The sequence below is a fragment of the Microbacterium sp. Root1433D1 genome (genome assembly GCF_001426835.1).
In the GTDB taxonomy this organism is placed as follows: domain Bacteria; phylum Actinomycetota; class Actinomycetes; order Actinomycetales; family Microbacteriaceae; genus Microbacterium; species Microbacterium maritypicum.
This window is the reverse complement of the sequence record NZ_LMFN01000003.1, coordinates 55,982-111,910: the sequence shown is the minus strand read 5'-3', so window position 1 is coordinate 111,910 and position 55,929 is coordinate 55,982. Positions and strand designations below refer to the sequence as shown.

The 55,929-nt window shown below is 70.1% G+C and carries 55 protein-coding genes (1 of these 55 running past the window's edge); 22 read left to right on the top strand and 33 right to left on the bottom strand.

The features are described 5' to 3' along the window. Positions 1 to 51 precede the first annotated feature (51 nt). Positions 52 to 567: a hypothetical protein gene (locus tag ASD13_RS11585; protein WP_157535627.1), complete on the top strand. Its 516-nt coding sequence runs from the start codon at positions 52 to 54 to the stop codon at positions 565 to 567. Between the two features lie 88 nt (positions 568 to 655). On the opposite strand, the gene ASD13_RS11580 is transcribed toward ASD13_RS11585, so the two are convergent. Beyond that, the gene (locus ASD13_RS11580) at positions 656 to 1,819 is read right to left on the bottom strand and encodes an SLC13 family permease (RefSeq protein WP_055869283.1); all 1,164 of its coding nucleotides are present in this window, start codon (positions 1,817 to 1,819) and stop codon (positions 656 to 658) included. A gap of 206 nt (positions 1,820 to 2,025) precedes the next feature. Between ASD13_RS11580 and ASD13_RS11575 the strand changes: the two genes are divergently transcribed. Genes ASD13_RS11575 through ASD13_RS11550 form a run of 6 tightly spaced genes read left to right on the top strand, consistent with a single transcriptional unit; the run spans position 2,026 to position 9,789 of the window. After that, entirely contained in the window at positions 2,026 to 2,115 is a 90-nt protein-coding gene (locus ASD13_RS11575) for a potassium-transporting ATPase subunit F (RefSeq protein ID WP_017201862.1), read from the top strand. Further along, positions 2,115 to 3,794: a potassium-transporting ATPase subunit KdpA gene (gene kdpA / locus ASD13_RS11570; RefSeq protein ID WP_055869282.1), complete on the top strand. Its 1,680-nt coding sequence runs from the start codon at positions 2,115 to 2,117 to the stop codon at positions 3,792 to 3,794. The genes ASD13_RS11575 and kdpA overlap by 1 nt, the downstream gene beginning before the upstream one ends. Positions 3,795 to 3,796: 2 nt before the next feature. Beyond that, entirely contained in the window at positions 3,797 to 5,938 is a 2,142-nt protein-coding gene (kdpB, locus tag ASD13_RS11565) for a potassium-transporting ATPase subunit KdpB (RefSeq protein ID WP_055869281.1), read from the top strand. 25 nt (positions 5,939 to 5,963) lie between these two features. Beyond that, positions 5,964 to 6,566, top strand: a complete 603-nt coding sequence (gene kdpC / locus ASD13_RS11560; RefSeq protein WP_055869280.1) for a potassium-transporting ATPase subunit KdpC — start codon at positions 5,964 to 5,966, stop codon at positions 6,564 to 6,566. Further along, on the top strand, positions 6,563 to 9,121 hold the full coding sequence (locus ASD13_RS11555; RefSeq protein ID WP_055869279.1) for an ATP-binding protein: 2,559 nt from the start codon (positions 6,563 to 6,565) through the stop codon (positions 9,119 to 9,121). The genes kdpC and ASD13_RS11555 overlap by 4 nt, the downstream gene beginning before the upstream one ends. Further along, complete coding sequence (locus ASD13_RS11550) at positions 9,118 to 9,789, top strand: response regulator (protein WP_017831246.1); 672 nt, start codon at positions 9,118 to 9,120, stop codon at positions 9,787 to 9,789. Before ASD13_RS11555 ends, ASD13_RS11550 begins: the two co-directional genes overlap by 4 nt. On the opposite strand, the gene ASD13_RS11545 is transcribed toward ASD13_RS11550, so the two are convergent. After that, on the bottom strand, positions 9,771 to 10,574 hold the full coding sequence (locus ASD13_RS11545; protein WP_055869278.1) for a tryptophan-rich sensory protein: 804 nt from the start codon (positions 10,572 to 10,574) through the stop codon (positions 9,771 to 9,773). The genes ASD13_RS11550 and ASD13_RS11545 overlap by 19 nt on opposite strands. A 94-nt stretch (positions 10,575 to 10,668) precedes the next feature. Then, positions 10,669 to 11,235, bottom strand: a complete 567-nt coding sequence (locus ASD13_RS11540; protein ID WP_055869277.1) for a TetR/AcrR family transcriptional regulator — start codon at positions 11,233 to 11,235, stop codon at positions 10,669 to 10,671. Positions 11,236 to 11,331: 96 nt separating this feature from the next. Between ASD13_RS11540 and ASD13_RS11535 the strand changes: the two genes are divergently transcribed. After that, a complete protein-coding gene (locus ASD13_RS11535) occupies positions 11,332 to 12,174 on the top strand; it encodes an alpha/beta fold hydrolase (protein ID WP_055869276.1) in 843 nt (280 codons plus the stop codon). A 110-nt stretch (positions 12,175 to 12,284) separates the two neighbouring features. Here ASD13_RS11535 and ASD13_RS11530 read toward each other — a convergent pair whose 3' ends face one another. From ASD13_RS11530 to ASD13_RS17500, 12 genes are all read right to left on the bottom strand, one after another. Beyond that, positions 12,285 to 13,247: a siderophore-interacting protein gene (locus tag ASD13_RS11530; protein WP_055869275.1), complete on the bottom strand. Its 963-nt coding sequence runs from the start codon at positions 13,245 to 13,247 to the stop codon at positions 12,285 to 12,287. Continuing rightward, the gene (locus ASD13_RS11525) at positions 13,237 to 14,037 is read right to left on the bottom strand and encodes an ABC transporter ATP-binding protein (protein ID WP_055869274.1); all 801 of its coding nucleotides are present in this window, start codon (positions 14,035 to 14,037) and stop codon (positions 13,237 to 13,239) included. The genes ASD13_RS11530 and ASD13_RS11525 overlap by 11 nt, the downstream gene beginning before the upstream one ends. After that, on the bottom strand, positions 14,034 to 15,116 hold the full coding sequence (locus tag ASD13_RS11520; protein ID WP_127481647.1) for a FecCD family ABC transporter permease: 1,083 nt from the start codon (positions 15,114 to 15,116) through the stop codon (positions 14,034 to 14,036). The genes ASD13_RS11525 and ASD13_RS11520 overlap by 4 nt, the downstream gene beginning before the upstream one ends. Beyond that, the gene (locus ASD13_RS11515) at positions 15,113 to 16,162 is read right to left on the bottom strand and encodes a FecCD family ABC transporter permease (protein WP_055869273.1); all 1,050 of its coding nucleotides are present in this window, start codon (positions 16,160 to 16,162) and stop codon (positions 15,113 to 15,115) included. The genes ASD13_RS11520 and ASD13_RS11515 overlap by 4 nt, the downstream gene beginning before the upstream one ends. Before the next feature lie 33 nt (positions 16,163 to 16,195). After that, positions 16,196 to 17,221: an iron-siderophore ABC transporter substrate-binding protein gene (locus tag ASD13_RS11510; RefSeq protein ID WP_055869272.1), complete on the bottom strand. Its 1,026-nt coding sequence runs from the start codon at positions 17,219 to 17,221 to the stop codon at positions 16,196 to 16,198. Positions 17,222 to 17,413: 192 nt separating this feature from the next. Continuing rightward, positions 17,414 to 17,617, bottom strand: coding sequence for a cold-shock protein (locus ASD13_RS11505; RefSeq protein ID WP_017831237.1), 204 nt, complete (start codon positions 17,615 to 17,617; stop codon positions 17,414 to 17,416). A 230-nt stretch (positions 17,618 to 17,847) separates the two neighbouring features. Next, positions 17,848 to 18,960, bottom strand: coding sequence for a DUF998 domain-containing protein (locus ASD13_RS11500; protein ID WP_235562569.1), 1,113 nt, complete (start codon positions 18,958 to 18,960; stop codon positions 17,848 to 17,850). A gap of 90 nt (positions 18,961 to 19,050) precedes the next feature. Continuing rightward, a complete protein-coding gene (locus ASD13_RS17565; protein ID WP_200942482.1) occupies positions 19,051 to 19,215 on the bottom strand; it encodes a hypothetical protein in 165 nt (54 codons plus the stop codon). Between the two features lie 36 nt (positions 19,216 to 19,251). Continuing rightward, on the bottom strand, positions 19,252 to 20,802 hold the full coding sequence (locus tag ASD13_RS11495) for a hydantoinase/oxoprolinase N-terminal domain-containing protein (RefSeq protein WP_055869270.1): 1,551 nt from the start codon (positions 20,800 to 20,802) through the stop codon (positions 19,252 to 19,254). Continuing rightward, positions 20,802 to 21,950: a DUF917 domain-containing protein gene (locus tag ASD13_RS11490; protein ID WP_055869269.1), complete on the bottom strand. Its 1,149-nt coding sequence runs from the start codon at positions 21,948 to 21,950 to the stop codon at positions 20,802 to 20,804. Before ASD13_RS11490 ends, ASD13_RS11495 begins: the two co-directional genes overlap by 1 nt. Then, complete coding sequence (locus tag ASD13_RS11485; protein ID WP_235562568.1) at positions 21,947 to 23,260, bottom strand: cytosine permease; 1,314 nt, start codon at positions 23,258 to 23,260, stop codon at positions 21,947 to 21,949. The genes ASD13_RS11490 and ASD13_RS11485 overlap by 4 nt, the downstream gene beginning before the upstream one ends. A gap of 186 nt (positions 23,261 to 23,446) precedes the next feature. Next, entirely contained in the window at positions 23,447 to 24,028 is a 582-nt protein-coding gene (locus ASD13_RS17500; protein ID WP_055876348.1) for a TetR/AcrR family transcriptional regulator, read from the bottom strand. 95 nt (positions 24,029 to 24,123) lie between these two features. On the opposite strand from ASD13_RS17500, the gene ASD13_RS11475 reads away from it, so the two are divergent. The 6 genes from ASD13_RS11475 (at position 24,124) to deoD (ending at position 28,267) form a co-directional block, all read left to right on the top strand. Continuing rightward, positions 24,124 to 25,161, top strand: a complete 1,038-nt coding sequence (locus tag ASD13_RS11475; protein ID WP_055869266.1) for an FUSC family protein — start codon at positions 24,124 to 24,126, stop codon at positions 25,159 to 25,161. A gap of 19 nt (positions 25,162 to 25,180) precedes the next feature. Further along, positions 25,181 to 25,849 carry a DNA alkylation repair protein gene (locus ASD13_RS11470; protein WP_055869265.1) on the top strand — a complete coding sequence of 223 codons (669 nt, stop codon included), beginning with the start codon at positions 25,181 to 25,183 and terminating at the stop codon, positions 25,847 to 25,849. A gap of 154 nt (positions 25,850 to 26,003) precedes the next feature. Then, positions 26,004 to 26,375 (top strand): hypothetical protein, encoded by a 372-nt coding sequence (locus ASD13_RS11465; protein ID WP_055869264.1) that lies wholly within the window; start codon positions 26,004 to 26,006, stop codon positions 26,373 to 26,375. A gap of 44 nt (positions 26,376 to 26,419) precedes the next feature. Then, the gene (locus ASD13_RS11460; protein WP_157535626.1) at positions 26,420 to 27,022 is read left to right on the top strand and encodes a hypothetical protein; all 603 of its coding nucleotides are present in this window, start codon (positions 26,420 to 26,422) and stop codon (positions 27,020 to 27,022) included. Next, positions 27,019 to 27,537, top strand: coding sequence for a hypothetical protein (locus ASD13_RS11455; protein WP_055869262.1), 519 nt, complete (start codon positions 27,019 to 27,021; stop codon positions 27,535 to 27,537). The genes ASD13_RS11460 and ASD13_RS11455 overlap by 4 nt, the downstream gene beginning before the upstream one ends. A 19-nt stretch (positions 27,538 to 27,556) precedes the next feature. After that, positions 27,557 to 28,267 (top strand): purine-nucleoside phosphorylase, encoded by a 711-nt coding sequence (gene deoD / locus ASD13_RS11450; protein WP_055869261.1) that lies wholly within the window; start codon positions 27,557 to 27,559, stop codon positions 28,265 to 28,267. A 29-nt stretch (positions 28,268 to 28,296) separates the two neighbouring features. Here the strand turns inward: deoD and putP are convergent, their stop codons facing one another. After that, positions 28,297 to 29,808 carry a sodium/proline symporter PutP gene (gene putP / locus ASD13_RS11445; RefSeq protein ID WP_055869260.1) on the bottom strand — a complete coding sequence of 504 codons (1,512 nt, stop codon included), beginning with the start codon at positions 29,806 to 29,808 and terminating at the stop codon, positions 28,297 to 28,299. A gap of 151 nt (positions 29,809 to 29,959) precedes the next feature. On the opposite strand from putP, the gene ASD13_RS11440 reads away from it, so the two are divergent. Beyond that, positions 29,960 to 32,494, top strand: a complete 2,535-nt coding sequence (locus tag ASD13_RS11440; RefSeq protein ID WP_055869259.1) for a DEAD/DEAH box helicase — start codon at positions 29,960 to 29,962, stop codon at positions 32,492 to 32,494. Here ASD13_RS11440 and ASD13_RS11435 read toward each other — a convergent pair. From ASD13_RS11435 to amiA, 7 genes are all read right to left on the bottom strand, one after another. Then, a complete protein-coding gene (locus tag ASD13_RS11435) occupies positions 32,466 to 34,157 on the bottom strand; it encodes an ATP-binding cassette domain-containing protein (protein ID WP_055869258.1) in 1,692 nt (563 codons plus the stop codon). The two genes, ASD13_RS11440 and ASD13_RS11435, sit on opposite strands and share 29 nt — an antisense overlap. Next, the gene (locus ASD13_RS11430; protein WP_055869257.1) at positions 34,154 to 35,788 is read right to left on the bottom strand and encodes an ATP-binding cassette domain-containing protein; all 1,635 of its coding nucleotides are present in this window, start codon (positions 35,786 to 35,788) and stop codon (positions 34,154 to 34,156) included. Before ASD13_RS11430 ends, ASD13_RS11435 begins: the two co-directional genes overlap by 4 nt. After that, positions 35,785 to 36,807 (bottom strand): hypothetical protein, encoded by a 1,023-nt coding sequence (locus tag ASD13_RS11425; RefSeq protein ID WP_055869256.1) that lies wholly within the window; start codon positions 36,805 to 36,807, stop codon positions 35,785 to 35,787. The genes ASD13_RS11430 and ASD13_RS11425 overlap by 4 nt, the downstream gene beginning before the upstream one ends. Positions 36,808 to 36,815: 8 nt before the next feature. Further along, on the bottom strand, positions 36,816 to 38,219 hold the full coding sequence (locus ASD13_RS11420; protein WP_055869255.1) for a YcaO-like family protein: 1,404 nt from the start codon (positions 38,217 to 38,219) through the stop codon (positions 36,816 to 36,818). Continuing rightward, the gene (locus tag ASD13_RS11415; protein WP_055869254.1) at positions 38,216 to 39,217 is read right to left on the bottom strand and encodes a CocE/NonD family hydrolase; all 1,002 of its coding nucleotides are present in this window, start codon (positions 39,215 to 39,217) and stop codon (positions 38,216 to 38,218) included. Before ASD13_RS11415 ends, ASD13_RS11420 begins: the two co-directional genes overlap by 4 nt. Next, complete coding sequence (locus ASD13_RS11410; RefSeq protein WP_055869253.1) at positions 39,214 to 40,014, bottom strand: hypothetical protein; 801 nt, start codon at positions 40,012 to 40,014, stop codon at positions 39,214 to 39,216. Before ASD13_RS11410 ends, ASD13_RS11415 begins: the two co-directional genes overlap by 4 nt. Positions 40,015 to 40,099: 85 nt before the next feature. Then, positions 40,100 to 40,198, bottom strand: coding sequence for a streptamidine family RiPP (gene amiA, locus ASD13_RS17745; RefSeq protein WP_017831216.1), 99 nt, complete (start codon positions 40,196 to 40,198; stop codon positions 40,100 to 40,102). 115 nt (positions 40,199 to 40,313) lie between these two features. Here amiA and ASD13_RS11405 point away from each other — a divergent pair, with 115 nt between their 5' ends. The 5 genes from ASD13_RS11405 to ASD13_RS11385 are packed head-to-tail and all read left to right on the top strand — an operon-like array spanning position 40,314 to position 46,246. Next, positions 40,314 to 41,519, top strand: a complete 1,206-nt coding sequence (locus ASD13_RS11405) for a hypothetical protein (protein ID WP_055869252.1) — start codon at positions 40,314 to 40,316, stop codon at positions 41,517 to 41,519. Further along, positions 41,516 to 43,279 (top strand): prolyl oligopeptidase family serine peptidase, encoded by a 1,764-nt coding sequence (locus tag ASD13_RS11400; RefSeq protein WP_055869251.1) that lies wholly within the window; start codon positions 41,516 to 41,518, stop codon positions 43,277 to 43,279. Before ASD13_RS11405 ends, ASD13_RS11400 begins: the two co-directional genes overlap by 4 nt. Further along, positions 43,276 to 44,412 carry a FecCD family ABC transporter permease gene (locus ASD13_RS11395; RefSeq protein ID WP_200942481.1) on the top strand — a complete coding sequence of 379 codons (1,137 nt, stop codon included), beginning with the start codon at positions 43,276 to 43,278 and terminating at the stop codon, positions 44,410 to 44,412. Before ASD13_RS11400 ends, ASD13_RS11395 begins: the two co-directional genes overlap by 4 nt. Beyond that, on the top strand, positions 44,409 to 45,185 hold the full coding sequence (locus ASD13_RS11390) for an ABC transporter ATP-binding protein (RefSeq protein ID WP_055869249.1): 777 nt from the start codon (positions 44,409 to 44,411) through the stop codon (positions 45,183 to 45,185). Before ASD13_RS11395 ends, ASD13_RS11390 begins: the two co-directional genes overlap by 4 nt. Positions 45,186 to 45,229: 44 nt before the next feature. After that, complete coding sequence (locus ASD13_RS11385; RefSeq protein WP_082531482.1) at positions 45,230 to 46,246, top strand: ABC transporter substrate-binding protein; 1,017 nt, start codon at positions 45,230 to 45,232, stop codon at positions 46,244 to 46,246. 99 nt (positions 46,247 to 46,345) lie between these two features. On the opposite strand, the gene ASD13_RS11380 is transcribed toward ASD13_RS11385, so the two are convergent. From ASD13_RS11380 to ASD13_RS11350, 7 genes are read right to left on the bottom strand one after another with little or no spacing between them, the layout of a single operon-like run. Beyond that, positions 46,346 to 46,609, bottom strand: a complete 264-nt coding sequence (locus ASD13_RS11380) for a type II toxin-antitoxin system RelE family toxin (protein ID WP_055869247.1) — start codon at positions 46,607 to 46,609, stop codon at positions 46,346 to 46,348. Next, complete coding sequence (locus tag ASD13_RS11375; RefSeq protein WP_055869246.1) at positions 46,606 to 46,866, bottom strand: type II toxin-antitoxin system prevent-host-death family antitoxin; 261 nt, start codon at positions 46,864 to 46,866, stop codon at positions 46,606 to 46,608. The genes ASD13_RS11380 and ASD13_RS11375 overlap by 4 nt, the downstream gene beginning before the upstream one ends. A 47-nt stretch (positions 46,867 to 46,913) precedes the next feature. Further along, on the bottom strand, positions 46,914 to 47,303 hold the full coding sequence (locus ASD13_RS11370) for a VOC family protein (RefSeq protein WP_029260102.1): 390 nt from the start codon (positions 47,301 to 47,303) through the stop codon (positions 46,914 to 46,916). Between the two features lie 54 nt (positions 47,304 to 47,357). Continuing rightward, positions 47,358 to 48,401, bottom strand: coding sequence for an acyltransferase family protein (locus ASD13_RS11365; protein WP_055869245.1), 1,044 nt, complete (start codon positions 48,399 to 48,401; stop codon positions 47,358 to 47,360). Next, positions 48,398 to 49,348 (bottom strand): D-alanine--D-alanine ligase family protein, encoded by a 951-nt coding sequence (locus ASD13_RS11360; protein WP_017831208.1) that lies wholly within the window; start codon positions 49,346 to 49,348, stop codon positions 48,398 to 48,400. The genes ASD13_RS11365 and ASD13_RS11360 overlap by 4 nt, the downstream gene beginning before the upstream one ends. Next, positions 49,345 to 50,469, bottom strand: coding sequence for an alanine racemase (gene alr, locus ASD13_RS11355; RefSeq protein WP_055869244.1), 1,125 nt, complete (start codon positions 50,467 to 50,469; stop codon positions 49,345 to 49,347). The genes ASD13_RS11360 and alr overlap by 4 nt, the downstream gene beginning before the upstream one ends. Further along, a complete protein-coding gene (locus ASD13_RS11350) occupies positions 50,466 to 51,134 on the bottom strand; it encodes a M15 family metallopeptidase (protein ID WP_055869243.1) in 669 nt (222 codons plus the stop codon). The genes alr and ASD13_RS11350 overlap by 4 nt, the downstream gene beginning before the upstream one ends. Positions 51,135 to 51,221: 87 nt before the next feature. On the opposite strand from ASD13_RS11350, the gene ASD13_RS11345 reads away from it, so the two are divergent. Beyond that, positions 51,222 to 51,893, top strand: coding sequence for a response regulator transcription factor (locus tag ASD13_RS11345; protein ID WP_017831205.1), 672 nt, complete (start codon positions 51,222 to 51,224; stop codon positions 51,891 to 51,893). A 10-nt stretch (positions 51,894 to 51,903) separates the two neighbouring features. Next, positions 51,904 to 52,986, top strand: coding sequence for a sensor histidine kinase (locus ASD13_RS11340; RefSeq protein ID WP_055869242.1), 1,083 nt, complete (start codon positions 51,904 to 51,906; stop codon positions 52,984 to 52,986). Positions 52,987 to 53,026: 40 nt separating this feature from the next. Here ASD13_RS11340 and ASD13_RS11335 read toward each other — a convergent pair whose 3' ends face one another. From ASD13_RS11335 to ASD13_RS11325, 3 genes are all read right to left on the bottom strand, one after another. Continuing rightward, a complete protein-coding gene (locus ASD13_RS11335; protein WP_055869241.1) occupies positions 53,027 to 54,547 on the bottom strand; it encodes an SDR family NAD(P)-dependent oxidoreductase in 1,521 nt (506 codons plus the stop codon). Between the two features lie 131 nt (positions 54,548 to 54,678). Then, a complete protein-coding gene (locus ASD13_RS11330; RefSeq protein ID WP_055869240.1) occupies positions 54,679 to 55,437 on the bottom strand; it encodes an SDR family NAD(P)-dependent oxidoreductase in 759 nt (252 codons plus the stop codon). A gap of 41 nt (positions 55,438 to 55,478) precedes the next feature. After that, positions 55,479 to 55,929: the 3' end of an ATP-NAD kinase family protein gene (locus ASD13_RS11325; RefSeq protein WP_055869239.1), read on the bottom strand. It continues 797 nt past the right edge of the window; the window shows 451 of its 1,248 coding nt (coding positions 798-1,248); the start codon falls outside the window, past its right edge; it ends in the stop codon at positions 55,479 to 55,481.

The window sequence follows — 55,929 nt, the reverse complement described above, 5'->3', positions numbered from 1 at the left end:
GGGGTCACCCGAGGGGATCATGGCTCTTCGAGCTCGCCGGGGGACATGCGCATGAACGACTGGTTGCAGACCTGGATGGATGCCGGGGAGAGCGGTGATGCGGAGCGCGCCCGCGGTGCTCTCGCCGACGACGTGGTCCTCGTGTCGCCGGTCACCGATCAGTTCATCTTCGAGGGCGCGGAGAGCGTGGTCGATCTGCTTCGCGACGTGTTCGACGTCATCACCGAGATCACCTACACCAGAGTGGAGCGAATCCCGTCCGGCGCGATCCTGTTCGCTGAGGCGCAGATAGGCGACGTCCGACTCAACGAAGCGCAGTTCATCGACCTGGATGCCGAAACCGGGCGCATATCGAAGCTCACGCTGTTCTTCCGCCCCCTGCCCGCAGCGACGAAGTTCCTTCGCCGGCTCGGACCCGCCGTCGCGAGACGACAGGGACACGACGGGACCGCGCGACTGCTCAGGGCGACCGGCGCATTTCTCGACTCCGTGGCTGCGACAGGAGACCGCACCTTCGTTCCGATGGCGGCACCAGGCCGAAGCGGAGACGTGAAAGACGGGGACTAGCGCCGAAGCGCTCCGGGACACGACGGCATCGGATGGGCTCGAGCCTGTCGGATGCGAGAGCCAGGCCCGCTCGAACTCCGCCGCGTCGCTAGCCCGAGACCAGCATCAGCACGAGCACGGCGGCGAGCACGGTCGGCACCGCGGCCACCACGCCCCACAGCATGAAGCGGCTCCATCGGATCGTCACGCCCAGCGCCACCACCCGGTGGTGCCAGAGCAGGGTCGCCAGCGAGGCCCAGGGCGTGATGAGCGGGCCGAGGTTCACCCCGATCAGCAACGCCATCAGGGCGACGGGATCGCCTGCTGCGGGCTCGAGCACGAGATAAGCCGGAAGATTGTTGATCGCGTTGGCGCTCACGGCCCCGAGCGCGGCGAGCCGGAACAGGTCGCCGGCAGAATCGCCGTTTGCGGTCGGCGAGGTCAGGAAGTCGAGGAGCCCCTGCGCATGCGCGGCCTCCACGAGCACGAACAGCGATGCGGCGAGCGCGAGCGCCTGCCACGGAACGAGAGAGAGCCGCAGGGCGCGCCGCCTCCGGACGGCGAACAGACCGATCAATGCGAGGGCGGCGACCGTGGCCGGGATCCAGACGTCATGGGTGAGGGCGAGCAGTGGCATCAGCACGAGGAGGATGCCGGTGGCGCTCCAGAACAGCGTCGGGTCGGCAGGCCTGCGCGGCACCGGCGTCTCATACGCACCGAAGACGGTACGCCGATGCATGATCGTGAGGATTGCGACGGGAACGAGGATGCCGACCAGCGTGGGCGCCCAGCTGAGAGCGATGAACGCCCCCGGCCCGTCACCGATCGCGGGGGCGGCGAGCAGGTTGGTGAGGTTCGAGACCGGGAGTGCGAGGGATGCCGTGTTGGCGAGCCAGACGGTCGCCAACGCGAACGGGAGGGGTGAGACGCCGATGCTCTGCGCCAGGACGACCACGACCGGGGTGACGATCACCGCAGTCGTGTCGAGCGACAGGAACACCGTGCTCACCACGGCGAGCGCGACCACCAGCGCCCAGAGCGCCAGCACCCGCCCCCGGCCCCAGCGGGCGAGCCGCTGCGAGACCACGTCGAAGACGGCCGCGTCGCGGGCGAGCTCGGCGACGATCGTGATGGCGACGACGAACCCCAGCACGGGGGCTATCCGCGCGCCGAGAGCTCCGGCATCGGCGCGCGGCAGGAACCCGGTGACCACGCAGACGAGCGCGACGGCGACCAGTCCGGCGACGATCCACGTCCCGGCCCCGATCCTCATCCTTCTGATTCCCACCTCGTGAGCATAGGGCTCGATCGTGAGCAACCCGCATGCATCCGCTCGGAGGGCGTAGGGGAAGCGTGAGGATCGCTGTGACGGCAGCCATGCGGGAGTTGTATCGGATCCGTGCTCGACATCATCTACATCGCGCTGACTCTTGCGCTGTTCGCCCTCGTGTCCCTGGTGGCCAAGGGGGTGGAGCGGCTGTGATCGTCTTCGAGATCCTCGCCGCCGCCCTCGCGGTCGCCGCCGTCGTCTACCTCGTGGTCGCGCTCGTCGCGCCGGAGAGGTTCTGATGGACGCGTCGATCTGGTTCGGCATCCTGCAGCTCACGGCCGTCGTGGTCGTGCTCGTGCTCCTCTACCGCCCTCTCGGCGACTACATCGCCCATGTCTTCACCTCGGCGCGCGACCTGCGGGTCGAGCGCGGCGTGTACCGACTCATCGGCGTCGACTCCTCATCCGAGCAAACCTGGCGCGCCTACGCCCGCGGCGTGCTCACGTTCTCGGTCGTCGGCGTCCTCCTCGTCTACGGCCTGCAGAGGCTGCAGGCGTTCCTGCCGCAGTCCCTCGGACTCCCGGCGGTGCCGGAGGGTCTGTCGTTCAACACCGCCGCCTCGTTCGTGGCGAACACCAACTGGCAGTCCTACTCCCCCGAGCAGACCGTGGGCTACACCGTGCAGCTCGCGGGCCTCACGGTGCAGAACTTCGTCTCGGCCGCAGTCGGCCTCACGATCGCGATCGCGCTGATCCGCGGTCTCGCCCGTCGCGGTTCGACCACCATCGGCAACTTCTGGGTCGACCTGATCCGCGGCCTCGGGCGCATCCTGCTGCCGATCGCCCTGATCGGCGCGGTGGCGCTGCTCGCCGGCGGCGTGATCCAGAACTTCGCCGGCTTCACCGACATCACCACCGTCTCCGGTGGCACCCAGACCATCCCCGGCGGTCCGGTCGCCTCGCAGGAGGCGATCAAGCTCTTGGGCACGAACGGCGGCGGCTTCTTCAACGCCAACTCCGCGCATCCCTTCGAGAACCCGACCGGCTTCACGAACCTGCTGCAGGTGCTCCTGATCCTCGTGATCCCGTTCTCCCTGCCCCGCGCCTTCGGGCGCATGGTCGGCGACCACCGCCAGGGCTACGCGATCGCCGCCGTGATGGGCACGATCTTCCTGGTGTCGACCTTCACGCTCTCGGCGCTCGAACTCGCCGGCCGCGGAACCGCACCCGAACTCGCCGGAGCGGCGATGGAGGGCAAGGAGGTGCGCTTCGGCATCCTGGGCTCGACGCTGTTCGGAAGCGCCAGCACCCTCACATCGACGGGTGCGGTCAACTCGATGCACGATTCGTACACAGCGCTCGGCGGGATGATGCCGATGCTGAACATGATGCTCGGCGAGGTCGCCCCCGGCGGCGTCGGCTCGGGCCTGTACGGCATGCTCGTGCTCGCGATCATCGCGGTGTTCGTCGGCGGACTGCTCGTCGGCCGCACCCCGGAGTACCTCGGCAAGCGGATCGGTCCGCGGGAGATCAAGCTCGCGAGCCTGTACATCCTGGTGACCCCGACACTCGTGCTGGTCGGCACCGCGCTGAGCTTCGCCGTTCCCGGCATCCGCGAAGACGTGGAGTCCACGAGCATCCTGAACCCGGGCGTGCACGGCATGAGCGAGGTGCTCTACGCGTTCACCTCGGCGTCGAACAACAACGGCTCCGCGTTCGCCGGACTCACCGCGAACACCCCGTGGTTCAACACCGCGCTCGGTATCGCGATGCTGCTCGGACGCTTCCTGCCGATCGTGCTCGTGCTGGCCCTGGCCGGCTCGTTCGCCGCACAGGAGCGCATCCCCGCCACATCCGGCACCCTGCCCACGCACCGACCGCAGTTCGTCGGCCTGCTCCTCGCCGTGACCGTCATCGTCACCGCGCTCACCTACTTCCCCGTGCTCGCACTGGGACCCCTCGCTGAAGGACTCGTCTGACCATGACCCTCATCACCACTCCCTCCGAACAGCAGGATGCCCCGGCATCCACCCCCGCAGAACCGCCACGCTCCTTCGGCTGGTCGCAGCTCGTGCAGGCCCTTCCCGGAGCCCTGCGCAAGCTCAACCCGGCAGCCCTGGTCCGAAACCCTGTCATGCTCCTGGTCTGGGTCGGCGCCGCCTTCACCACGGTGCTCGCGATCGCCGAGCCGTTCCTGGGCGGCCCGGCCGACTCGGGCGGCACCCCGGTTCCGGCGCCCTTCACCTGGGGCATCGCGATCTGGCTGTGGCTCACCGTGCTGTTCGCGAACGTCGCCGAATCCGTCGCCGAGGGCCGCGGAAAGGCCCAGGCCGCGAGCCTGCGCAAGACCCGCACCAGCACGATGGCCCGTCGGGTGGTCGGCTACGACAAGGCCGCAGACGCCGCAGCCGAGCGCACCGCCACCGCCCAGGTCTCGTCCGCCGAGCTGCAGCGCGACGACATCGTGATCGTCACGGCGGGCGAGCTGATCCCCGGAGACGGCGACATCGTCGCGGGTATCGCCACGGTCGACGAATCCGCCATCACGGGCGAGAGCGCCCCGGTGATCCGCGAATCCGGCGGCGACCGCAGCGCCGTGACCGGAGGCACCCGCGTGCTGTCCGACCGCATCGTGGTGCGCATCACCTCGAAGCCGGGCGAGACCTTCGTCGACCGCATGATCGCGCTCGTCGAGGGCGCGAGTCGTCAGCGCACCCCCAACGAGATCGCCCTGAGCATCCTGCTCGCGAGCCTGTCGATCATCTTCGTGGTCGTGGTGCTGGCCCTGAACCCGATCGCCTCGTACGCTGCATCCCCCGTCAGCATCCCGGTGCTCATCGCCCTGCTCGTCTGCCTGATCCCGACCACCATCGGGGCGCTGCTGTCGGCGATCGGCATCGCGGGCATGGACCGCCTGGTGCAGCGCAACGTGCTCGCGATGTCGGGACGCGCGGTCGAAGCGGCAGGAGATGTCACCACGCTGCTGCTCGACAAGACCGGAACCATCACCTACGGCAACCGTCGTGCGCACGAGGTGCTTCCCCTTCCCGGCACCGATGCGGACGAACTCCTCCGCGTCGCGGCCCTGTCCTCCCTCGCGGACCCGACTCCCGAAGGCGCCTCGATCGTCGAGCTCGCCGCGGGACAGGGCATCCAGGTGACAGCACCGGACGATGCGGTGGTCGTCCCCTTCACGGCGCAGACGCGCATGTCGGGCCTCGACCTCAGCGACGGCACGCAGATCCGCAAGGGTGCCGGCTCCGCGGTGCGGGCCTGGCTCGGACTCGACGGCGACGACGTCGAGCTCACGAAGCGCACGGACTCGGTGGCCGAGAGCGGCGGCACCCCGCTCGTGGTCGCGGTGACGACGCCCGGTGCCCCCGGCCGCGTGCTCGGGGTCGTGCACCTCAAGGACATCGTCAAGGACGGCCTGCGCGAGCGCTTCGAGGAGCTGCGCGCGATGGGCATCCGCACGGTCATGATCACGGGTGACAACCCGCTCACGGCGAAGGCGATCGCCGCCGAGGCCGGTGTCGACGACTTCCTCGCCGAGGCGACTCCCGAGGACAAGCTCGAGCTGATCCGCCACGAGCAGCAGGGCGGTCGGCTGGTCGCGATGACCGGCGACGGCACCAACGATGCCCCCGCTCTCGCGCAGGCCGACGTCGGTGTGGCGATGAACACCGGCACATCGGCGGCGAAGGAGGCCGGCAACATGGTCGACCTCGACTCCGATCCGACCAAGCTGATCGACATCGTGCGCATCGGCAAGCAGCTGCTCATCACCCGAGGAGCTCTCACCACGTTCTCGCTCGCGAACGACATCGCGAAGTACTTCGCGATCATCCCCGCGATGTTCATGGGGGTCTTCCCCGGACTGGCGGCGCTCAACATCATGCAACTGCATTCGCCGGCTTCCGCGGTGACCAGCGCGATCATCTTCAACGCGATCGTGATCGTCTTCCTAATCCCGCTCGCCCTGCGCGGAGTGAAGTACCGGCCGGCGAGCGCCTCGCAGATCTTGCAGCGCAACCTGCTGATCTACGGCCTCGGCGGCGTGATCGCCCCGTTCATCGGCATCAAGCTCATCGACCTCGTGATCAGCCTCATCCCGGGCTTCTGACCCGGCTCTGAAAAGGAATCCAGACATGTCCTCCACACGCACCGCGGCCCGCACCACCGGTGTCGCCGTCCGCGCGATGCTCGTCCTCACCCTCGTGCTCGGCGTCGGCTACACGCTGCTGGTCACCGGCATCGGCCAGCTGCTGCTCCCCTGGCAGGCGAACGGCTCCCCCCTCCCCGATGAGCGGGGCAGCTCGCTGATCGGCCAGTCCTTCACGGATGCCGACGGCGAAGCGCTCCCGCAGTACTTCCAGTCGCGTCCGTCCGCCGCGGGCGACGGCTACGACGGCGCCGGCTCCAGCGGCAGCAACCTCGGCCCGGAGAACGCCGACCTGGTGGCCTCGATCGAGGAGCGCAAGGCCGCGATCGCGGACCGCGAGGGCGTCGACCCGTCGCAGGTACCGGCCGATGCGGTCACCGCCTCGGCCTCGGGCCTGGACCCGCACATCAGCGTGGCGTACGCGCTGCTCCAGGTGCCGCGCGTGGCCGAGGCCCGCGGACTGTCCGCACAGGAGGTGCGCGACATCGTGGAGTCTAGGATTCAAGGGCGGGATCTGGGATTCCTCGGCGCGGAACGCATCAACGTCGCCGAGCTCAATCTCGCGCTCGATGAACGGGAGGGCGAATGACCGCAGCGCCGCTTCGTCGATCTCACGGCCACTCACGCCGGGGGCGGCTCCGAGTACTCCTCGGAGCCGCCCCCGGCGTGGGCAAGACCTACGAGATGCTCGCCGAGGGGCGTCGCATGCTCGACGAGGGTCACGACGTCGTGATCGCGATCGTGGAGACGCACGAGCGCGCCGCCACGCAGGCGCAGACCGCCGGGCTCCCCGAGGTGCCGCGGCGGGTCGATCTGCACCGGGGCATCGCCCTGACCGAGCTCGATGTCGACGCCGTGCTGGAGCGGGCGCCCGAGATCGCCCTCGTGGACGAGCTGGCCCACACCAACGCCCCCGGATCGCGCAACGCGAAGCGCTGGCAGGACGTCGACGAGCTGCTGGACGCGGGCATCGACGTGATGACCACCGTCAACGTCCAGCACATCGAGTCGCTGAACGCCGTGGTCGAGAAGATCACCGGCATCGCGCAGCAGGAGACCATCCCGGACGCCGTGGTCCGCGCCGCCGACGAGATCGAGGTCGTCGACCTCGCCCCGCAGACCCTGCGCGATCGGCTCTCCGCCGGGTTCGTCTACCCGGCCGAGCGGATCGACGCCGCCCTGTCGAACTACTTCCGCCTCGGCAACCTCACCGCGCTGCGCGAGCTCGCCCTGCTCTGGCTCGCCGATGAGGTCGACAGCGCCCTGCGCAGCTACCGCGCCGAGCAGGGCATCGAGGGCACCTGGCAGGCCAGAGAACGCGTGGTCGTCGCCCTGACCGGCGGCCCCGAGGGCGAGACGCTGCTGCGCCGCGGCGCCAGGATCGCCGCGCGCTCCGCCGGCGGCGAGCTGCTCGCCGTGCACATCTCGGCACAGGACGGCCTGCGCGACGAGACTCCCGGCGCCCTCGCCGCGCAGCGCACGCTCGTGGAGTCGCTCGGCGGCACCTACCACCAGGTCGTCGGCGACGACATCCCGGCCACACTGGTCGAGTTCGCGCAGGGCGCCGATGCCACGCAGCTCGTGATCGGCGTCAGCAGGCGCAGTCGGCTCACCGCCGCCCTGACCGGCCCCGGCATCGGCTCGGAGGTCATCCGCCGCTCCGGCGACATCGACGTGCACATCGTCACCCACGCCGCGGCGGGTGGGCGGATGGTGCTCCCGCGCATCACCGGCGGCGCCCTGGGCTGGCGGCGGCAGCTGCTCGGCTTCGGCGTCGCCCTCCTCTTCGGGCCGATCCTCTCGTGGATCATGTTCACGTTCCGCAGCCCCGAGTCGATCACCGCCGAGGTTCTCGCGTATCAGCTGCTCGTCGTGGTCGTGGCTCTGATCGGCGGCATCCGCCCCGCGGTGTTCGCGGCGGTGCTCTCGGGCGTCACGCTCGACTTCCTCTTCGTCGCTCCGCTCTTCACGATCACGATCGCCCATCCGCTGCACGCGCTCGCCCTCTCGCTCTACGTCGTCATCGCGATCCTGGTCAGCATCATCGTCGACCAGGCCGCGCGTCGCGCCCGCACCGCCCAGCGCGCCGCGGCCGAAGCCGAGCTGCTCGCCGCGGTCGCCGGCAACGTGCTCCGCGGTGACAACGCCGTGCTGGCGCTGGTCAGCCGCACCAGGGAGGCGTTCGGCCTCAGCGGCGTGCGCCTGCTCGCACCCGACGGCGAGGTGCTCGCCAGCGACGGCGAACCCCTGGCCGACGGACGTGCCACGACCATCCCGGTCGGCGTCGTCCCCGGTGGCGGACCCCGCGCGGTGCTGGAGCTGAACGGTGAGCCTCTCGCCGGACCCGAGCGTCGTCTGCTGGACGCGATCGTCGCCCAGTTGTCGGCCGCGATCGAGCACACCGACCTTCGTGCGACCGCGAGCGAGGCCGAGGCGCTGGCCGAGACCGATCAGGTGCGCAGCGCCCTGCTGTCGGCCGTCAGCCACGATCTCCGGCGCCCGCTCGCCTCGGCGGTCGCGGCCATCGGCGGCCTTCGCGGCTCCCACGGCCTGTCGGCATCCGATCGCGAGGAGCTGCTCGCCACCGCCGACGAGAGTCTGGCGACGCTGTCGACGCTGGTGACCGATCTGCTCGACGTGAGCCGCGTGCAGGCGGGCGTGCTCGCCGTGTCCTCGTCTCGGATGGATGCCGCCGGCTGCGTGCTCGCGGCCGTGGACGAACTGGGCCTCGGTCCGTCGGACGTCGAACTGGCCCTCGACCCCGACCTGCCCCCGCTGCACGCCGACCCGGTGCTGCTCCTGCGCGTGCTGGTCAACGTGATCGCCAATGCGCACCGGCACTCCCCGGATGACACCCGGGTCATCGTGTCTACGAGCGCCCTCGGCGATCGGGCCGAGATCCGCATCATCGACCGCGGAGAAGGCGTCTCGCCTGAGCGGCGCGACCGCATCTTCCAGCCGTTCCAGCGATTCGGCGACACCGACAACACGACAGGACTCGGGCTCGGACTCGCCCTGTCGCGCGGGTTCACCGAGGGGATGGGCGGTACCCTGACACCCGAGGACACTCCTGGTGGAGGCCTCACCATGGTCATTTCCCTGCCGCTGGCTGCAGGACCCCGCGACACGGAGGGCACGGAGTGAAGCTCCTCATCGCCGACGACGACCCGCAGATGGTTCGAGCCCTGAGGATCACCCTGGCTGCGCACGGATACGAGGTGGTGGTGGCCCCCGACGGCGCCGCCGCGATCGCCGCCGCCGCGCAGACCCACCCCGACCTCATCATGCTCGACCTGGGTATGCCCCGACTCGACGGCATCGAGGTGATCCAGGCGCTGCGCGGGTGGACCAACGTGCCGATCATCGTGGTGTCCGGCCGCACGGGCTCGGCCGACAAGGTGGAGGCGCTCGACGCCGGAGCCGACGACTTCGTGACCAAGCCGTTCCAGGTCGACGAGCTGCTCGCACGTCTGCGCGCGCTCTCCCGTCGATCGATCCCGGCCAGTGGCGAATCGACCGTGGCATTCGGCGACGTGGTGGTCGACCTCGCGACCAAGACCGTGACCCGCGGCGGCGCGCGCGTGCACCTGACCCCGACCGAGTGGCGGATGCTCGAGCACCTGTCCCGGCATCCGGGGGCTCTGGTCACCCGCCAGGATCTGTTGAAGGAGATCTGGGGCAGCGAGCAGGTCTCCGACTCGGGCTACCTGCGCCTGTACATGTCGCAGCTGCGCAAGAAGCTCGAACAGGCGCCCGGTGCTCCCGTGCACCTGCTCACCGAAGCCGGGATGGGCTACCGACTGGTGCTCTGAGCCGCGGAACTCCTCCGACGGATCGCGGCGACGACGGCGACGAGCACCAGCACGACGGCCACGACGATCGCAGCGACGGCGGTCGGGGTGCTCGCAGGCTCCCCCGTGAGCCTGCCCACGGCGAGCCAGGACAGACCCCAGGCCGTCGCGAGTGCGGGAGCGATGCGTCCGGTGATCCATGCCGCGGCTGCGCCGATCACCAGGACAACGGCCAGCACGGCGATCGCCCAGGCATCCGCCGCCTGCGCCCAGCTCTCGGGAGCGATCTGCGTGAGCCAGGCAGCCGTGTTCGCGACGGTCGCGATCGTGACCCAGCCGAAGTGCAGACCGTTCGCGCCGTCGGTGAGGATGCGATCGGCGAGGTTGCGTGCCGGGAAGCGTCCGAGCACCACGATCACCCGGGCGAGCACGGCCAGCAGCAGCGCGATCACGATGACCGTGAGCCACAGCGTGAGGTACTGCGCCGTCACCAGCCACAAGCCGTTCAGCACCATCGATGCGGCGATCCATCCGCCCACGGCCTGCTGGCGAGGATCCTGCCGCTGCGCCGGGAACGCCTGCCACACCGTGTAGGCGATCAAGCCGAGGTAGATGAGCGACCAGATCGAGAAGGCCGGTCCCGCCGGGGCGAGATACGACCCCTGCGCCGAGAGCGCGCCGTCCTGCAGGTCGTCGACGGATGTTCCACCGAAAGCTCCCGCCCCGATGGTGGCCGCGATCAGCATGAACGTCGCCGCGGAGATGATCAGCGTCTGGCGACCGATGCCCTTCGTGCGTGATTCCATGCGTCGAACGATACGGGGACCGCGAGCGGAGCGCATCGGGGTTGACACCCGATCCCCGTTTCGCTAACCAGGTGAGGCAAATGCGCCTCTCGGATCAGGAGCGAGCGAACGCCGCGTCGATCAGAACTTCGGCGGCACCCCGAGCCTGCACGGCGACGGCCGGATCGGCGGAGATCGCGGCCGTGCTCTGCGCACCCTCGGCGAGGATCGACAGCTGTGGGGCGAGCGCCGCGGGAGCGCCCGTCTCGGCGACCAGGTCTGCCATGTACTGCTGGAACGACGCCTTGTGTGCGCGCACGATCTCGGCGACCTCGGGATTCGTGCCGCCGAGCTCGCCGAACGCGTTGATGAAGGCGCAGCCGCGGAAGTCGTCGGCGCAGAACCAGTTCTCGAGGTATCCGTAGACGGCGAGCAGCCGCGCACGAGGATCGTCACCAGCCCCCGCCACCGCCTCCGACAGCCCCGACTCCCACTGGGCGTGCTTGCGTTCGAGGACCGCCGCGACGATGTCGGTCTTCGCGGGGAAGAGCGAGTAGAGGCGACGCAACGAGACCCCGGCGAACTGACGCAGCTCGTCCATGCCCACGGCCGCGTACCCCTTGCGGTAGTAAAGCTCTTCGGCGGCGGTGAGGATGCGCTCGCGGGCCTCTTCTTCGGTCATGACCAGAAGTCTACTTGACACGAGAACGAACGTTCTCTACATTGGAGACATCGAGCGAGAACGATCGTTCTCACCGGGATCGAAAGGATCAGGATCATGGGTTACATCACCGTCGGCAACGAGAACAGCACCCCGATCGAGCTCTACTACGAAGACCAGGGATCGGGTCAGCCCGTCGTCCTGATCCACGGCTATCCGCTCGACGGCCACAGCTGGGAGCGCCAGACCCGCGAGCTGCTGGCACAGGGCTATCGCGTCATCACCTACGACCGCCGTGGGTTCGGCGGATCGTCGAAGGTCAACACCGGCTACGACTACGACACCTTCGCCGCCGACCTCCACACGGTGCTGGAGACACTCGACCTGCGCGACGTCGTTCTCGTCGGCTTCTCGATGGGAACGGGAGAGCTCGCCCGCTACGTCGCCCGCTACGGCCACGAGCGCGTCGCGAAGCTCGCCTTCCTCGCCTCGCTCGAACCGTTCCTCGTGCAGCGCGACGACAACCCCGAGGGTGTTCCGCAGGAGATCTTCGACGGCATCGCGGCTGCCGCCAAGGGCGACCGCTTCGCGTGGTTCACCGACTTCTACAAGAACTTCTACAACCTCGACGAGAACCTCGGATCGCGCATCAGCGAGCAGGCCGTCACCGGCAGCTGGAACATGGCCATCGGCAGTGCCCCCGTGGCCGCCTATGCGGTCGTGCCGGCATGGATCGAGGACTTCCGCTCCGACGTGGAGGCCGTGCGCGCCGCCGGCAAGCCCACGCTGATCCTGCACGGCACGAAGGACAACATCCTCCCGATCGACGCGACCGCCCGCCGGTTCCACCAGGCGGTGCCGGAGGCCGACTACGTCGAGGTCGAGGGCGCTCCGCACGGTCTGCTGTGGACCCACGCCGACGAGGTCAACGCCGCACTGAAGACCTTCCTCGCGAAGTAGGTCCTCCGCGCCGCATCCGCCCCCGTCGCCCTTCCGGTCGCTCGAGATCCTCGACAGCGACGGCGAGTGCGACGGGGGCGATGTGCGATCAGGCCGACGCCGGCAGCGCCTCAGCCGCGCATGGCGACACCGCGACGCCAGTAGCCCATGAAGGCCACCTGACCACGATCGATGCCCAGGTCCTTGACCAGGTGGCGACGGAGAGTGGTGACCACGCCGCTCTCCCCCGCGATCCAGAAGTAGCGCTCGGCCGGGGCGTCAGCCGCGGCGATCTCCTCGCCGAGCCCGGAGTACTCCGGCGTCTCCCACAGCAGGTCCTCGCCGTCGATGTCCTTCACCCGGATCTCGTCCGCGGCGTCGGCGTCGCCCAGGTAGCCGAGCACGGCGGGGATCAGGCGCAGACCGTGCGGCTCACCGGCATCGCGCGGCAGCCAGTGCACCTCGACGCCGGTCGGCACGTCGATGCGCAGGATGTCGGCGGGCGACGGCACCTCGATGAACGCGACGCCGCGCAGGCCACGAGGTGCGTCCTCCAGAATGCGGGCGATCGCCGGAGCGGCCGTCTCGTCCCCCGCGAGCACGACCGATGCGGCGGTGCCGGGGGCGAACTCGGCGCCACCGTGCGCGCCGACATCGACGCCGCGACGCGGTCCGACCAGGTACAGCTCCTGCCCGACCGCGGCCTGGCTCGCCCACAGCGACGCGGGTCCGGTCAGGCCCGGCTCGAGGTGCAGCACGAAATCGACGTCGACCTCGGTCCCGGTCTCGTCGTCGACGCGCAGCTCGCGCACGGAGTAGGTGCGCATCGATCCGCGCTCCTCCTCCGGCACCGCGAGGAAGGCCTGCCACCAGTTGTCCGATGCCCGGTCGAGGTCGGGAAGAACACCGGTCGCGGGCGGGAAGACCAGCTTGATGCGACTGTCGAACACCTCACCCGGCGTGCCGAACTCGCTCAGCTCGTCGCCGCCGAAGGTCACCCGCACGAACGAGGGCGAGACGCGCACGACGGCCCGCACCTCGGCGCGGGTGAGGATGTAGGTCGGACGGTCGGTCGTGGTCGTCTCAGCGGACATGGTGCCTCCCGATGGGTGTGACCATCGGCTTGCCGGAGACCGGATCGATGGTGATCTGATTGGCGAGGCCGAAGACCTCTTCGACGAGTTCGGCGGTGACGATGTCCTTCGGGGCTCCCGCCGCGTGCACCCGACCGTCCTTCATTGCCACCAGCTCGTCCGCATAGCGGGCGGCGAGGTTGAGGTCGTGGAGGACCATCACGATGGTCGTGCCGCGCGAGACGCTCAGATCGGTGAGCAGATCGAGAACCTCGATCTGGTGGGCGACGTCGAGGAACGTCGTCGGCTCGTCCAGCAGCAGGATGTCGGTCTCCTGCGCGAGCGCCATCGCGATCCACACGCGCTGGCGCTGACCGCCAGAGAGCTCATCGACGCTGCGGTCGGCGAGGTCGGAGATGCCGGTCGCGTCGAGGGCATCCGCCACCACCTCATAGTCGTGCGTGCTCCACCGCGCGAGCATCTTCTGATGCGGGTGCCTTCCGCGACCGACCAGGTCGGCGACGGCGATGCCCTCCGGCGCGACGGGCGACTGCGGCAGCAGACCGAGGATGCGCGCGACCTCCTTGGTGGGGCGGGTGTGCACCGAGGTGCCGTCGAGCACGATCTGGCCTTCGCTCGGAGACAGCAGGCGGGCGAGCGCGCGCAGCAGCGTCGACTTGCCGCATCCGTTCGCGCCCACGATGGTGGTGATGCGACCGGGCGCGATCTGCAGGTCGAGGCCGTCGATGATGGTGCGGTCGCCGTAGGCGAGCGTCACCCCCTCGGCCGACAGGCTGTGCGAGACGGTCATAGCGAACCCCCGGAGCGGTTGGTGCGGATGAGCAGGTAGATCAGATAGGGCGCGCCGACCACGCCGGTGATGACGCCGACGGGGTAGCGGGTGCCGAAGGCGAACTGTCCGATGAGGTCGCCGCCGAGCACGAGCGCGGCGCCGACGAAGGCCGACGGCAGGAGCAGATTCGCCCCCGGACCCGTGATGCGCGCCGCGATGGGTCCGGCCATGAACGCGACGAAGGCGATGGGGCCGGTGGCCGCGGTCGCGAAAGCGAGGAGCGCGACCGCACCGAGGATGAGCAGCAGACGCGTGGCGTTGACCCGGATGCCGAGGCCCGCCGCCGAGTCGTCTCCGAGCTGGAGGGCTCCGAGCGAACGCCCCTGCGACAGCATCAGCGGCACGATGACCACCGCGGCGATCGCCATCGGGAGCACGCGCTCCCACGATGCGTTGTTGAGGCTTCCGGTCAACCACTGCATCGCGGTCTGGATGTCCCAGTTCGCCGCCCTCGACAGCATGTACGAGATGATGCTCTGCAGCATCGCCGCGACCCCGATCCCGATCAGGATGAGTCGGGTGCCCGCGAAGCCGCCCTTGATCGAGAGCAGATAGATCACCAGGGCCGTGGCGACGGCGCCGCCCAGGGCGAGCAGCGACACGACAGGACCGTTGACCGAGAGCACGATGATGCCGAACACGGCCGCGGCACCGGCACCGTTCGAGATGCCGATGATGTCGGGAGACGCGAGCGGATTGCGCAGCATCGTCTGGAAGCAGACACCCGCCATGCCGAAGGCGATCCCGGTGAGGACGGCGAGCACCGCTCGCGGCAGCCGCAGGTCGCCGACGGTGAACGAAGCACCGGGCACGGTCTCACCGAGGATCACGCGGATCACCTCGTCGGGCGTGTAGAACGTGTTTCCCACCATGAGAGCGACCGCGAAGAGGGCGAGCACCAGGACGCCGAGGACGATCGTGGCGACCGCGTGCCGACGGTGACGCGAGCGACGGCCCGCGATGATCCTGGCGATCCGGGCAGATGCCGGCTCGTCGACCCGGTCGAGGGTGTGCACGGCGTGTTCGGTCGACCTCACAGCTCACGCACCTTCTGCCGACGGACGATCCAGATGAAGAACGGCGCTCCGATGATGGCGGTGATGATCCCGACCTGGATCTCCTCCGACGACGGGGCGATCACGCGACCCACGATGTCACTCGCGGTCAGCAGCGCGGCACCGGCGATGGCCGAGAACGGGAGCAGCCAACGGTGATCGGTGCCCACGAGCATGCGGCACACGTGCGGGATGATCAATCCGACGAAGCCGATGGGCCCCGCGATCGCGGTGGCGGCTCCCGCGAGGATCACCGCACCCAGCGCCGAGATCAGGCGCGTGCGGAAGACGTTCTCGCCGAGCCCCTTGGCCATCTCGTCGCCGAGCGCGAGGGAGTTCATCCCCCGGGAGCAGAGGAAGCAGATGAGGGCGCCGACGGCGAGGACAGGTGCCGTGAGGGCGATGCGCGGCCACTCCGCCCCACCGACGCCGCCGATCTGCCAGGACTGGAACGTCTGCAGCAGATCGACGCGAGGGAGCATGACGGCGCTGATGAGCGAGGCGAAGGCGGCCGAGGTGGCGGCACCCGCGAGGGCGAGCTTGAGGGGAGTCGCTCCCCCGCGGCCGAGCGATCCGACCGTGTAGACGAAGACAGCGGCGATCCCGGCTCCCGCGATCGCGAAGGCCATCTGTCCGTAGGGATCGGCGAGGCCGAAGAAGGCGATGCCGCACACGACGGCCAGCGAGGCGCCGTTCGAGACGCCGAGGATGCCGGGGTCGGCGATGGGGTTCCGCGTCACCGCCTGCATGGTCGCTCCGGAGAGGGCGAGTGCCGCGCCGACGAGGAGCGCGAGGACCGTGCGGGGGATGCGCTTGACGATCGCGGCCTCGGCGATCGTGTCGGTGCGGCCGGTGAGGGCCGCCGCGATGTCGTCGAACGAGACCGCCCGCACGCCGAACGAGATCGACAGGATGCTGAGGACGACGAGCACCACGATCCCGACGAGGAGCCAGATGGTTCTCACCAGCACCGGGCGCCGCAGGTCTGCGGCGCCCGGTGCCGGTGCGATGACGGTTGCTGAGGTCACTGAGCATTCACTCCGCTGCGGCGGATCGAACGACTACGGCGCGAGCGGTGCAGCCAGGAGCGCGAGGTAGTCGCTGAGGCCCCACGGGATGGACAGCGGCGACGGGTTCGCCGATGCCGCGATGGGGGTGGCGTCCGGAAGGACGGCGATGCGCCCCTCGGCGATGGCGGGGATCTTCGACAGCAGCGGGTCGGCCTGCAGCAAGGGGATGATCGTCTCATCGCCGTACGTGATGAACAGGTCGACGTCATCGAACTTCTGCGCCTCTTCGGCGCTGACCGTCAGGTAGAACTGGTCGCTGTCCTTGTTCTCCTCGACGATCGAGGGGAACGGCAGTCCGAGGCCGTGGAGGTAACCGGGGCGGGTGTCGATCGCCGTGTAGTACCCGACCTGGCTGAGGTCTGTCGGGTCGATGTAGGAGAAGAGGACCTTCTTGTCCTTCAGCACGCTGTTGGCCTCCAGCGCCTTCTGCGCGTCGGCGTCCAGCTGCTCGATCAGAGCCTTGCCCTCCTTCTCGAGGCCGAGGGCCTTGGAGTCCATCTCGATCATGTCGTTGACCGAGGTGCCCCAGGCGACCGTCGGGTACGCGATGACCGGAGCGATCTTGGAGAGGGTGTCGTACTCCTCCTGCGTGAGGCCGGAGTAGGCGGCGAGGATCACGTCGGGCTCGGTGTCGGCGACGGCTTCGTAGTCGATACCGTCGGTCTCGTCGAACAGCACCGGCGTCTCGGCGCCCAGCTCATCGAGCTTCTCCTCGACCCAGGGCAGCACGCCGTTGTCGTCGTCGTCACCCCACGACGCCTTGCTCATGCCGACCGGAACGATGCCCAGGGCCAGCGGCACCTCGTGGTTCGCCCACGCGACGGTAGCGACGCGCTCGGGCTTCTCGGTGATCGTGGTCTCGCCGTAGACGTGCTCGACGGTGACGGGGAAGGCGTCGTCGGACGCGGGGTTGCCGCCGGTGGTCGAGGTCGACTCCGGCGCGGAGGATGCACAGGCGGAGAGGCCGATGGCGAGCGCGGCGGCCGCGCCGATGGCGAGGATTCGAGAGGTGCGCACAGGCGTTCCCTTCGGGTTCGGGGTGAGGGGGCGGCGCAGATGAAGCGCCCAGCCTTTGGTAAGCCTGGCCTAATCTAACACGGAGGTTAGGTGAACCTCACCCCGGATCTTCCCGAGGTTCCGACCATGGAGGCACGAAAAAACCGGCCGGATCCGTGAGGATCCGACCGGTTTCAGGAAGTCAGCGCGCGCTCAGAGAGCGCGGATGTTCGCCGCCTGCATGCCCTTGGGGCCACGCTCAGCGTCGAATTCGACCTTCTGGTTCTCGCGGAGCTCCTTGAAACCGGAGCCGGCGATAGCCGAGTAGTGGGCGAAGAGGTCGTCCGAGCCGTCATCGGGAGCGATGAAGCCGAAGCCCTTTTCCGCGTTGAACCATTTCACAGTGCCAGTGGCCATGTGTTTCTACTTTCTGTTGATCTAGCCGCTGTTTTACACGGCTTGTGCATCGCACCGGAAGAACCGGAGGATACGAGTGAGCCTCCCTCCGAACGGAAGGGGCGAAGTTTTCAGGGGATCCGTGCCGAACCAATCGGCGCAGAATTCGGATCCAGATGTCGGGCCACACACGTCGCAGCAAGCGTTCGCGGGCCGGTGATGAATGACGCCTCCGGGAAGAGGCACGTTGCCTACCGTACCACGCCATCCCCGCGAGCGCGCCCCCGACTTTCCGACGGCCCGACCGAAGGATGCCGGGCCCGCCTCAGCGACGGGCGCGCCGAGGGCCGGGACCCCTCAGGTGCGACGATCGCGAGCACGCGGACGAGTGTCGCCATCCACAGCAGTCCGAGCCCCACGACGATCGCCTCGACCGCTGTGGCCGAGTACAGGCCGAGCGGGATCCACAGCACGAGCGCGACCACGAGGAGCAGCCCGACGCCGACCGAGGTGACCAGGAGCGCACGAGGGCGCCCGGGAATCGAGGTCACGGTGGTCGCGGCCGCCACGGCGAACAGCACGAGCGTCGCGAAGGCGGCGATGTCATGCGGGATCGGCACCCGGTTCAGCGGCAGCAGCCCGACCGCGGCGAGCGCGACGCCGGTCGCCGCCCACAGCGCGACGACGACGGCGATGCGGGAGAGGACCCCGTCGCCGCGCAGGCGGTGCAGGTCGCGCCCGATGTACGAACCGACGGTCGCGACGAGCAGACCTGCCACGACGAGGGTGCCGTTGAACGCCCACGACCCGGAGCCCAGCTGCGAGAAGTTCTGCTCCCACCAGCGCGGGTCGTCCGCGGTCACCATGGCGAACAGCGTGCCGATCACGAGGAAGCCGAACAGCAGCGCGGCGAGGTCGGCTGTGCGCAGGCCGACACCGGCTCCGAACGCGAAGCGCCCACCGACAGCCGAGACCACCCCCGTCAGGAGCCCTCCGCCGAGCGCCGCGAGCTGCAGCCCTTGGAGACCGGCAGCCAACACCTCGGCGGCGAGCAGCACTCCCATCATCGTGACGGCGCCGAACGCCACGGTGAGGGCGCCCGTCGAGAGGTCGGAGATCACCGCCTGCCAGCGCGGCATCGACCTCGTCTCCCCGCGGCGGTGCATCAGCGTGCTCGCGAGGAACGCGGCGGAGGCGATCACGCCCGCGATGACGGCGGCCGGCATCGCGAGTGCGCCCTCCCCCGTGAGCGGGCGCGCGTCACCGGCCAGGATGAGCACGGCGACCGCCGTGCCGACCCCGAAGCAGATGACGGTCGCCCAGACCGCCCTCGTCTCGCCGCGCAGCTTCGCGTCCTGCTCCATGCGCCCCATGCAAGCACGCACCCATGACGGGCGGAAGCCCCGCTCACCGCATCCGGCGGTTCGCCGCTTCCCGAGGAGCGGAGGAGTTCCTCAGGCGTGCTGCAGAGCCTTGGGGGTGAAGTAGGTGACTTCCCCCGTCTCCTCCTCGATGCCGAAGATGAACTGCCCCGACGGTGTGGCGCGGACGTCGATGATCTTTCCCCGTGAACGAGGAGTGACGACGTCGCCACCCGGCTTGAACGTGCTCTTCGTCATGCCGCGATCGTACAACGCGCGCCGGCGCAGCTCGTCTCAGGCCGCCAGGCGACCGACCGCTCTGGCACGGATGAGCACGGCAGTGCCGTCGGAGTAGGCCACCGGCAGCTCCTCCACCGCGACGACCTCGATCGTCGCCGGGTCCGCGCCCGCGAGCCGCGCGCGCTCGGTCGCCTCGGCGGCGGCATCTGCGCGCGAGGCCCGTTGGTCGGACGGGTCGACCCGGTAGATCTTCTCGACCTGCCCGGCGACCTCGCCGAGGGCCGCGCCCACTGCGTTCGCCGCGCCGAAGTGGTCGGGGCGGATCAGTTCGGCGACCCCGTCGAGCTCGGTCGGAGCGATGATGCCGCCACCCCCGACCAGGATGACCGGGACCGGTGCGGCGTTCGGCTTCATCCGGTCGATCGAGTCCTCGAGGATCTCGCGCATCGCGCTCCAGGCCGCGGCGCCGACCGTCTCAGGAACCGCGGGAGCCTCGAGACCATCGATCCCGGCCCCGCCGACCGCGAGGGCGATGTCGGTGGCCGTGAGGGTGTCCCCTCCGAAGGCCAGGCCCTCCTGAGGAAGCCGATAGCCGACGCTGTCGGGGCCGACCGTCGTGCCCGCCTCGGTCTCGCGGATGATCGTGCCACCGCCGAGTCCGACCGACAACACGTCGGGCATGCGGAAGTTGGTGCGGATGCCGCCGATCTCGACCGCGTGGGCCGACTGGCGCGGGAACCCGTCGACGAGCACGCCGATGTCTGTCGTGGTGCCGCCGATGTCGACCACCAGGGCATCCGTCGCCCCGGAGAGGTGCGCGGCGCCACGGATGGAGTTCGTGGGCCCGCACCCGATCGTCAGCACCGGGAACTCGAGCGCGTACTCGAGCTGCATGAGGGTGCCGTCGTTCTGGCCGAAGTAGGGCGTGGCGGGGATGCCGCGCTCGCGCAGGGCCGCCACGAAGCCTGCGGCCATCTGCCGGAGCGTCTGCATCAGCGCCGCGTTCAGCACGGTCGCGTTCTCGCGCTCGAGCAGGCCGAGCGAGCCGATGCGCGCCGACCGCGACACGGGAACACCCAGCTCCTCCGTGACGATGGCGGCGACCCGCTCCTCCTGGCTCTCGTCGATCGGGGCGAACACCCCCACGACGGCGACCGCGTCGACCTCGCCGCGCATCCGTGCACAGGCCTCGCGCACGGCATCCTCATCGATCGGCGAGAGCACACGGCCGTCGACCTCGAAACCGCCGGCCAGCAGCTGCGCGTGCTCACCGATCGCCGCACGCAGATCGTCCGGCCACCCCTCCAGCGGAGGGACGGCGGTGGTGGCCGGTGCACCGAGTCGGAGGATGCCGACGCGGCCGAGCCCGCGGCGCTCGACGATCGCGTTGGTGCAGTGGGTGGTGCCGAGCATGGCGTGCCCGATCAGGGCGGCGTCGACGCCGGAGGCCGCGAGCACCGCGTCGATCGCCGCGGCCACGCCGTCGCCGGTGTCGGCCGTGGTGGGCCGCTTGACCGAAGCGACGACGTCGAGCCGCTCGTCGAGGATGACGGCGTCGGTGTTCGTGCCGCCGACGTCGATGCCGATGCGATACCTGCCGGCCATCACGCGGCCTCCTCATCCGTCGTGCGCGCACCGGAGCGCTGCGCGATGTCTTCGACCGGAACCCACTCCACGTCGTACCCGAAGTGGGCGGGTCCGGCGGTCTCCAGCCCGATGGGCGTGCGCCACTTGTCGTGGCAGGGGATCGCGATCACCGCGACCCGCGCGCCGTACCGGAGGGACTCGGTCGTGATCGGCATGCCCGTCGCCAGGTCGAGCACGGCGATCAGATCGGGGGTCACGGCCGCGAGCACGCCGTCGCGGCGTCCGAGCAGCATCTCGTTCTGGAAATCGAGCCGGAACGCGCTCCCCCGGTCGACGCCGACACCGACCAGCTCGGCCGCGCCGCGCGTGAATCCACCGTCCACGGCGCGCTGCAGATCGGCGACCTTGCCGTCGAACAGCCGCACGGCGTCGAGGTCGGCGCACAGGGCGTCGATGCGCTCATCGTCGCGAAGCTCGCGTCCGGCGGTATCCCGGCCCCGCAGGATGCGCCCGATGCGCTGAGCGAGTCCGAGGGTGCCGGGGATCGCGCACTCGCGCACGACGTCGCCGCCGTATGCGTAGTCGATCATGGTCGCCCCTCCGCCCATCTCGACGGTGACGGCCCGCGCGATGCGCTCCGACCATCCGCCGTCGATCGGGCGGCTCACCACCTCATTGCCGTGATGGTCGACCAGCACGGTCGTGCCGGGTCCGTAACCGGCCAGGTGGAAGGTGACCATCTGCGCCTCGGGGAACGCCCGACCCATCGCATCGCCGTCGACCACCGGGAGGCCAGCGAGGGCTGCGGCCGCGATCGGGATCATCGAATTGCCGCCGCCGACCTCGATCGGCATCACCGCTGTCGCCTTGCGACCCACGGCGCGCTCGATAGCGTGCAGGGCCGCGAGCAGCTCGGACTCGGCCTGGATGCGCTCCACACTCACGGAGGGGGCGCCGATCCCTCCGATCGGGATGACGAAGTCGTCATCGCTCAGGTCGTCGACGGCGATCAGCGCGACCGGCCCGTGCAGGCGGATGAGTCGCTTGGCGATCAGGGAGCCGACATGCGGGTCGCCGCCTCCTCCGGTGCCGAGCACGGCGGCACCGAGGGCGATCTCGTCGATGTCGGCTTCCGTGATCACAGGCGTCGTGACGACAGCGCTCATGCGCTCACCTCATCCGTGACGGGGGCCGACGCCGACGTCACGCGACGACGCAGCGGCAGCAGCACGAGATACGCGACGAAGCCCACGAGGAGTCCGTCGAGAGCCGAGATCGACGTGAGGGTGAACCAGCCGAAGCCGGGGCCATCCGCCGGATTCGTCGTCGCGACGGCGACGAAGATCCCGACCACCCAGGCCGCGATGGACCAGCCGTCGACCAGCGGCACGGTGGCGCCGTGCGCCCAGCGCGCCGTCTTTCGACCCGTGAAGAACGACGCCAGGTACACGCCGCCGTAGGGGGCGATGATCGTGCCGATGACGAGGATGAACTGCACGAAGTAGTCGGCAGCGCCGATCACCCCGACGATGATGCCGATGGCGCCGAGCACGATCGTGACGGTGCGACGGCTCAGCCGCTCGCTGATCGACGCGAACGAGAGTCCGGCCGAGTAGAGGTTGGTCGTGTTCGTGGTCCACTGCGCAAGGATCAGCACGATCACGGCGACACCGCCGAGGCCGAGCGCGAAGAAGATCGCCATCAGCTCGGTGCCGTCCATGATGCGGGCGAGCAGGATCGCGACGACCAGGATGATCGAGTTGCCGAAGAAGAACCCCACGAAACCGGCGATCATGGCCTGCTTCGGGGTCTTCGCCCACCGCGCCATGTCGGGGGCGAGCACGACGCCGAGGATGAAGATGCCCATGACGAGCGACACCGCTCCGCCGAAGGTGAAGGTCGCCTCGACCGGGGCCTGGAGGCCCGCCGCACCGTTCACCGTGAAGGCGACGATGACGCCGACGATCAGCAGCAGAAGCAGCAGCGGCACCGCGAGGGTGCTGAGACGGTTGATGGAGCGGTAGCCCCAGAACGCGGTGATCGCCATGAGCACGCCACCGATCGCGGTGAACACCTGCACCGGCACTTCGATGCCGGTGAACTCGGCGAACGCGATCTGCGCGTTCGCGCCGAAGAATCCGGCCTGCACGGCGTACCAGCCGACCAGACTCACGGCGATCGCCAGGGCGAGGATCGCGCCGCCGATGCGGCCGAACACGGCGCGGGAGATCATGGCGGTGGAGAGCCCGGTGGCGGCGCCGACGTAGGCGCAGGCCATCGCGAGCAGTCCGAGCAGCAGAGATCCGAGCATCGTCGCGCCGATCGCCGGCCAGAAGGCCATGCCGGAAGCGAGAGAGACGCCGAGGAACGCTCCGGAGAGGTCGATGCCGATCGCGATCCACACGGTGGCGATCGACAGCCAGCTCTTGCGCTGGTCCTGCGGCACGACGCCGTGCTCATAGTCGGTGGTGGTCATCATCTTTTCCTTGAGAAGTGGCCCTGCGAGTCGTCGGCGGGGATTCGGGTTCCCGGAATGCGGACGACCCGCAGGGCGGGTCGGGGGCGGCCTGTCTGTGCGGCCGGGTCGTGCGATGCCGGGTCGGAGTTCGTGGCTCCGTGCCGGCGAGGGGTGATGGTGTCCGCCGCATCGGTGCGGCGGGATTCATCGGGACAGGATCGTGGAGAGGTGTCGCCAGGCTTGATCGAAGCGCTCGCGGTAGATCTCGGGCGTGTAGTGGGTGAGCTGGAGGAAGAGGCCGTCCATGACCACGAACACCAGAGCCGTGAAGCCCTCGGCGTCACCGGCGGCGAAGGTGCCTGCCGCGACACCGTCTTCATAGGTCTGGCGCACGGCGGCCGCGAGGGTCGACTCCGAGTCGAGGAAGATCTGTCGCAGCTGCTCGCCACCGGGACCGTACTCGGTGACAGCGGCCCTGAGGCTGAACTCCGCGAGGTCGGGTCGGTCGCGGTAGTACGCCTCGATGCCCCCGAGGATGTGGTGCAGGCGCGCGAGCGGCTCCAACTCGGAGCTGTTCCTGAGGAGCTCGTCGAAGAACGCGGTGTGATCGACCGAGACCCCGGCGTACACCTCGGCGTACAGCGCCTCCTTGCTGGGGAAGTGCGCGTAGAGGGAGGGCGTCTTGATCCCGACGGCCTCGGCGATCTCGCGCAGGCTCGTCTCGGCGTACCCCTGACGCGCGAAGATCGTGCGGGCCTCCGCGAGGATCGTTGCTCTGGTCATCATCTACCTAACGACTATTAGTTAGGCAGAGCGTAACCCCGCATCTCCCTGCGACGCAAGAGCCACGGGCACAGGACGTCACGACTACCGTGGAGGGCATGCGCATCCCCGCCGCGATCCGCGCCTCCCAGCGCTCCCCGCTGCTGCAGGTCGTGAAGTCGGCCGCGGCGACGATCGCCGCGTGGCTGATCGCCGGATGGGTGTTCCCCGCGCAGCTGCCGGTCTTCGCCGCGATCGCCGCGCTGCTGGTGGTGCAGCCCAGCGTGAACCAGTCGCTGTCGAAGGCGCTCGAGCGCAGCATCGGAGTGATCGCCGGTGTCGTGATCGCCGTCGGACTGGGACTGCTGTTCGGCTCGCCGAGCTGGATCGTGCTGCTGGCGATCGTCGTGGCGATGCTGGTGGCGTGGATCTTCCGCGCCTCGCCGGGCACGGGCAACCAGGTGGCGATCTCGGCGATGCTGGTGCTGGCACTGGGGTCGTCGAGTCCCGAGTACGCGTTCGCACGCATCGTGGAGACGCTGATCGGGGTCGCGATCGGCATCGTGGTGAACGCCCTGATCGTGCCTCCGGTTCTGGTGGCACCGGCTCGCCGAGATGTGGGACTGCTCGGCCGCGAGCTCGCCGCCAGCCTCGACCGCCTGGCCGACGCGCTGCCCGAGCCGCAGACGCCGGCGAGGCTGCAGGAGCTGATGCTGGAGGTGCGGCTGCTGCGGCCGATGAAGGAGGCCGCAGAGGCATCGATCGCCGCCGGGGAGGAGTCGCTCACCCTGAACCCGCGCCGCTCGACCCACCGAGCCGATCTGCGGGAGATGCGTGCGCTGCTCGACCGGCTCTCGCCCATCGTGACCCAGACGATCGGCATGACCCGCGCCTACTTCGACCACTACGACGATGAGATCGGCGAGGAACCCGCCGTCGCCGCGATCGCCGAGCAGCTGCGGCGAGCCGGGCACGATGTGCGCTTGGCCGTGCAGATCGCCGATGCCTCGCCGGAGCCCGACACCATGACCTCGGCGATCCCCGCGCTCACTGCTCCCCTCGTGATCCGGCCGCCCTCGTCGCAGCACTGGATCCTGATCGGCTCGCTCATGGAAGATCTGCGCCGGATCAGGGGAGAGCTGCTCGACGAGGACTGACCCCGCTTACCCTGGAGGCATGTCCGACATGACCGTCGCGGAAGCCCTCGGGGAACTCGCCGCTCTGGAAGACCCGAAGATGCGCGCCGCCAACGAGAAGCGCGGCGACGACCACGGCATCAACCTCAGCCGGATGCGCGCACTGGCGAAGCGGATCAAGACCGACCAGCCCCTCGCGCAGGAGCTGTGGGCCACCGGCGAGACGCCCGCGCGACTGCTGGCTCTGCTGATCTGCCGCCCGCGCGACTTCACCGCCGACGAGCTCGACGCCATGCTGCGCGAGACGCGCCCGCCCAAGGTCAACGACTGGTTCGTCAACTACGTCGCCAAGAAGACGCCGCTCGCCGAGGAGCTGCGGCTGCGCTGGTTCGACGACGCCGACCCGACCGTGGCCGCCGCGGCCTGGTCTCTCACGACCGTGCGCGTGACGAAAGACTCCGACGGTCTGGACCTGCCGCACCTGCTCGACCTGATCGAGCGGGACATGAAGGATGCGCCCGCACGGCTGCAGTGGGCGATGAACGAGACCCTCGCCACCATCGGCATCTTCCATCCGGAGCACCGCGCACGAGCGCTGGAGATCGGCGAGCGCCTGCAGGTACTCGCCGACTACCCGACCGCACCCGGGTGCACCTCGCCGTTCGCGCCGCTCTGGATCGGCGAGATCGTCCGGCGCCGCGAGGGCTGAGCGCCGGAGGGAAGAGCCTCGGACCTGGCGTGTCCGCGACGTGTCGCCTCGCACAGTCGGTAACGTTATACACTTTATCCACTCGCATGTGCACTGGGGGCGATCGCAAGGTGCGGTCGCCGGTACCTGCGAGCGGAACTGGGGACGCATCATCATGGCTACGCAAGATCAACTGAACGCACTCATCGCCGACATCGCGAGCGACATCAACGGCTTCATCGGCGCATCCGTCGTCGACGTCGAGTCGGGCCTGCCGCTCGCATCGCACTCGGTCCGACCGGACTTCGACCTCGACGTCGCCAGTGCGTACAACAGCGAGATGGTCAAGAACAAGCGGAAGACGATCGACGCTCTCCGCCTCGAGGCCACCCTCGAAGACATGCTGCTGACGCTCGACACCCAGCTGCACCTGATCAAGATGATCGAGGGCGATACCTTCATCTACCTCGCAGCCGACCGCCAGGCGACGAACCTCGCCCTCCTCCGCTCCGCCGTGAACCGCCACGTGGCGGCCTTGAACGCTTGAGCGGCGGGGCCGTCGGAGCCGACAGCCCCGGGAGCGAGTCGTGGGTGCGCGCCACCCTGTCGGATCTTCCGACGAGGCGCGCGCGCTGGCGACGCGTGAGCCTGCCGACGCGCTTGCGGCTCGTCTTCGCCGGGCCGGTCGGCGCCGGCAAGACCACAGCGGTGCGCGCACTGAGCGACGTCGCGCCCGTGGACACCGACGTTCCCATCTCGGCGGGCTCCGCAGAGTACGGCGACGCAGGAAAGAAGACCACCACGGTCGGACTCGACTACGGAGCCTGGAAGCCCACGGACGAGATCTCGGTGGCCCTCATCGGGTTCCCCGGACAGGACCGCTTCGCCCACGCACGGCAGAGCTCCTCCTCGTCCGACACGCGCATCCTGCTGTGGTTGCGCGCCGACAGCGAGAGCATCGCCGACGACGCCGACGACTGGCTGCCGCGCTTCGCCGGCGACCACCATCGGCTGGCGATCGCCGTGACCCGTTGCACCGACGACGCGATCGACACCGTGCGCGCCGCGCTCACCGAGAGCCTGGAGCGATACGGCATACCGCCCACGCGTGTTCTCGCGACGGACGCCCGCGACCGCGAGAGCGTCATGCGGGCGGCCTGCGCGGCACTGGACCTCCCGGAAGAGGAGTCATGAACGCCTCCACTCGAGCGGATGGCCCCGCTCCGACGACAGAACCGGCATCGGCGCAGGACGCCGTGCTCATGCATCCGGACCTCGCCGCGAACTGGGCGCTCTGGTCCGGCGTGGTGAGCCAGGCGGCGCTCACCCGGCTGCGTCACCTCGAGGAGCGATTCCCCGAGCTGACGACGGCGGTCCTCTCGACCGCCGACGGCCTGCACATCGCGTCGGTCGGCACCCTCGGGGAGACCGGCGACCGCCTGGCCGCCATGAACGGCTCGCTGTTCGCCGTCGCCAGGGCCGAGGCCGAGATCATCTCGCAGGGAACGGAACCGAGCCTTTCCGCCGTGGTCTCGGTGTCGATCGGGCAGAGTCAGCTGTCGCTGCTCAGCTTCATCCTCGCCCCCTACGGTCAGCTGCTCCTGTCGGTGTCGGCGAAGGGGGTGCAGGTGGGGACCGTCATCGTGCAGGCCCGTTCGGCTGCCTACGAGCTCATCACCGCGCTCGGGCTCGCGGGCGCACCGGGATGAGGCTGACTACGCTGAGGCCATGAGCACCCACATCGCCGCAGAACCCGGTCAGATCGCCCCCATCGTCCTGTTCCCCGGCGACCCGCTGCGGGCGAAGTGGATCGCCGAGACCTTCCTCGACGATGCCGAGCTGTACTCCCAGACGCGGGGCATGCTGGGCTTCACCGGCACCTGGGAGGGGCACCGCGTCTCGGTGCAGGGCTCCGGCATGGGGCAGCCGTCGATGGCGATCTACGCGAACGAGCTGTTCGACGCCTATGGGGTGCAGACGATCGTTCGCGTCGGCTCGTGCGGCGCACTGACCGAGAAGGTGAAGATCCGCGACATCATCATCGCGAACGGCGCCAGCACGGACTCCGGCATCAACCGGGTGCGCTTCCATGGCCTCGACTTCGCACCCGTCGCCGACTTCTCGCTGCTGCGCGCCGCGGTCGAGGCGAGTGAGACCGAGCCCCTGAAATCGGCCGTGCACGTGGGTCAGCTGTTCTCGAGCGACCAGTTCTACAGCACGCGCCCCGAGCTCACGGAGCCGTTCGTGCAGCACGGCATCCTGGGCGTCGAGATGGAGGCCGCCGGCCTCTACACGCTCGCGGCGTACTACGGCAGGCGGGCTCTCGCGATCTGCACGGTCAGCGACCACATCGTCACCGGCGAGGAGACCACCGCGCAGGAGCGGGAGCAGACCTTCGGCGACATGATCCGCATCGCCCTGCGCGCCGCGACCGCGTAGCTCGGCGGGCCGCCGCCCCCGCACGGAAGCTACGGGGTGTCGCCGACGGCGTGCGGGCGGGGCAGCGCCAGCATGACGCCGGTGTCGGTGAACTCCTGCTGGATCTCATCGTCGTGCCGGTAGGTGACCAGGCTCACACCGACCGCCGCGATCAGGGCGAACACGAAGGCGGGAAGCAGTTCGTAGAGCCCGGTGTCGAGCGCCTTCCAGATGAACACCGTCGCGGCACCGACGAACATGCCTGCCAGCGCACCCCAGTTGGTGAGCTTGCGCCAGTAGAGGCTGAGCAGGATGACGGGCCCGAATGCGGCGCCGAATCCCGCCCACGCGAACGACACGAGTCCGAGGATCGTGTCGTTCGGCGTGATCGCCAGCACCGCCGCGATGATCGCGACGCCGAGGACCCCGAGTCGCCCCATCAGCATGAGGGTCTTCTGCGAGGGCGGCGTGCGCCGGAACACGCCGTACAGGTCTTCGACGAGCGCCGAGGAGCAGACGATCAGCTGGCTGGAGATCGTGCTCATGATCGCGGCGAGCACGGCCGCGAGCACCAGGCCGGCGACGAACGGATGCAGCAGCGTCTGCGACATGAGAAGCACGACGGTCTCGGGGTTGGCGAGGTCGATGCCCGTCTTGGCGATGTAGGCGAGGCCCACGAGACCCGACAGCACAGCGCCCCCGAGGGAGACGACCATCCAGGAGATGCCGATGCGTCGGGCGCTCTTCGCCTCCTGCGGCGAGCGCAGAGCCATGAACCTCACGATGATGTGCGGCTGTCCGAAGTACCCGAGACCCCAGGCGAGGGAGGAGACGATGGCGAGGACGGTGCCGCCGGTGAGGGCCGTCCCGGAGAGCATCGAGAGGTGGTCCGGCGCGACCTCGTTGATCAGCGCGCCCGTCTCGGCCAATCCACCGATGGCGACGATCGCCGCCACGGGGATCACGATCAGCGCGATCACCATCATGAGTCCCTGCACGACGTCGGTCAGCGACGCTCCGAGGAACCCGCCGAAGAGCGTGTACGCGAGGGTGACACCTGTCACCAGCAGCATGCCGGTGAGATAGTCGCCGTCGAACGAGCTCTCGAAGAAGACGCCACCGGCCACCATGCCCGAGGAGATGTAGAGGGTGAAGAACACGAGGATGACGACGCCGGACACCACGCGGAGCAGTCGCGTCGTGTCGCGGAGCCGATTCTCGAAGAAGCTCGGCACCGTGATGGAGTTGCGCGACACCTGCGTGTATGCGCGAAGACGGGGCGCGACGAGCAGCCAGTTCAGGTAGGCGCCGATCGTGAGGCCGATCGCGATCCACGCCTCGATGAGACCGGAGACGTAGATCGCCCCCGGGAGACCCATCACGAGCCAGCCCGACATGTCGGAGGCGCCGGCACTGAGCGCGGCCACCCACGGCGGGAGGTTCCGACCGCCGAGCATGTAGTCCTCGTGATCGCCGGTTCGCCGGAAGGCGATCCAGCCGATGAGCAGCATCCCCGCGAAGTACAGTGCGAGTGCTGCGAAGGTGAAGATCTGGTCGGGCATTGTCGTCCCCCCTGGGCGGTGCGGTCACCGCTCCGTGGTCCGTCGATGATGCCACGGGGAGAGTGCGGCCACCTACGAACACCGCGCGAATATACCGGCTCAGAATTCCCCGGGCGCGACCGTCGCGGGCGGATGGGATGATCGAGGGACCATGACTTCCACTCCGCGGCTCGATCCCGCCCTCGTTCCGGACGCCGCGGATCCGGATGCCGTCTACCTCGCGTTCGTCGAGTGGGCGGAGTCCACCGGCATCAGCCTCTACCCCGCGCAGGACGAGGCCGTCATCGAGATCGTCTCCGGCAACAACCTGATCCTCTCGACCCCCACCGGCACGGGGAAGTCGCTCGTCGCGATCGGCGCGCACTTCAGCGCCCTCGTCGCCGGACGCCGCAGCTACTACACCGCGCCGATCAAGGCGCTCGTGAGCGAGAAGTTCTTCGCGCTGGTCTACGTGTTCGGCGCGGAGAACGTCGGCATGGTCACGGGCGACTCCTCCGTGAACGCCGATGCCCCGATCATCTGTTGCACGGCCGAGATCCTCGCGAACCTCTCGCTGCGCCAGGGCACCGATGCCGACGTCGGTCAGGTCGTGATGGACGAGTTCCACTTCTACGCCGACCCCGACCGCGGCTGGGCATGGCAGGTGCCCCTGCTCGAGCTGCCGCAGGCCCAGTTCATCCTGATGTCGGCGACTCTCGGCGACGTGACGGAGCTCGCGGCCGACCTCACCCGGCGCACCGGTCGTGAGACGGCGACCGTGACCGGTGTCGAGCGTCCCGTCCCCCTGCACTTCTTCTATGAGACGACGCCGATCCACGAGACCATCGATGACCTGCTGAGCACGGGGCAGGCACCGATCTACGTCGTGCACTTCTCTCAGGCCGCGGCGATGGAGCGGGCCCAGGCGCTCTCCAGCACGAAGGTCGCCACTCGCGAGCAGCGTGACGAGATCGCGGCGCTGATCGCCGAGTTCCGCTTCACGACCGCGTTCGGCAAGACCCTCTCCCGCTTCCTGCGCGCGGGGATCGGCGTGCACCACGCCGGCATGCTGCCGAAGTACCGACGACTGGTCGAGCAGCTCGCCCAGCGCGGACTGCTGCGCGTGATCTGCGGCACCGATACCCTCGGCGTGGGCATCAACGTGCCGATCCGCACCGTGCTGCTCACCGCGCTCACGAAGTTCGACGGCACCAGGATGCGGCAGCTGAACGCCCGCGAGTTCCATCAGATCGCCGGCCGCGCAGGACGTGCGGGCTACGACACCGCCGGCACGGTGGTCGCACAGGCGCCCGAGCACGAGAGCGAGAACGTTGCGGCCGTGAAGAAGGCCGGCGACGACCCGAAGAAGAAGCGCAAGATCGTCCGCAAGAAGGCGCCGGACGGGTTCGTGTCGTGGGGAGAGCCCTCCTTCCGCAAGCTCATCGACGCCGTGCCGGAGACCCTGACCTCGCACATGCAGATCACCAGCGCGATGATGCTCAACGTGATCGCCCGTGGCGGCGATGTGTTCGCGAATATGCGTGCGCTGGTATACGACAACCATGAGCCGCGGAAGCGCCAACGCGAGCTCGCCATCAGGGCCATCGGCATCTACCGCACGCTCCGCGAATCGGGCATCGTCGAGAAGACCCCGGAGGGAGACGTCCGCCTCACGGTCGATCTGCAGCCGAACTTCGCCCTCAACCAGCCGCTGTCGCCGTTCGCCCTGGCCGCCTTCGAGCTGCTCGACCCCGATACCTCCGCCGGCACTGGTACCGGTTCGTATGCGCTCGACATGATCTCGATCGTGGAGTCGACGCTCGATGATCCGCGCGCGGTGCTGAGCCAGCAGGAGTTCCAGGCCCGCGGCGAAGCGGTCGCGGCGATGAAAGCCGAGGGCATCGAGTACGACGAGCGCATGGAGCTGCTCGAGCAGATCACCTACCCGAAACCGCTCGACGAGCTGCTGACCGCGGCGTTCGAGACCTTCAGCGCGGCGCAGCCCTGGATCCGCGACTTCGAGCTGCACCCCAAGTCGGTCGTGCGCGACATGTACGAGCGCGCCATGTCGTTCGGGGAATATGTCGCGTACTACAAGATCGCGCGCTCCGAGGGCGTGGTGCTGCGCTACCTCTCCGACGCGTACCGGGCGGCCTCGCAGACCATCCCGGAGGAGTTCAAGGACGAGGATCTGCGCGACCTGATCGAATGGCTCGGCGAGCTCGTGCGACAGGTCGACTCCAGCCTGCTCGACGAGTGGGAGGAGCTGATCGCCGGCGTCGACAACGGGCGCTTCGATCCGCACGCGCCCGACGAGCCGATCGTCCCGCCCGCGCCCAAGCGCCTCACGAGCAACATCCGCGCGTTCCGCATCCTGGTGCGCAACGAGCTGTTCCGCCGCGTGCAGCTCGCCGCGAGGGAAGACGTGGACGCGCTGGCCGAGCTCGATCCGGGCTTCGGTGCCGACGCCTGGTCCGATGCCCTCGACGGGTACTTCGCCGACCACGACGAGATCCTCACCGGTGCCGATGCCCGCAGCTCGAAGCTGCTGATCCTCACCGAGGGCGCCACCTCCTGGAGCGCGCGGCAGATCTTCGACGACCCCGCCGGCGATCACGACTGGGGCATCACCGCGACGATCGACCTCGCCGACTCCGACGACGCAGGTCAAGCCGTCGTCACGGTAACGGGAGTGGACCGGCTGTAGCCGCAGCCTCCTCGCGCTCCACACCTTCTCTCTCCACACCGACCACCCGTCCGAATCTCCCCAGCGTCTCCCGCCGGTGGGAGGCGGCGATGACTGTCCCGTCGAAGTCCTCGAGCACATCGGAGATGATGCGCTCCGATTCGGCATCCAGGCTCGCGGTGATCTCGTCGACGACGAGCACCCTCGGCTCCCGGCACAGCGCGCGAGCCAGGGCCAGCCGCGCACGCTGACCACCGGAGAGACGCACCCCGTGCTCGCCGAGGTCGTCGTCGAGGGTGATCCAGCCGTCGGCGCCCACCCGCGTGAGCGCGCGACGCAGCTCCTCGTCGGTGCGGGCGTCGGCGCCGCGCACGAGGTTGTCGCGCACGGTGCCGTGGAAGAGTCGCGCATCCTGCTCCACCACGGCCACGGTCCGGCGGAGATCGTCGTCACGGATGCGGCCGAGGGGGTACGCGAGACCTGCGGCATCGACGAGCGCGACCGTGCCCGCAGCGGGATTCCACAGCCGCGCCGCGAGCGCGATGACCGTGCTCTTGCCGGCTCCGGACGGCCCCGCGAGCCCGACGTGCTCCCCGGGATCGACGTCGATCGACCAGCCGTGCAGCACCTCCGTGCGGTCGTCGTACGAGAACGACACCTTCTCGAAGCGCACGCCGAGCGGACCGTCGGGCAGTGGCAGCGGACGATCGACCGGCGACACCACCGGTGGGCGGTCGATCCCCGCACCCACGCGAGCGGCGCTGGCGATCAGCGGATGCAGCTCGGACACGGTGTGCGCGGCATCCGCGACCGCGGCGACTCCGGCCACGGCGAGTGCGATCACGGCGGGCAGCAGCGCGGCCTGTGTGCCCCCGACGGTGCCGTCGAGAGCCAGGGTCGCCGCGATCACGCCGATCACGACGGCGGTGAGGATCAGCTCGCGCATCCCGTCGACGAGGTGGGCGATGGCCTCCCGCTGGCGGCTGATCCCCGCCGACCTCCGCGTTCCCGCGACAGCCTCGCGCACCACCCGATCCTGCAGGCCGTAGGCGAGGATCTCGCGCAGCGCACCGAGCGCGTCGACCAGCCGTTCGGACTGCTCCTCCCGCTCCCGCTGCTCGCGCGCACCGATCCGTCGCGCAGGACCCGCTCCGGCCCCGGCAGTGAGGGCGACCGCCGCCGCTCCGCCGAGCATCACGACCCCCGCCATCGGCATCACGAGGAACGCGCACACCAGCGCTCCGGCGAACAGCGTGAGCGCGGCGCCGATCTGAGCGACCGTATGCGCGTAGAAGAACTCCAGCTTCTCGATGTCGGTCATCGCCACGGATGCCGCACGCCCGGAGTGCTCGCGTCGGCGCCCGGGAACGCTGCGCGCGTAGGCGTCGAACAACGCCATCCGCAACCGGGCGAGCACCCGGTAGGCGAGGGCGTGCGAGACGTCCATCTCGCGCCAGGTGAGGAACGTGCGCAGCAGCACGAGGGTGCCGAGCGCGAGCCACCAGCCGACCGGCGGCCACTCCGCGTGCACGACGGCCCCGCCCACACCGAGGGCGGTGAGCACCCCGATGGCCGCGAGGGCGCACAGGCTCGTGGTGGCGATCAGGTAGCTGCCGGCGATGCGTCGCCATTCCGGTCTCAGCGGCGGGAGCAACCGGGCGAGGATGCCTGCCGACGAGGTCATGAGGCCTCCTTCACGAGCACTCCGTCGCGGAGCACCCGCACGTCGGCGACTCGGGCCAGGGCCTCGGGACGGTGGCTGATCATGAGCACGATCCTCTCTGCGGCGACGCGTTCGAGCGTCTCGGCCACGGTCAGGGCACTGCGGTCGTCGAGGGCGCTGGTCGGCTCGTCCACGAGCAGCACGGGGCGGTGGGCGAGCAGCGCCCTGGCGAGGGCAAGGCGCTGCCGCTGCCCGCCGGACAGGCTCGTCCCCGCCTCGGCCACCATCGCGTCGAAGCCTCCCGGGATCGCTCGGATCTCATCGAGCACCCCTGCCGCCGCGCACGCGCGTTCCAGCGCCTCCTGCCCGGCGTCGAACAGATCGACGTTCTCCCTGATGGTCCCGGCGAACAGGACCGGCCGCTGCGAGACCACGGCCACGTCGCTCGGGTGCAGCGGACGCCCGTCGAGCTCGACCGTGCCCGCCGTGGCCGGCAGGAAGCCGAGCACGAGGTCGAAGAGGGTGGACTTGCCGGCGCCGGACGGGCCGGCGATCGCATGCACCTGGCCGCGCTCGGCGTGAAGCTCGACGCCGCGGAGCACATCGTGATCGGCGCCGGGGTAGCGGTAGGAGAGCCCGGAGATGCGGAGCACGTCGGCGGAGGTCGCCGGTGTCGTCTCGCGCTCCGTCGCAGCTGCGGGCGACCGGTGGAACGCCCCGAGCGCGGCGAGGCCCGGAACGGCCGTGAGCCCGAGGAATCCGGCGTGCCAGTGGCGGGAGAGCTCGCGCACGGGACGGAACGCCTCCGAGGAGAGCAGCAGCAGCGCGTAGACCTCGACGGCCGGCGGCTGCCCGGTCATGACGGAGACGACCGCGAGCCCGGCGGCGATCACCACTCCCGCCTGCACGGCGAAGTCGGTGATGGCGGTCTCCGCGAGCGATGACCGCATCACGCGTTCGGTGGCCGCCCGCAGTGCCTCCGACCTGGTGTGCAGACGCGACCGCGTGGCCGGCACGTCGCCCAGCGCACGCAGCGTAGACATGCCCCGGAGCGCCTCGAGCAGGTCGCCGCTGAGAGTCTCGTAGCTGTCCCAGTGCTCGAATCCGCGCCGGGCGAGCATCCGCTTCCACAGCAGAGGGCCCAGCACCGCGAGCAGGATCCCCGCGGCGACGCACAGCGCGATCAGGGGTGACAGCACCGCGACCAGGCACACCGCGACCACGCTGCCGACGACGAGCTGCATCACGGCGGGGATGTACTTCGACACGTAGGCGTCGGTGCCGTCGATGCCGTCGCCGAGTGCCAGCTGCGTCGAGCCGTCGCGGAGGCGGGCGTCGTGCAGCCGTTCGGGTACGAGGACTGCCGCGACCGCCGCGCCCCGCAGGTCTTCTCTCACCCTTCCGCCCAGGCGGGAGGCGACATCACCCTGCACGAGCGTCAGCAGCATCCGCAGGAGCCCGATCGCGAGGATCGCGCCGATGCCTCCCACGGCCCCCGCTGCGTCGCCGCGCACGAAGGCCGCGAGCGACCAGGCGAGCGCGAACGCCTGCAGGAGGTGTGTGGCGAACACGAGGAGCAGGAGCAGGATGCTCCCCGTCAGGAGCCAGGGATGCCGTCGCGCCTCGCGCCACAGCTCGGGGACGATCATCATCGTGCACCTCCGGGAGAGTCGAGGAAGGCGAGCGCATGGAGGATCCACCGGTCACCGGTCGCAGAGAAGCCGGAGACGGGGCGGGTGCCCCTGTCTCCGAGGAGCGCGGCCTCGTAGCAGAGGCGAGCCGCGTCGAGATGGGCGCTCCAGAGCGCGGCGCCGACGACCGCGGATGGGGCGGCGACCGGCACCGACCAGGAGTGGACCTCGGTCGCCCCGCGCACCCAGGACTGCCCGGAAGCTCTCGCGATGCGCTCGATCGCGGGCGCGGGCGTGCCGCCGATCCGGGCACCGAACTCCGCGGTCGCGGGCGAGCGCCGGGCTCCGAGAGCACGACGAGCCGCGGGATCCGGCACCGGGTCGTGGGGGATCTCGATCGCAGCGAGCGGGATCTCCGGCGCGAGCCCGCGACGGATCCAGGCATCGGCATCCGTCGCGCGAGGCACCCCGAGCAGAGACCGGAGCCGAGTCGAGGGGCCGACCTCCACCGGTCCGGCCTGCACCCCCAGCAGGAAGAGCACGCCGGCGACCGCGTAGGCGGCATCGGCGATCCACAGCGGCCACGCCCGATGCCGGTAGCGACCGAAGGACCGACCGGGCAGCACCGTGAACACCACGCGCGCGATGCCGTCGTCCGCGGCGGGCGATGGCCATCCGTCCGCACGATCGGCGGCGAGGTCGCGACGGCGGAAGATGCCCTCCTCGTGATCGACCGCCCAGCGTGCGCCGGCCCCGTCGATCAGATGTGTCTGCACCGGGTAGCACGCCCCGGCCGACGGGACAGGACGCTCACGGATGCGTGTGCTCAGCCCGTCCGCACTCCGATGGAACCGCCCCGGGTGCCAGAGGGCATCCACGAGCTCCCGCGCACCCCGGTGGGGTTCATCCGCCACCGCGCCGGTGCGGTGCCAGGCGTTCGTCCGCGGCCCCGGCGGCAACGGACCCGCGGGCATGCGCGACGTCGGCGCCTCGTCGAGCGGGGCGGGAAGACCCGGGAATGCGCTGATCGATGGGCTCATGGCCGACCTCACATGTGCGGGGCCGGGAGGAGCGTGAAGTCCTCCGGGGCTCCGGTCCACGTCGCGCGCCAACCGCGATCCTCCGCCGCCTCGCGGAACCGCGGCATCCCGAGGTACGAGAACGCCGCTGGAGCGTTGGGCACGAGCCCCGTCACGATCGAGCGCACCACGCGCAGGGCCGTGCGGCGCACATCGGTGGTCGTGAGGTCGCGCGTGAGCACGCGGTGTCCACGAGCGTGCAGGCGCTCGTACACCTCGTCCATCGTCACCGGGCTCATCGTGCTCAACGGACGCACCCCCTGCGCGGGCGCACGGAATCGACGCGCCTGGTCGTGCACGGTCGGATCGAGCCACACCTGCACGTGCGCTCCGAGGTCGATCACGTTCTCGAACTGCGACCCCGCAGCGGCCGTGTAGCCGGCGTCTGGGCGGAAGTCGAGGGTCAGGCCCTTCGCCATCAACCCCTCGGCGACCGCACGGAACACCCACCCGTCCGCGGTCGTGCAGCCCTGCGTGTAGATCCAGGTGTGCACGGCTTCGAGCACCGCCTTCCGCGCCGCGCGTGCCGGATCGAGCGCGGCCGAGAAGCCGGCGGCGTAGAGCCCGCGCTCCTCGTCGTGCACGAGCGCGCCGATCGCCGGGGCGAACTCCGAGGGCATCGCCACCAGCCACACGCGCAGGCTGCTGCCTCGCAGATCGTCGAGAAGACCGGGGACCGTTGCCGGGTCGATGCCGAACGTCGGCCCGTCGAGGTGCCACCACACCTCGAGCGCATCCCGCTCGATCACCTCGATCACCCCGCGGTCGCGGGCGTCGTCGAAACCCGCCCCGGTGGCGATGCCCGCATAGTTCAGGTGGTGCGTCCGCGGCAGCGAGCGGAAGCGCGACTGCCGCCAGTTCAGGTGCACGAGCGCGTCCGGCATCCACACCGAGCCGCCGTCGAGGTCTTCGCAGCGCGCCCAGAGCGTCGGCGTCGAGGGAAGCAGCCGCTGATAGGGGAAGCCGGGGCGCGTGAGCTGCCAGTCGGCGAAACGCGGGAGATCGTCCTCGTCGATGACGCTCTCCCCTTCGGCGCGCAGCTCCTGCGCGGTGGCGACGCGCAGCTCGTCCCGAGGGAGCACATCGGGCAGCCAGTTGCCGCAGTACCGTTCCACCCCCTCGCCGATCGCGGCGATGCGTGCCTGAGCGGGGTCGCTGAACGACGTACCGAGGGAGACCCGGTCGGCGGGCCACTCGCCCAGCATGCGCGCGTCGGCGACGGATGCTGTCAGCGCCAGGTAGCGGTGCGGGGCGCCGACCGGGTGGGGCACCTCCCGCACGGAACGGATGATGCCGGTCTCCGCATCGACCAGCGCCTCGGCCGGGAGCGTCGCGCGGTCGGGGGCGTGGTCGAGGGTGTCGTGCGCGGTCATGCTGTCCTCTCGTATCGCCAGCGACCGGTGTCGGGTTCGAAGGCGGATCGGGTGCGGCGGAGCACGGGCGGACCCTGCTCGCGCGCCGTGGATGCCGGCGCGGACACGGGCGCCGATTCCTCCGCTGGCAGCCCGTTCTCGGCGAGCCAGGAATCGAGCACGCGTCCGATGCCGCCTGCGCGGCGCAACCGGGAGCGGACCTCGTCGTCGTCGATGTCCGCCGCGAGCCGGTGCCCCCACGGACCGTCGACCAGGTGGACGGGCCCTCGCCAGGCGGCAGCGAGCCGACCGGCATCCGCGAAGAAGAAGTCGTGATCGCCGCGGATCAGCAGCAGCGGCGCACGAAGCGCGCCGTACGCACGGTCGAGGTCCACGGCCGGGGCGGACCAGAGTCGTCGCCACCCGGACAGTGCCACGCGCGACCAGCCCCACTCCTCGGCAGCCCGGTGCACGCCGACCTCGGTCGCCCGCGCGACGCGTGCCGCGAGCTCCTCATCGGTCAGCGGCGGCTGGGAGCGCGCTCCCCGGCCGTGCTGGTGCCACCACCCGATCCGGTGGTGCAGGTGGGGGTGCCCGTTCTCGTCCCAGGCGGTCTCGGCAAGCCCGAGCGCGGGGACCAGGAGCACCAGCGCGTCGACGTCGGCGGCCCTGGCGGCTTCGAGCGCGGTGTGCGCGGCGTACGAGCCGCCGGACAGCACGAGGGGGAGCCCGGGGTTCTCGGCCCTGACCGCCTCGACCACCGCGCGTCCGTCGCTGCGTTCCGCGAGGTAGGGGTGCCATTCGCCGTCGGACGAGTGTCGTCCGCGCACGTCGTGAATCACGCAGCGGTAGCCCCGGCCGGTCCACGCGCGAGCGGTGTCGCCGTGACGCCAGGCCCCGTAGGGCGTGCGGATGATCACCACGCCCCGAGGCTCGGCGGGCTCCCAGGCCCAGCCGCGCAACAGGGCGCCGTCATCCGCGACGACGGTGTGGAGGCGGGCGTCACGCGGCGGGGTCATCGGAGCACCCGGCGCGGGGCCGCGGGGAAGGGGAGCACCGTGTGCTCGCTGACGGCGCCGGTCGCCGGCAGCAGCTTCCAGAGCGTCGTGCGCAGGCGGTCGAGTTCCGCACCGCCCTGCGCCCAGGCAAGGATCACGTGCAACGTTCGGGCGAGGGCGAGCACCCTGGTCGCGTCGTCGACGGGGACGGCGGCAGGCGGACCCGCGTGCTGCCAGGCCTCGCTCGACGCCGGCGCGCTGCTGGCCGCCAGCCGCCGTGTGGCCACCTGGCTGGAGGTCGGGTCGCTCGCATCGATCGCGAGCGGATCGATCAGGATGCTCTCGCCCTCCCTGTGGACGCGGAGCCAGGCGATTCCGCGCTGCGGAAGGAGATCGAGGGCGGCCCATCGTCGACGATCGTGCGCACCCTCGGCGTAGGCGATCACGAGGGCGGCGTCGTCCACCGGTTCCGACGCGGTGTCGACGACGGTGACCTGCGCGCCCCAGCCCGCGAGCATGCGCTCCAGCTCGTCTACGAACGGGCCGGTGCCGATGAGGCAGACAGCACGGCGATCCACCGGCCACCGGCGCAGCGCGTCGGCAGCCTCGCGCTCCTGCACCTCACGGGTGACGCGGTCGAGGGTGACAGCGGCGTCGCTCTCGGCGTCGCTTTCGAGGGCGCCGAACAGCTCTGCGGGCGGCGCGTCGACCAGGGCGAATCGTCCGGTGCGCAGGCGGATCCGGGGGCGACCGTCGGCACCGACGACGAGATGGGCGCCGGAGCCGGGGAGCGGCAGGATGCGGGGTTCGGAAGTCATGGATTCTCTCGGTGATGGGCCCGGCCGGGCGCGAACGCCCGGCCGGACGGGAGTGCGCTCGAAAGCGCGACGGAAGGATCCGCGATCAGTCGAAGGGGTTCTCGACCAGTGCGTTCGAGTGCGATGCCGACAGGTGCGCCAGCTGCTCGGACTCTTCGATCTCGGCGAGGATCTGCTTTTCCATTTCGTTCTCCTTCAGTGAGGTGGTCCGTCCCGCGGTGTGCGGGGCGGGTTCACGATGTGTGAACACTGACGACCCTAAATGATAATGATTCTCAATATCTACTAGGATCGCTGACATGTCCTCCTCCACACCCCTCCTCGCCGCTGATCACCGGGCCGGAGTCGTCTACGAGATCCACGACGGCTCCCGGCGTGTCGCGGTCGCCGACAGCTGGCTCGCCGAGCACGCGGGCTTCCTCCGACTCCCCACCGGAGCAGCCGGGCGCTGGGCCTTCGCCGACGACCGCGGCGGCGCGCTGGTCGTCGGCGACACGGACGCCGTGCGGCGCATCCCGATCGCCATCCCCGCCGAGCACCTCGCCTGCGATCCGAGCGGCCGCCACGTGGTCGTCACCTCCGGCCTGGGGATGAACGAGGAGGCGTGGAGCGACCTGGTGTCGGTCGTCGACCTCACGACCGACACCTCCGTGCGCTTCCGGGTGCGCACGGGCGAACCCGGGGTCGTGCTCGCCCCCGATCAGGCCTCTGGAGAACCGACGATCGTGCTCCGCCATCGCGAGCCCGGCGCGGTGGAGGCGCTGCCCCTGGCGAGAGCCCTCGACGTCGGAGCCCACGCCCCGGTTCTGCGCGGACACCTCCTCGACGACCTCGCCGCAGACGGCCACGGCGACGTGATGGACCCGGGCTCCGGTGTCGTCGGCATCGCGACGAGCCGCGGCCTCGAACGGTTCGTCGTCGACGCCGGGCTGCCCCGCGCCATCGGCATCGTCCCCTGGCCCGTCCACGGACGCGCGTACTACCTGCGCCTCGCCGGTGACACGGGAAGAGCCACGGGCATCGTCCGCGGCGGACCGGCCTCCCCCGGAGCGTGGCCGGAGTGGACCAACACCTTCGTCGAGATCGACCTCGCGTCGGGAGCGACCCGTTCCGTGCCGTTGCCACCGGGACTCGCCTTCCGGTTCGCACTCGCCACGGGCATCGCGGCGGTGTGCGTGATCCACCCCGACGGCGATGTCGTGGTGGTGATCGATCGTGCACAGGCGCGCGTCTCGCGGATCACTCCGATCCCGGCGATGACACACCCGCCCCGCGCAGGACAGCTGCCGTGGGACGGCGTCGATGGTCGCCCCGCGCAGCGTCGCTCCCTCGCGATCGATCCCAGGACCGGAAAGATCGCGGTCACCAGCGGGGGAGACGGCACGATCCTCCTGCTCGACGATGAGGGCATCTCCACGATCGAGCTGCCCACCCCGCTCGACGAGGGCGGACACCTGCTGTGGGCGGGTGGCGGCGACCGCATCGACGACCTGGTGGGGCGATGAGCGCGCACCGATCCCTGCTCGACGACGCCCTCGCGCGCGCCGAGCGCCACGGCCGTCCGGGCCTGCCGGTCGGCGGCTTCACGCTGGGCAGAGCGGACGACCGCTCCCGCCGCGGTATCCACCGCGTCGACGGCACGACCGTGATCGAGCCCGACGGCCACCTGCACCGGATCTTCCCCTCCCCCGACCGCCGACTCGTCGCCGTCGAGTGGGCACCCTCCGCCGACGAGAACGCCGTGTTCGGCATCGTCGACGTCGCCGCCGGCACGCTGCGCCTGCATCCCGACATCCGCCTGCGCTACGACACCGTGGCGTGGGCAGCGGACTCACGGAGCCTCGACGTCGTCGCGAGCCGCGACCGGATGCTCGTGACCCTCGACCTCGAGACGGATACGCGACGGGCGGTCCCCCTCGCGTCCGAGGCGCGACTGCGGCTGTTCCCGGGCGGGAAGAGCGGACTGCGCGCCCTGAGCTCGGGCTCCCGAGGCACGACGCTGACCGACCGGACCACCGGGACCCTTCTGGGACGGTGGCCCGCGCTCCTGCGCGCCGCACCGCTCGACGCCGGCGTGCTGGTGTGGCACGACGGCGGGCTCGATGCCGTGGCGAACGACGGTGCCGGCGTCGACGGCGACGCGAAGCACGGCCTGCTCTGGCGCTGGAGCGATCCCGACGCGCAGATCGTCGATGTCGCAGCGCACGGGGACCGCGTCGTCGTGCTCGCCGTCGCCGACGGGCGCAGCGTGCTCGTCGACCTGGTCGACGGCGTCGAGATCGAACGCTCCGAAGCGGACTCGGCCGGCTCCGACACTCTCACGATGACGGCGATCGGGTTCGACGACGGTGTGCTGCACCTGGGCGTCGAAGGGCCGCTCACCCCACCGCGGATCGTCGAGCGCACGAAGGAGAACGCCACGATCGCTCCCCCTCCCGCGGAGGCCCTCGGCGCCACCGTGCGCCACGATCTGCCCGCCGACGACGGCGCGACCCTGACCGTCCACGTGACCGCTCCGCCGGGCGCAGAGGGCCCGGTGCCGCTGATCCTGACCTGCTACGGCGGCTTCGGCGTACCCCATCTCCCGCTCTTCGAACCCACCGTGCCCGCATGGGTCGCCTTCGGCGGCGCCTACGCCTCCGCGCAGCTCCGCGGTGGCGGCGAGCGCGGAAGGGCCTGGCGTGAAGCGGGCCGCGGCGCCCGCAAGCATCGCACGATCGCCGACCTCGCCGACGTCGCACGCGGACTCATCGCGGCCGGGATCACCCGCCCCGATCTCCTCGTCCTCGCCGGGGCCTCCCTGGGCGGGGTCATCGCAGCCGGGTGCGCGATCGAGCACCCGGAGCTGTGCGCGGGCTTCGTGACCACCGCCGCTCCCCTCGACCTGCTCGCCCTGGACGATCATCCGCTCGGGGCGCGCTGGCGAGCCGAGTTCGGCGATGACGGCACCCCGGGATCCCGCGCTCGCCTCCGCACCCTCTCTCCCCTCGCTCAGGCCGAAGCACTCCCGGTCGGGACTCCGATCCCCTCCTACCTCGGTGTCGTGCTCGGTGAGGACACCCGGGTGCTTGCCCGAGACACGCACCGGATGGTCGAGGCGCTGCAGCAGGCGGGCGGCTCGGCCCGTCTCTGGACGGCCGCCGGAGCAGGGCACGGCGCGAACGAATCCGCTGCCCTGCACGCGCTCGGTCTCACCGTGCTCGACTTCGCGGCCGAGGTCACGACCGCCATGCCCGCCGACGCCCCGAACGGAGCCTCCCTGTGAGCGCATCGACCGCCACCCTCGCCGAACGGCGCATCCGCTTCCCCCGGCGCCGAGGCGGCGAGCGCCGCCGGGCCCGGAGCGGAGGCCGCCGGATGCTACCGGTCGGCCCCACCGTGACGACCATCGCCGTGCTCGCCGTGCTCGTCCTCGTGCTCTCCGCGGCCACCGGGCCCGTCGCCGTCTCCCCCCTCGACGCCGCGAAGATCGTGATCGGCCATCTGATCCCCGGCATGCCCTGGATGTCCGATGGCACGCTCACCCCGTTGCAGGACCAGGCCGTGTGGCAGTTCCGGGTGCCGCGATCGCTCCTGGCCGCGCTCTCGGGCGCAGGGCTCGCTCTCGCCGGGGCGATGATGCAGGCCGTCGTGCGCAACCCGCTCGCCGAGCCGTACATCCTCGGCGTCTCGTCCGGGGCGAGTGTCGGCGCTGTACTGGTGATCGTCTCGGGCGGGGCCACGTTCCTCGGCCTCACGATGAGCGGGGCGGCCTTCGTGGGCGCTATGGTCGCCTGCATCCTCGTCGCCATGCTCGCGCGCATCCGCGGAGAGCTGTCGCCGACCAGGATGATCCTCGCCGGTGTCGCACTCGGCGCCCTGCTGAGTGCCGTGACCAGCTACCTCACGCTCACCACCGACGCCCAGAACGTCGTCAGCGTGATGTTCTTCCTGCTCGGCAGCGTGTCGGCCGCCGACATGTCGTCGCTGCTGATCCCCGCGGTCGCGCTCGCGATCGCCTGCATCGCCGTGTTCGGGCTCTCGCGGTCGATGAACGCACTGCTCGCGGGCGACGAATCCGCGATGGCGGTGGGCGTGCGCACGACCCGGCTGCGCGGTCTGCTGCTCGTGCTCGCCTCGCTCCTGACCGGTGCGATCGTCGCCGTGAGCGGCGGCATCGGCTTCGTCGGCCTCGTCGTGCCGCACATGGCCCGGCTCCTGGTCGGCTCGGATCATCGGCGGATGCTGCCGATCACGGTCCTCGGCGGTGCGCTGTTCCTCATGGTCGCCGATCTGCTCGCCCGCACGGTCGCGATGCCAACCGAGATCCCCCTCGGGATCCTCACCGCGTTCGTCGGGGCTCCGTTCTTCCTGTGGTTGATGCGCAGCGGCGGCGAGCGGGCGGGGTTCGACCGATGAGCGTGCTGTTCGACGACGTGAGCGTCGCACGCGGCGGTCGCACCGTGCTGCACGGCATCGACCTCGAGGTCGGCACCGGGCGCATCGTGGGACTCCTCGGCCCCAACGGCAGCGGCAAGTCCACGCTCCTGCGCGCGCTCTTCACGGGTCAGCGTCCGCACGCCGGACGCGTCCTGATCGACGGCGCCGACGTGTCGCAGCTGGCCCCGCGCACACTCGCGCGCACCGTGTCGGTCATGCTGCAGGACTCCCCGTCCGAGTTCGATCTGACCGTGCGGGAGACCGTGCTCGTGGGCCGTTCGCCGCATCGTCCGCCTTTCAGCCGGGACACCGCGGAGGATCAGCGCATCGTCGACGAGGCCCTGCGCACCGCCGACGTGCACGACCTCGGCGACCGCCTGGTGCGACGGCTCTCGGGTGGTCAGCGCCAGCGAGTGATGCTCGCCCGTGCGCTCGCGCAGAGCGGCGAGATCCTCGTGCTGGACGAACCGACCAACCACCTCGACATCGCGCACCAGCTCGACCTGATGCGCGTCGTGAGCGGACTCGGCACGACCGTGATCGCGGCCCTGCACGACCTCAACATCGCCGCGGCGTTCTGCGACGACGTCGCCGTGCTCGACGAGGGCAGGCTCGTCGCCTTCGGTCCGCCCGACACCGTGCTCACCCCCACGCTCGTCGACGAGGTCTTCCACGTCACCGCCCGCGTTGCCATCGAGGTCGACACCGGGGCGCGGGCGATGACGTTCCATCCGCGACAGTCCGCCGGCTGATCCGCTCGACACCTGAACCCACACCCCTACCAAGGAGAAGAAGAATGACACCCCGTACCCGAACCACCCGTCTGCTCGCCGCCGTCACCGTCGGACTGGGCGCGATCGCCCTCACCGGATGCGGCGGCGGCGTCTCCGCCGGATCCGCACCCGACTCCGCCGGCGAGGCGATCACGATCGAGAACTGCGGCCGCACGGTCGAGATCCCGACCACGCCGACCGCCGTCGTCGGGCTGCACCCGTCGCAGACCGAGCTGCTGCTGCGCCTCGGTCTCGCCGATTCCCTCGTCGGTCAAGCGCAGGCCACGGCCCAGAAGCTGCCGGCCGACGTCGCGGGCATGGCGGCCGATGTGCCGGTCATCGGCGGAGACGCCCCGCCGAGCCGTGAGGAGCTGCTCGCCGTCGAACCCGACTTCGTCTACTCGCCCACCACCTACGAGTTCACCGCCGAGCAGGGCTTCGCCAGCATCGAGCAGCTCGCAGACGCCGGTGTCGCCGCGTACACCGCGACCGGCGGATGCTTCGACCGCCGCATGGAGGGCACCGTCGACGACCTCTTCATCGACCTCGACAACCTCGGCGCGATCTTCCACGTCGAGAAGGAGGCGAACGACCTGATCGCGTCGTCCCAGGCCGAGCTCGCCACCGTCGACACCGCGATCGAGGGGCAGGACCGCCCGCGCGTCGCGCAGGTCTTCGTGGAGGGGACGACCCTCACCGCGATCGGCGCCGGCATCGAGTACGACATCCTGCAGCGCGCCGGCGCCGACAACGTCTTCACACCGGACGACCCCGCATTCGCCGACTTCTTCGCCGCCGAGATCACCCCGGAATCCCTCGCCGCCGAAGCACCCGATGCACTCGTGTTCGCGGTGACCGACTCCGCGCACGAGGCCGCTGTCCGCTCGTACCTCGCAGCGACCTTCCCCGACATGCCCGCCGTGCGCGACGGGCGACTGATCGCGGTGCCCTCGACCGACCTGTTCCCCGGCACGCTCGGCAACGTCTCGGCGGTGCGGCTGATCGCCGAGGAGCTCTACCCCGACGCGGTCTTCGACTGACCCGCACCGGCGACACCTCGGGGAGCGTGATCCCCGAGGTGTCGCCGTCGAATGCTCAAGGGGTGTCGCATCAGATCGATCCCGCCCCGAGCGCGGCGTTCAGATCTCGTATACGTCTCGGCGGTGAGCGACCCGCACCACGGTCACGAGCACCTGGTCGTCGATCACTTCGTAGAGAACGCGGTAGTCGCCGATGCGCACCCGCCAAGCGTTGTCATAGCCGGAGAGTTTGCGGACCCCATGAGGGCGGGGTTCGCGCTCGAGTTCGGCGATCCCGGAGAGCACCCGTCGACGGATCTGCGCATCGAGTTTGCGTAGCTCTTTGGCGGCCGCTGTGGTGAACTCCACCCGATAGGTGGTCACGCAACTTCCGTGAGGAGCTCATCGAGCGACACACGCTGTCCATCGTCTGCAGCCTTGGCCGCCGCGAACTCGGCCGCATCGCGCGCGGCCTCGAGCTCTTCGAGCAGTTCCAGGTCGGCCACGCTGATCACGACGGCCGTGAGCTTCCCGTGGCGAGTGACGCCCACACGCTCGGAACCATAGGCGACTCCACCGAGGACGTCGGCCAAGCTGTCGCGAAGATCCTTCGACGGGACGCTGCGGCTGATCGTGTTCATGATGTCATTCTACCGCTTATGTACATAAGTGGAAGAAGATACAGAAATCAGGCCTGCATGACAGCGAGCACATTGCCGGCCGGGTCGCGGAACCACGCGATGTCCGGGCCGCGACCGTTGCCGCGGACGATACCGCGCTCATCGGAGGGGAACTCCTCGTCGCTGTAGATCTTGGTCTGCACACCGCGGGCGATGAGCTCGTCGACCGCGGCATCGACATCCGCCACAGGGAAGTTCAGGATCGTGAAGCTCGCCGGCGTGTGGTTCGGCTTCGAGTAGACGAGGATCGACCCGCCGCTCGGCAGCCGCAGATCGAGGAAGCCCATCGCGTTGCGCTCGACATCGAGCCCGAGGGCCGTGCCGTAGAACTCTTCCGCCGCGTCGATGTCGTCGACGCTGAATCCGCTGAATGCGTTGTCCGCTGTGAAGGCCGCCATGGTTCCAGCATCCGCCGTCCTCCACCGATTGTCGAGGCCCTTCATCGGCGCCCTTCATCGGCGCGGTCGCGGCACCAGGCGGTCGGTCGCCTGCAAGGGGTCGAACAGCACCCCGAGCCCGCAGCGCATCAGCAGCGCATGCACGCCCAGACAGATCACGATCACGGCCGCCGTCAGCACGATAGGGCCGATGGCTTCGAGCACCGGCGTCGTCCTCCCTCCCGCAGCATCCAGCCCCGCATCGATGAGCGCGAGCGGCATCATGTGCAGCACGTAGATCGGCAGGGTGCGCTGTCCGATCCAGCGCAACGGTCGCGCGATCACTCCCACCCGCCGATCGAGGAGCACGCTGAGCGACACCCCGAACGCCACCGCGATCAGCGCGAGCGCGGGCCACACTCCCGGCAGCAGGCGGATGGCGAGGCCTGCCACGAGCGCCAGCGCCGCGACGTACACGGCCGCGAGCGCGAGCGTGCGCCACACCCCGACGCTCTTCGCGAAGCGTTCGACGACCGCACGCAGCCGCAGCCCCACGAGGAAGAAGAACAGGTTCTGTACCAGCTGCCACAGGTTGCCGAGATCGGGGATGACTCCGGCCCCGGCGACCGCCGCGACCACGAAGGCGACCGACAGCACCACGGCGGTCGGCAGGGCGCGGGTCAGTCGACCGATCGCCAGGTATACGGCGAGCGCAAGCAGATACCAGAGGTTCGTCGGGCTGATGGTCAGCTGCGCGAGCAGCTCCCACCCGTCGGTCGCCCGCGCTGTGTCGAAGTCGGGCGCCAGGGCGAGCACGAACGTCTGGATGAGCACCCACACGACGTAGAGCAGCGAGAGCCGTGCCGCCCGCCGTCGCCAGGAGTTCCCGTCGTCGGCGAGCACGGCCCGTGCGGCGAACATCCCGGAGACCAGGAAGAACAGCGGGATCCGCAACGGCAGCAGCTGGGCGTTCAGCATCGCCCAGGCGTCGGTCACGGGACCGGCACCCGCCACATCGATCGCATGCTTGGTCACCACATGCCAGAGCACCACCAGGATGATGCAGATGCCTTTCGCGACATCGGGCCATCCGACGCGAGAGGCGGAAGACGCCGTCACGACGCCGCGCGCACGAGCCGCGCCACCAGGTCGACGTAGGTCACGCCCGCCGCCGCGAACATCCGCGGCACCTGCGACGCAGCCGTCAGACCTGGCATGGTGTTCACCTCGTTCAGTACCGGACCCCGGTCGGTCAGGAAGAAGTCCATCCGCGCCACCCCATCGCAGCCGAGGGCGTCGAACACCGCGATCGCCGCCCGCTTGAGCGCGGCCACCTCGGCCGCATCGAGCTGCGCCGGAACCGTGAACCGCGCGCTGCCGTCGTACTTCGTGGCCGTGTCGAACAGTCCCGTCGCGTGGATCTCGAGGGGCGGTGCCGCCCAGCGGATGCCGCCCTTCTCACGCAGCACCGCCACGTCGATCTCGCGCCCCCGCACGACCTCTTCGACCAGGATCCGGCGGTCGAAGCGCGCGGCCTCGTGCAGCGCGGCGAGCAGATCCTCCTCCCGCGTCACAAGGCTCACGCCGTGGCTCGACCCGGCCGACACCGGCTTCACCACGATCTCGCCCTCGAACTCCACGTCGCCGATGTCGTCGGCCGAGACGAGACGACCGCGCGCGGTGCCCAGCCCGACGGCATCCGCCACCAGCTTCGTCGTCCACTTGTCCATGCCGATGGCCCCGGCCCGCAACCCCGAACCCACCACACGCACTCCGGCGAGCGCGCACAGCGCCGCGAGAGCTCCGTCTTCGCCCAGGGCGCCGTGCACCGCGGGGAAGACGACGTCGGTCCGTGTGAGCAGCGGAAGCGCCAGCGCCAGCGACTCGGCAGGCGATCCCCCGTTCGGGCGACCGTCGACGCGCCAGATCCCGTCGCGGTCGATGGTCACACACGTCACCTCGTGATCCCCCATCCGCAGCGCAGCGGCAACCGCGGCGGCAGACGCCAGCGACACCTCGTGCTCGGCGTTCTGCCCGCCGCCGACGACCAGCACCTTCGTCGTCATGCGATGCTCCTGCGCACTCGCGCCCCGATTCCGGTGACGACCGTGTGCGGGATGGTCCCCGCCCACCGCGCCCACTCCTGCACCGAGGGAACGGCTCCTCCGTCGGGTCCGAACACCGTCGCGACCGCACCCCGAGGGAACAGTGCGGCGCCCGTATCGACCACGATCTGATCCATCGACACCCTCCCGACGATCGGATGCCGCGCCCCGCCGATCTCCACCCCCGCGCCGGGCGCGAGCTCGCGCGGAACACCGTCGGCATATCCGACGCCGACGACGGCCAGATGCGTCTCCCGAGCGGCGAGGTGGGTGCCGCCGTAGCCGACGGCGGTCCCCGCCGGCACGAGGGCACTGTGCACGACGGGCGCCGTCCACCGCGACGCACCGACCAGCGCGGTCGTCGCCGAGGGATCGATGCCGACCAGCCCCGCGCCGATCCGCACCATACCGAAGTGCGTGGCGGGGTCGGTCAGGGCGCCGGATGTCGCGGCGAGGTGCACGAGCACAGGGCCCAGACCTGCGCGCAGCATGGCATCGCGTCCCTGCCGCATGCGCAGCACCGCAGCCGCGTTCGCCGTGGGATCAGCCTCGTCCGCTCGTGGCAGGTGACCCATCAGCCCGACGACCTCGACCCTGCCCCGTCCGGAGCGCGCGAGTCGGAACAGCTCGGACCAGTCGTCGAGAGGACACCCTCCCCGCGCCATGCCGGTGTCGAGATGCAGATGCACGCGCACCGGGTCCGCGGCGTCGGCGATCAGCTGGCGCAGCTCTTCGACCGAGCCGATCGCTATATCGATGCGGTGCGCGGCGGCGGCTTCGGCATCGACGCCCGACGGGTTCAACCACGACAGGATCGGCACGTCGAGTCCGGCCTCGCGGAGCGCGACCGCCTCGGCGACGTCGGTCACCCCCAGCCAGTCGGCGCCGGCGGCGACCGCGGCTCTCGCGACGGTGACGGCCCCGTGTCCATAGCCGTCGGCCTTCACCACGGCCATGATCGGCACGGCGGTCACGGCTCGCACGCGCCTCAGGTTCTCGGCGACGGCATCGGGCAGGGTACACAGTGTCGGCGCGTGCAGGCGCGAGAAGGTCACGGGTTCGGTGGCGAGAAGAGTGGTCATCGCTTCGTCCTCGGGTCGGCGGTCGGGTCGGCGAGCATCTCGGGGCATCCGTCGTCGACGGCCTCCGGGCGCAGCTCGTAGTGCCAGGACTCGTTGGCGTAGATCTGGCAGAGGCCGTAGCGCGAGCCGCGCTGTGCGAGCCAATCGAGCGCCGACCAGGGACCGAGATCGACGGCACCGCCCGTCACGTGCTCCGAGGTCTCGGGGGTGGCCACCCAGCGACGCGCCTCGTTCTCGGATCCGTACTGGATGATCGCGTCCTGCAGCATCCGCTCCTGGAGTGCGGGCGAGCGCCATCCGCTGTTCACCCGGAAGGTGACGCCGTCGCGCTCCGCATCGGATGCTGCGCGCTGCAGAGCCTCGAGCAGGGCGGGGTCGAGGTTACCGACGGCAACCCTGTCCACCTCGAAGACCGTGGGCTTGTCGTCGTCGCGGATCACCCCGTCGGCCTCGCTCGGGGCGATGACGGAACCGGTGATGTCTCCAGTCGGAACAGGGGTGGACGCGGGCGATGGGTCCGAATGCGTGGCGTCGGCGAAGGCCACGGACAGCGACTGCTGCACCGCGATCGCGAGGATCACGGCGGCGGCGAACGCGATCGCGGTGATGATGACCCTGCGGCGACGGCGCGCTCGGAGCGGAAGAGGGGTGGTGCGGGTGTTCATGCTCCCAGTGAAGAAGAGGGCCGGTTGCCAGGGCGTATGCGCTTTTGCATACGCTGCCGATATGCCGCACTGCGTAGGATCGCAGCCATGCGTGTACTGATCGTCGAGGACGAGCCCTACCTCGCCGAGGCGGTACGCGATGGGCTGCGCCTGGAAGCGATCGCCGCCGACATCGCGGGCGACGGCGACACCGCGCTCGAGCTGCTGAGCGTCAACTCCTACGACCTCGCCGTGCTCGATCGCGACGTTCCCGGCCCGTCCGGCGATGACATCGCCCGATGGATCGTGGCCTCGGGCAGCGGCATCCCGATCCTCATGCTCACCGCCGCCGACCGGCTCGACGACAAGGCGACCGGCTTCGAGATCGGCGCCGACGACTATCTCACGAAGCCGTTCGAACTGCGCGAGCTCGTGCTGCGCCTGCGCGCCCTCGACCGGCGCCGACAGCGCAGCCGTCCGCCCGTTCTCGAGGTCGCGGGCCTGCGCCTGGACCCCTTCCGCCGCGAGGTGTACCGCGACGACCGTTATGTGGCCTTGACCCGCAAGCAGTTCGCCGTGCTGGAGGTGCTCGTCGACGCCGAGGGCGGGGTGGTCAGCGCCGAGGAGCTGCTGGAGCGCGCCTGGGACGAGAACGCCGACCCGTTCACGAACGCCGTGCGCATCACGGTCTCCTCGCTGCGCAAGCGCCTGGGGGAACCGTGGCTGATCCTCACCGTGCCGGGTGTCGGATACCGGATCGGGACGGACGCCGATGCGTAGGCGCCCCGGCATGAGCGCCCGCCTCAAGCTCACCCTCAGCTACGCCGCTGTCGTGCTGGTGTCGGGGTTGCTGCTTCTCGCCGCCGTGGGCCTGTATCTGCTGCGCTACGTACCGGACGTGCAGATCCCCTACATCGACTTCCGGGTGCCGAACCGCTCCGACCTGATCAGGGCGTTCGTGCCAGTCGCCTCGGTCGTCATGGTGGTACTGCTCGCCCTGGGACTCGGCGGCGGCTGGTTGCTCGCCGGTCGAATGCTGGCGCCTCTCGAGCGCATCGGCGACGCGGCGCGGCTGGCGGCGCAGGGGTCGCTCTCGCACCGGATCGCCCTCCCCGGCCCCCGCGACGAGTTCCGCGACCTCGCCGACGTCTTCGACTCGATGCTCGAGCAGCTAGAGGCCCACGTCGCCGAGCAGCAGCGGTTCGCCGCCAATGCCTCGCACGAGCTGCGCACCCCTCTCGCGATCTCGCAGACGCTGCTCGAGGTCGCCCGCGATGACCCCGAGCGCGACGTCGATGCGCTGATCGCCCGCCTGCAGGAGGTCAACGCCCGCGCGATCGAACTCACCGAAGCGCTGCTGCTGCTCAGCCGCGCGGACCGTCGCGCGTTCACCCGCGAGATCGTGGATCTGTCGCTCCTCGCGGAAGGAGCGGTCGAGGCGCTGGTGCCGCTCGCCGACCGTCGCGGCGTCGCCGTGGAGGTGGGCGGTGCCCCGGCCCCTGTGCTCGGCTCCTCCACGCTGCTGCCGCAGCTGGTCACGAACCTCGTGCTCAACGCGATCGTGCACAACCTGCCGTCGGGCGGAGCCGTCGCCGTGCGGACGCACTCGATGACCCACGCCGTCGCACTGGTCGTGGAGAACACCGGCGAGCTGCTGCCGGCGCACCGCGTGGCGACGCTCATCGAACCCTTCCAGCGCGGTGCCGAGCGCACCCGCAGCGACGACCATGCCGGGGCGGGACTCGGTCTCGCGATCGTCGACCGCATCACGCAGGCCCACGGGGGCACGCTGGTGCTCACCCCGCGGACGGACGGCGGCCTGATCGTGACGGTGTGGCTGCCGCATCCGTACCCGGTCGAGCCTTCCGCCTGACCAGGCTGCCGTCCCCGTGACCGTCCCGGTCAGCGCGAGCTCACCAGGGGCTGGGCTCGTAGTCCTTGAGGAACACGCCGTGGATGTCTTCGCCGGCCTCGCCGCGCACGATCGGGTCGTACACGCGGGCGGCGCCGTCGACGAGGTCGAGCGGGGCGTGGAAGCCCTCTTCGGCCAGGCGCACCTTCGTGTAGTGCGGACGCTCGTCGGTGATCCACCCGGTGTCGACGGCCGTCATCAGGATGCCGTCCTTCTCGAGCATCTCACCGGCACTGGTGCGCGTGAGCATGTTGAGTGCGGCCTTGGCCATGTTCGTGTGCGGGTGGCCTGGCCCCTTGTAGCGGCGGGAGAACTGCCCCTCCATGGCCGAGACGTTCACGACGTACTTGCGGTGCGAACCCGAGGCGGCCATCGACGCGCGCAGACGGCTGATGAGCAGGAACGGTGCGGTGGTGTTGGCGAGCTGCACCTCGAGCATCTCGAGCGGATCGACCTGCTCGATCGACTGCACCCAGCTGTTCACGCGGTTCACGTCGGGCACGAGGCCGCCGGCGTCGATCGCGGTGCCGTCGGCGTGCTTCTCCAGCGACGAGGATCCGGGGGCCATCGCGAGGCGTGCGAGGTCTTCGGCCGTCAGCGCCTGGCCGCCCTGCTCGGCGACCGTGCCGCCGAGGGCAGCGACCGAGAGCAGCGGATGCGCGTCGACGGATGCCTGCAGCGCCTGCGGGTGCGGGTCGGCCGTGTGACCGAAGGTCTCCATCTCGGGCAGCGGTCCGTCGGGAAGCGGCTGCAGCTCGGCATCCGCCAGCAGCGAGTACGCGCCCGGCGAGCGGCGCACGGTCTGCGCGGCGTTGTTGATGAGGATGTCGAGCGGACCCTGCGCGGCGACGGAGTCGGCGAGGCCGATCACCTGGGCGGGGTCGCGCAGATCGATGCCGACGACGCGCAGACGGTGCAGCCAGTCAGCCGAGTCGGGCAGAGCAGAGAAGCGGCGGACGGCGTCGCGCGGGAATCGGGTGGTGATCGTGGTGTGCGCCCCGTCGCGGAGCAGCCGCAGCGCGATGTGCATGCCGATCTTGGCGCGGCCACCCGTGAGCAGGGCGCGCTTGCCGGTGAGGTCGGTACGGGCGTTGCGCTTGCCGTGGCTGAAGCGGGCGCAGTCCGGGCAGAGCTGGTGGTAGAACGCATCCACCTGCGTGTAGGGCTGCTTGCAGATGTAGCAGTTGCGGGGCTTGAGCAGCTCGCCCGCGATCGGGGCGTCGATCACGCTCGTGGCGAGGTCGTTGCCGCGCGTCTCGTCGTCGATGCGGTCGGGCGCTCCGGTGGCGGTGCGGGCGACCACGGCCTTGTCGGCCTCGGCGATCGCATCGCGGATCTCCTTGCGGCGCACCCGCTTGACGGCCTTGAACATCGCCGCGGTCGCATGGCGCACGGCGACGAAGTCCGGATGCTCGTTGTCGATCTGGTGCAGCTCGGCGAGTACGCGAAGAGTCGTGGCGAGATCGTCGGGGTCGACGCCCGGTCCGAGGTCGGGTGCAGCGTCGGAGGGGGCGTCGGTCATTGTGCTGATTTTACGCGAGTGTCCTGGGGGTACGCCCGCCCCCCGCCCGCGGGGCACATGAGCCGGTCGTCGAGCGCACGGCGCGACGTCGAGAGCCCGCGCACTCGACGGAGTGCGCGGGCTCACCGCAGCTACGCGATCCCGCCGCCGTCGACGACGAGCGCCGACCCGGTGACGTACGAGGAGTCGTCGCTCGCGAGCCAGACCACGGCCTGCGCGACCTCGCTCGGCTCGCCCATGCGTCGCAGCGGACGATCGGCGGCTTCGGCGAGGAAGGCGTCGGTGTCCTGCGCGAGCTGACGGGCCTCGTCGCGCAGCATCCCGGTGTTCACGTCACCGGGGTTGACGGAGTTCACCCGGATGCCGGCAGGGCCGTGGTCGATCGCGAGCGCACGCGTCATGTTCACGACGGCGCCCTTCGAGGCGCAGTACGAGAGGGCCTGGCCGCCGCCCTTGAGGCCCCAGCCCGATCCGGTGTTGATGATCGAGCCACCGCCGGCCGCCTCCATGATCGGCACGACGTGCTTGCACATCAGGAAGATCGAGCGCACGTTCACGCCGAACACGCGATCCCACTCCTCGACAGTCGTCTCGACCGCCGTGGTGCGACGGATGATCCCCGCGTTGTTGAAGACGACGTTCACTCCGCCGAGCTCCTGGAGAGAGGTGGCGATGACCCGTTCGATGTCGGGTTCGCTCGCGACGTCGGCCGCGATCGCGATGGCGGTGCCACCCGCGGCACGGATCTCCTGCGCGACGGCCTCTGCCGCCTCCGCGTTCAGGTCGACGACAGCGACGGCCGCGCCCTCGGCGGCGAGCGCGAGCGAGGTGGCACGACCGATGCCGCCGGCACCGCCGGTGACGATGGCCTTCTTGTTCTCGAGACGCATGGGGTGTCCTTTCGGGTTCGTTCAGAAGATGTCAGACGCAGTCAGGGAGTCAGTTCGGGGGCGCTCACGGCGTACAGGCTGCTGGTGCCCGAGCCGGTGACGATGCGCATGTGTCCGGCGAGTCTCGCATCCAGTTCCGGGTCGCCGGTGTCGACGAGGAGCGGGCGGCCGTGCAGATCGATGAGCTTCTGCTCGGGGGCGACGACGAGGAGCGGGTCGTCGCCGAGAGCACGCAGGACGGCAGCCGAGAGCTGCTGGTTGCCGCGCCCGAGCAGGAATCCCTGGCCGCCGATCACGGTGACCACGGCCTGAGCCGGCCCCTCGGCGATCTCGGCGAGGAGTTCCTGCTCGCTCGCGCCGCAGACGACGGCCGTGCCGTCGAGCACGACATCGACTCCGAGCGGTGATCCCTCGACGCCCAGCTGCCGGGAGATCTCGGCGGTCGTGCCGCCGGGACCGAGTAGATAGCGGACGCCCGGGAGCATGCGGGCC

Coding starts and splice junctions, on each gene's coding strand:
- ASD13_RS11525 (WP_055869274.1), bottom strand. CDS start 14,037: ATGACCGTCTCGCACAGCCTGTCGGCCGAGGGGGTGACGCTCGCCTAC.
- putP (WP_055869260.1), bottom strand. CDS start 29,808: ATGCCCGACCAGATCTTCACCTTCGCAGCACTCGCACTGTACTTCGCG.
- ASD13_RS11440 (WP_055869259.1), top strand. CDS start 29,960: ATGACTTCCACTCCGCGGCTCGATCCCGCCCTCGTTCCGGACGCCGCG.
- ASD13_RS11500 (WP_235562569.1), bottom strand. CDS start 18,960: ATGGAGCAGGACGCGAAGCTGCGCGGCGAGACGAGGGCGGTCTGGGCG.
- ASD13_RS11370 (WP_029260102.1), bottom strand. CDS start 47,303: ATGGCGGCCTTCACAGCGGACAACGCATTCAGCGGATTCAGCGTCGAC.
- ASD13_RS11475 (WP_055869266.1), top strand. CDS start 24,124: ATGCGCATCCCCGCCGCGATCCGCGCCTCCCAGCGCTCCCCGCTGCTG.
- ASD13_RS11435 (WP_055869258.1), bottom strand. CDS start 34,157: ATGACCTCGTCGGCAGGCATCCTCGCCCGGTTGCTCCCGCCGCTGAGA.
- ASD13_RS11390 (WP_055869249.1), top strand. CDS start 44,409: ATGAGCGTGCTGTTCGACGACGTGAGCGTCGCACGCGGCGGTCGCACC.
- amiA (WP_017831216.1), bottom strand. CDS start 40,198: ATGGAAAAGCAGATCCTCGCCGAGATCGAAGAGTCCGAGCAGCTGGCG.
- kdpA (WP_055869282.1), top strand. CDS start 2,115: ATGGACGCGTCGATCTGGTTCGGCATCCTGCAGCTCACGGCCGTCGTG.
- ASD13_RS11585 (WP_157535627.1), top strand. CDS start 52: ATGAACGACTGGTTGCAGACCTGGATGGATGCCGGGGAGAGCGGTGAT.
- ASD13_RS11360 (WP_017831208.1), bottom strand. CDS start 49,348: ATGACGACGAAGGTGCTGGTCGTCGGCGGCGGGCAGAACGCCGAGCAC.
- ASD13_RS11530 (WP_055869275.1), bottom strand. CDS start 13,247: ATGTCCGCTGAGACGACCACGACCGACCGTCCGACCTACATCCTCACC.
- ASD13_RS11455 (WP_055869262.1), top strand. CDS start 27,019: ATGAACGCCTCCACTCGAGCGGATGGCCCCGCTCCGACGACAGAACCG.
- ASD13_RS11490 (WP_055869269.1), bottom strand. CDS start 21,950: ATGAGCGCTGTCGTCACGACGCCTGTGATCACGGAAGCCGACATCGAC.
- ASD13_RS11465 (WP_055869264.1), top strand. CDS start 26,004: ATGGCTACGCAAGATCAACTGAACGCACTCATCGCCGACATCGCGAGC.
- ASD13_RS11420 (WP_055869255.1), bottom strand. CDS start 38,219: ATGACCGCGCACGACACCCTCGACCACGCCCCCGACCGCGCGACGCTC.
- ASD13_RS11430 (WP_055869257.1), bottom strand. CDS start 35,788: ATGATGATCGTCCCCGAGCTGTGGCGCGAGGCGCGACGGCATCCCTGG.
- ASD13_RS11335 (WP_055869241.1), bottom strand. CDS start 54,547: ATGACCGACGCCCCCTCCGACGCTGCACCCGACCTCGGACCGGGCGTC.
- ASD13_RS11405 (WP_055869252.1), top strand. CDS start 40,314: ATGTCCTCCTCCACACCCCTCCTCGCCGCTGATCACCGGGCCGGAGTC.
- alr (WP_055869244.1), bottom strand. CDS start 50,469: ATGACCACTCTTCTCGCCACCGAACCCGTGACCTTCTCGCGCCTGCAC.
- ASD13_RS11535 (WP_055869276.1), top strand. CDS start 11,332: ATGGGTTACATCACCGTCGGCAACGAGAACAGCACCCCGATCGAGCTC.
- ASD13_RS11505 (WP_017831237.1), bottom strand. CDS start 17,617: ATGGCCACTGGCACTGTGAAATGGTTCAACGCGGAAAAGGGCTTCGGC.
- ASD13_RS11425 (WP_055869256.1), bottom strand. CDS start 36,807: ATGAGCCCATCGATCAGCGCATTCCCGGGTCTTCCCGCCCCGCTCGAC.
- ASD13_RS11555 (WP_055869279.1), top strand. CDS start 6,563: ATGACCGCAGCGCCGCTTCGTCGATCTCACGGCCACTCACGCCGGGGG.
- ASD13_RS11545 (WP_055869278.1), bottom strand. CDS start 10,574: ATGGAATCACGCACGAAGGGCATCGGTCGCCAGACGCTGATCATCTCC.
- deoD (WP_055869261.1), top strand. CDS start 27,557: ATGAGCACCCACATCGCCGCAGAACCCGGTCAGATCGCCCCCATCGTC.
- ASD13_RS11350 (WP_055869243.1), bottom strand. CDS start 51,134: ATGAACACCCGCACCACCCCTCTTCCGCTCCGAGCGCGCCGTCGCCGC.
- ASD13_RS11400 (WP_055869251.1), top strand. CDS start 41,516: ATGAGCGCGCACCGATCCCTGCTCGACGACGCCCTCGCGCGCGCCGAG.
- ASD13_RS11580 (WP_055869283.1), bottom strand. CDS start 1,819: ATGAGGATCGGGGCCGGGACGTGGATCGTCGCCGGACTGGTCGCCGTC.
- kdpB (WP_055869281.1), top strand. CDS start 3,797: ATGACCCTCATCACCACTCCCTCCGAACAGCAGGATGCCCCGGCATCC.
- ASD13_RS11540 (WP_055869277.1), bottom strand. CDS start 11,235: ATGACCGAAGAAGAGGCCCGCGAGCGCATCCTCACCGCCGCCGAAGAG.
- ASD13_RS11485 (WP_235562568.1), bottom strand. CDS start 23,260: ATGACCACCACCGACTATGAGCACGGCGTCGTGCCGCAGGACCAGCGC.
- ASD13_RS17500 (WP_055876348.1), bottom strand. CDS start 24,028: ATGATGACCAGAGCAACGATCCTCGCGGAGGCCCGCACGATCTTCGCG.
- ASD13_RS11375 (WP_055869246.1), bottom strand. CDS start 46,866: ATGAACACGATCAGCCGCAGCGTCCCGTCGAAGGATCTTCGCGACAGC.
- ASD13_RS11340 (WP_055869242.1), top strand. CDS start 51,904: ATGAGCGCCCGCCTCAAGCTCACCCTCAGCTACGCCGCTGTCGTGCTG.
- kdpC (WP_055869280.1), top strand. CDS start 5,964: ATGTCCTCCACACGCACCGCGGCCCGCACCACCGGTGTCGCCGTCCGC.
- ASD13_RS11410 (WP_055869253.1), bottom strand. CDS start 40,014: ATGACTTCCGAACCCCGCATCCTGCCGCTCCCCGGCTCCGGCGCCCAT.
- ASD13_RS11415 (WP_055869254.1), bottom strand. CDS start 39,217: ATGACCCCGCCGCGTGACGCCCGCCTCCACACCGTCGTCGCGGATGAC.
- ASD13_RS11495 (WP_055869270.1), bottom strand. CDS start 20,802: ATGGCCGGCAGGTATCGCATCGGCATCGACGTCGGCGGCACGAACACC.
- ASD13_RS11385 (WP_082531482.1), top strand. CDS start 45,230: ATGACACCCCGTACCCGAACCACCCGTCTGCTCGCCGCCGTCACCGTC.
- ASD13_RS11345 (WP_017831205.1), top strand. CDS start 51,222: ATGCGTGTACTGATCGTCGAGGACGAGCCCTACCTCGCCGAGGCGGTA.
- ASD13_RS11330 (WP_055869240.1), bottom strand. CDS start 55,437: ATGCGTCTCGAGAACAAGAAGGCCATCGTCACCGGCGGTGCCGGCGGC.
- ASD13_RS17565 (WP_200942482.1), bottom strand. CDS start 19,215: ATGACGAAGAGCACGTTCAAGCCGGGTGGCGACGTCGTCACTCCTCGT.
- ASD13_RS11470 (WP_055869265.1), top strand. CDS start 25,181: ATGTCCGACATGACCGTCGCGGAAGCCCTCGGGGAACTCGCCGCTCTG.